This window comes from Streptomyces sp. Xyl84, assembly GCF_059731885.1.
On record NZ_AP029182.1, the window covers coordinates 2,344,778 to 2,401,004 of the forward strand.

The 56,227-nt window shown below is 71.5% G+C and carries 53 protein-coding genes and 1 pseudogene (2 of these 54 cut by a window edge); 23 read left to right on the forward strand and 31 right to left on the reverse strand.

The genetic code is table 11. From position 1 onward, the window contains the following. Positions 1-622, reverse strand: partial view of an ATP-dependent 6-phosphofructokinase gene (locus AC6I72_RS09920; protein WP_498000462.1) — the 5' portion only. It extends 404 nt beyond the left edge of the window; the window shows 622 of its 1,026 coding nt (coding positions 1-622); the start codon lies at positions 620-622; the stop codon falls past the left edge of the window. Positions 623-882: 260 nt separating this feature from the next. On the opposite strand from AC6I72_RS09920, the gene pta reads away from it, so the two are divergent. The 3 genes from pta to pyk all read left to right on the forward strand — a co-directional run bounded on the left by pta (position 883) and on the right by pyk (position 5,818). Beyond that, positions 883-2,979, forward strand: a complete 2,097-nt coding sequence (gene pta, locus AC6I72_RS09925) for a phosphate acetyltransferase (RefSeq protein ID WP_498000463.1) — start codon at positions 883-885, stop codon at positions 2,977-2,979. Between the two features lie 26 nt (positions 2,980-3,005). Beyond that, positions 3,006-4,214, forward strand: coding sequence for an acetate kinase (locus tag AC6I72_RS09930; protein ID WP_498000464.1), 1,209 nt, complete (start codon positions 3,006-3,008; stop codon positions 4,212-4,214). 173 nt (positions 4,215-4,387) lie between these two features. Continuing rightward, positions 4,388-5,818, forward strand: coding sequence for a pyruvate kinase (gene pyk, locus AC6I72_RS09935; RefSeq protein ID WP_366724797.1), 1,431 nt, complete (start codon positions 4,388-4,390; stop codon positions 5,816-5,818). Positions 5,819-5,929: 111 nt separating this feature from the next. Here pyk and AC6I72_RS09940 read toward each other — a convergent pair whose 3' ends face one another. The 4 genes from AC6I72_RS09940 to AC6I72_RS09955 form a co-directional block, all read right to left on the reverse strand. Beyond that, the gene (locus AC6I72_RS09940; RefSeq protein WP_498000465.1) at positions 5,930-7,366 is read right to left on the reverse strand and encodes a hypothetical protein; all 1,437 of its coding nucleotides are present in this window, start codon (positions 7,364-7,366) and stop codon (positions 5,930-5,932) included. Next, a complete protein-coding gene (locus AC6I72_RS09945) occupies positions 7,356-7,865 on the reverse strand; it encodes a DUF6114 domain-containing protein (protein WP_498000466.1) in 510 nt (169 codons plus the stop codon). Before AC6I72_RS09945 ends, AC6I72_RS09940 begins: the two co-directional genes overlap by 11 nt. A gap of 132 nt (positions 7,866-7,997) precedes the next feature. Then, positions 7,998-8,663 (reverse strand): DUF6230 family protein, encoded by a 666-nt coding sequence (locus tag AC6I72_RS09950; protein ID WP_498000467.1) that lies wholly within the window; start codon positions 8,661-8,663, stop codon positions 7,998-8,000. Positions 8,664-9,308: 645 nt separating this feature from the next. Continuing rightward, positions 9,309-10,283, reverse strand: a complete 975-nt coding sequence (locus AC6I72_RS09955) for a tetratricopeptide repeat protein (RefSeq protein ID WP_498000468.1) — start codon at positions 10,281-10,283, stop codon at positions 9,309-9,311. A gap of 340 nt (positions 10,284-10,623) precedes the next feature. On the opposite strand from AC6I72_RS09955, the gene AC6I72_RS09960 reads away from it, so the two are divergent. Continuing rightward, the gene (locus tag AC6I72_RS09960; protein WP_498000469.1) at positions 10,624-11,244 is read left to right on the forward strand and encodes a TetR/AcrR family transcriptional regulator; all 621 of its coding nucleotides are present in this window, start codon (positions 10,624-10,626) and stop codon (positions 11,242-11,244) included. 154 nt (positions 11,245-11,398) lie between these two features. On the opposite strand, the gene icmA is transcribed toward AC6I72_RS09960, so the two are convergent. The 4 genes from icmA to AC6I72_RS09980 form a co-directional block, all read right to left on the reverse strand. After that, a complete protein-coding gene (icmA, locus tag AC6I72_RS09965; RefSeq protein WP_498000470.1) occupies positions 11,399-13,099 on the reverse strand; it encodes a coenzyme B12-dependent isobutyryl-CoA mutase large subunit in 1,701 nt (566 codons plus the stop codon). Between the two features lie 73 nt (positions 13,100-13,172). Next, a complete protein-coding gene (locus tag AC6I72_RS09970) occupies positions 13,173-13,511 on the reverse strand; it encodes a DUF3817 domain-containing protein (RefSeq protein WP_037851732.1) in 339 nt (112 codons plus the stop codon). Positions 13,512-13,577: 66 nt separating this feature from the next. After that, complete coding sequence (locus tag AC6I72_RS09975) at positions 13,578-14,087, reverse strand: MarR family winged helix-turn-helix transcriptional regulator (RefSeq protein WP_498000471.1); 510 nt, start codon at positions 14,085-14,087, stop codon at positions 13,578-13,580. Positions 14,088-14,120: 33 nt separating this feature from the next. Beyond that, a complete protein-coding gene (locus tag AC6I72_RS09980) occupies positions 14,121-15,395 on the reverse strand; it encodes an MFS transporter (protein WP_498000472.1) in 1,275 nt (424 codons plus the stop codon). Positions 15,396-15,474: 79 nt separating this feature from the next. Between AC6I72_RS09980 and AC6I72_RS09985 the strand changes: the two genes are divergently transcribed. Further along, positions 15,475-16,467: an ArsR/SmtB family transcription factor gene (locus tag AC6I72_RS09985; RefSeq protein WP_498000473.1), complete on the forward strand. Its 993-nt coding sequence runs from the start codon at positions 15,475-15,477 to the stop codon at positions 16,465-16,467. Between the two features lie 241 nt (positions 16,468-16,708). Here the strand turns inward: AC6I72_RS09985 and AC6I72_RS09990 are convergent, their stop codons facing one another. Beyond that, positions 16,709-17,005: an MTH1187 family thiamine-binding protein gene (locus tag AC6I72_RS09990; RefSeq protein WP_037851736.1), complete on the reverse strand. Its 297-nt coding sequence runs from the start codon at positions 17,003-17,005 to the stop codon at positions 16,709-16,711. Continuing rightward, positions 17,002-17,346, reverse strand: a complete 345-nt coding sequence (locus AC6I72_RS09995) for a DUF3817 domain-containing protein (protein ID WP_360969235.1) — start codon at positions 17,344-17,346, stop codon at positions 17,002-17,004. The genes AC6I72_RS09990 and AC6I72_RS09995 overlap by 4 nt, the downstream gene beginning before the upstream one ends. Before the next feature lie 182 nt (positions 17,347-17,528). Between AC6I72_RS09995 and AC6I72_RS10000 the strand changes: the two genes are divergently transcribed. From AC6I72_RS10000 to AC6I72_RS10015, 4 genes are all read left to right on the forward strand, one after another. Next, entirely contained in the window at positions 17,529-18,161 is a 633-nt protein-coding gene (locus tag AC6I72_RS10000) for an AIM24 family protein (RefSeq protein WP_037851741.1), read from the forward strand. Position 18,162: 1 nt separating this feature from the next. Further along, complete coding sequence (locus AC6I72_RS10005) at positions 18,163-18,813, forward strand: AIM24 family protein (RefSeq protein WP_366724807.1); 651 nt, start codon at positions 18,163-18,165, stop codon at positions 18,811-18,813. Next, positions 18,810-19,610, forward strand: a complete 801-nt coding sequence (locus AC6I72_RS10010) for an AIM24 family protein (protein ID WP_498000474.1) — start codon at positions 18,810-18,812, stop codon at positions 19,608-19,610. The genes AC6I72_RS10005 and AC6I72_RS10010 overlap by 4 nt, the downstream gene beginning before the upstream one ends. 95 nt (positions 19,611-19,705) lie before the next feature. Beyond that, positions 19,706-20,182 carry a MarR family winged helix-turn-helix transcriptional regulator gene (locus AC6I72_RS10015; RefSeq protein WP_366724809.1) on the forward strand — a complete coding sequence of 159 codons (477 nt, stop codon included), beginning with the start codon at positions 19,706-19,708 and terminating at the stop codon, positions 20,180-20,182. Between the two features lie 249 nt (positions 20,183-20,431). Here AC6I72_RS10015 and meaB read toward each other — a convergent pair whose 3' ends face one another. Both meaB and AC6I72_RS10025 read right to left on the reverse strand, forming a co-directional pair. Continuing rightward, positions 20,432-21,388 carry a methylmalonyl Co-A mutase-associated GTPase MeaB gene (meaB, locus tag AC6I72_RS10020; RefSeq protein ID WP_498004639.1) on the reverse strand — a complete coding sequence of 319 codons (957 nt, stop codon included), beginning with the start codon at positions 21,386-21,388 and terminating at the stop codon, positions 20,432-20,434. Positions 21,389-21,464: 76 nt separating this feature from the next. Beyond that, a complete protein-coding gene (locus AC6I72_RS10025; RefSeq protein WP_498000475.1) occupies positions 21,465-22,673 on the reverse strand; it encodes an acetyl-CoA C-acetyltransferase in 1,209 nt (402 codons plus the stop codon). Between the two features lie 150 nt (positions 22,674-22,823). On the opposite strand from AC6I72_RS10025, the gene mce reads away from it, so the two are divergent. The 7 genes from mce to AC6I72_RS10060 all read left to right on the forward strand — a co-directional run bounded on the left by mce (position 22,824) and on the right by AC6I72_RS10060 (position 33,199). After that, positions 22,824-23,264, forward strand: coding sequence for a methylmalonyl-CoA epimerase (gene mce / locus AC6I72_RS10030; protein WP_037851751.1), 441 nt, complete (start codon positions 22,824-22,826; stop codon positions 23,262-23,264). A gap of 231 nt (positions 23,265-23,495) precedes the next feature. Next, positions 23,496-27,542: a polarized growth protein Scy gene (scy, locus tag AC6I72_RS10035; protein WP_498000476.1), complete on the forward strand. Its 4,047-nt coding sequence runs from the start codon at positions 23,496-23,498 to the stop codon at positions 27,540-27,542. 194 nt (positions 27,543-27,736) lie between these two features. Beyond that, entirely contained in the window at positions 27,737-28,672 is a 936-nt protein-coding gene (locus AC6I72_RS10040) for a cellulose-binding protein (protein WP_498000477.1), read from the forward strand. 286 nt (positions 28,673-28,958) lie between these two features. Next, positions 28,959-30,047, forward strand: coding sequence for an ABC transporter ATP-binding protein (locus AC6I72_RS10045; RefSeq protein WP_498000478.1), 1,089 nt, complete (start codon positions 28,959-28,961; stop codon positions 30,045-30,047). 3 nt (positions 30,048-30,050) lie between these two features. Beyond that, a complete protein-coding gene (locus AC6I72_RS10050; protein ID WP_498000479.1) occupies positions 30,051-30,821 on the forward strand; it encodes an ABC transporter permease in 771 nt (256 codons plus the stop codon). Positions 30,822-31,142: 321 nt separating this feature from the next. Continuing rightward, complete coding sequence (locus tag AC6I72_RS10055) at positions 31,143-32,321, forward strand: ABC transporter ATP-binding protein (protein WP_498000480.1); 1,179 nt, start codon at positions 31,143-31,145, stop codon at positions 32,319-32,321. Continuing rightward, positions 32,318-33,199 (forward strand): ABC transporter permease, encoded by an 882-nt coding sequence (locus AC6I72_RS10060; protein ID WP_498000481.1) that lies wholly within the window; start codon positions 32,318-32,320, stop codon positions 33,197-33,199. Before AC6I72_RS10055 ends, AC6I72_RS10060 begins: the two co-directional genes overlap by 4 nt. A gap of 54 nt (positions 33,200-33,253) precedes the next feature. Here the strand turns inward: AC6I72_RS10060 and AC6I72_RS10065 are convergent, their stop codons facing one another. Beyond that, the gene (locus tag AC6I72_RS10065) at positions 33,254-33,586 is read right to left on the reverse strand and encodes an Rv1322 family protein (protein WP_498000482.1); all 333 of its coding nucleotides are present in this window, start codon (positions 33,584-33,586) and stop codon (positions 33,254-33,256) included. A gap of 233 nt (positions 33,587-33,819) precedes the next feature. Between AC6I72_RS10065 and AC6I72_RS10070 the strand changes: the two genes are divergently transcribed. Next, positions 33,820-34,848 carry an LLM class flavin-dependent oxidoreductase gene (locus AC6I72_RS10070; protein WP_498000483.1) on the forward strand — a complete coding sequence of 343 codons (1,029 nt, stop codon included), beginning with the start codon at positions 33,820-33,822 and terminating at the stop codon, positions 34,846-34,848. A gap of 163 nt (positions 34,849-35,011) precedes the next feature. Here the strand turns inward: AC6I72_RS10070 and AC6I72_RS10075 are convergent, their stop codons facing one another. Beyond that, positions 35,012-35,404, reverse strand: a complete 393-nt coding sequence (locus tag AC6I72_RS10075; RefSeq protein WP_498000484.1) for an SCO5389 family protein — start codon at positions 35,402-35,404, stop codon at positions 35,012-35,014. A gap of 299 nt (positions 35,405-35,703) precedes the next feature. Between AC6I72_RS10075 and nucS the strand changes: the two genes are divergently transcribed. Further along, positions 35,704-36,375 carry an endonuclease NucS gene (gene nucS, locus AC6I72_RS10080; protein WP_498000485.1) on the forward strand — a complete coding sequence of 224 codons (672 nt, stop codon included), beginning with the start codon at positions 35,704-35,706 and terminating at the stop codon, positions 36,373-36,375. A gap of 204 nt (positions 36,376-36,579) precedes the next feature. Here nucS and AC6I72_RS10085 read toward each other — a convergent pair whose 3' ends face one another. The 4 genes from AC6I72_RS10085 to AC6I72_RS10100 form a co-directional block, all read right to left on the reverse strand. Continuing rightward, complete coding sequence (locus AC6I72_RS10085; protein ID WP_498000486.1) at positions 36,580-39,249, reverse strand: ATP-binding protein; 2,670 nt, start codon at positions 39,247-39,249, stop codon at positions 36,580-36,582. A gap of 350 nt (positions 39,250-39,599) precedes the next feature. Continuing rightward, the gene (locus AC6I72_RS10090) at positions 39,600-39,923 is read right to left on the reverse strand and encodes an STAS domain-containing protein (RefSeq protein ID WP_037851779.1); all 324 of its coding nucleotides are present in this window, start codon (positions 39,921-39,923) and stop codon (positions 39,600-39,602) included. A 148-nt stretch (positions 39,924-40,071) separates the two neighbouring features. Then, positions 40,072-40,920 carry a 3-hydroxyacyl-CoA dehydrogenase family protein gene (locus AC6I72_RS10095; RefSeq protein ID WP_498000487.1) on the reverse strand — a complete coding sequence of 283 codons (849 nt, stop codon included), beginning with the start codon at positions 40,918-40,920 and terminating at the stop codon, positions 40,072-40,074. Positions 40,921-41,153: 233 nt separating this feature from the next. Continuing rightward, positions 41,154-41,795 (reverse strand): TetR/AcrR family transcriptional regulator, encoded by a 642-nt coding sequence (locus AC6I72_RS10100; protein WP_498000488.1) that lies wholly within the window; start codon positions 41,793-41,795, stop codon positions 41,154-41,156. A 91-nt stretch (positions 41,796-41,886) separates the two neighbouring features. On the opposite strand from AC6I72_RS10100, the gene AC6I72_RS10105 reads away from it, so the two are divergent. Genes AC6I72_RS10105 through AC6I72_RS10115 form a run of 3 tightly spaced genes read left to right on the forward strand, consistent with a single transcriptional unit; the run spans position 41,887 to position 44,034 of the window. Beyond that, positions 41,887-42,678 carry an ABC transporter ATP-binding protein gene (locus AC6I72_RS10105; protein ID WP_498000489.1) on the forward strand — a complete coding sequence of 264 codons (792 nt, stop codon included), beginning with the start codon at positions 41,887-41,889 and terminating at the stop codon, positions 42,676-42,678. A 20-nt stretch (positions 42,679-42,698) separates the two neighbouring features. After that, positions 42,699-43,448: an ABC transporter permease gene (locus AC6I72_RS10110; protein ID WP_498000490.1), complete on the forward strand. Its 750-nt coding sequence runs from the start codon at positions 42,699-42,701 to the stop codon at positions 43,446-43,448. Between the two features lie 13 nt (positions 43,449-43,461). Beyond that, the gene (locus AC6I72_RS10115) at positions 43,462-44,034 is read left to right on the forward strand and encodes a cob(I)yrinic acid a,c-diamide adenosyltransferase (RefSeq protein WP_498000491.1); all 573 of its coding nucleotides are present in this window, start codon (positions 43,462-43,464) and stop codon (positions 44,032-44,034) included. 14 nt (positions 44,035-44,048) lie between these two features. Here the strand turns inward: AC6I72_RS10115 and AC6I72_RS10120 are convergent, their stop codons facing one another. Next, positions 44,049-44,390, reverse strand: coding sequence for a hypothetical protein (locus AC6I72_RS10120; protein WP_498000492.1), 342 nt, complete (start codon positions 44,388-44,390; stop codon positions 44,049-44,051). On the opposite strand from AC6I72_RS10120, the pseudogene AC6I72_RS10125 reads away from it, so the two are divergent. Together AC6I72_RS10125 and AC6I72_RS10130 are read left to right on the forward strand one after the other, a co-directional pair. Then, positions 44,387-44,971: pseudogene (locus AC6I72_RS10125) on the forward strand (helix-turn-helix transcriptional regulator); the annotation flags it as partial. The gene AC6I72_RS10120 and the pseudogene AC6I72_RS10125 sit on opposite strands and share 4 nt — an antisense overlap. A gap of 132 nt (positions 44,972-45,103) precedes the next feature. Then, the gene (locus tag AC6I72_RS10130) at positions 45,104-46,939 is read left to right on the forward strand and encodes a glycosyl hydrolase family 18 protein (RefSeq protein ID WP_498000493.1); all 1,836 of its coding nucleotides are present in this window, start codon (positions 45,104-45,106) and stop codon (positions 46,937-46,939) included. Positions 46,940-47,278: 339 nt separating this feature from the next. Here AC6I72_RS10130 and AC6I72_RS10135 read toward each other — a convergent pair whose 3' ends face one another. From AC6I72_RS10135 to AC6I72_RS10185, 11 genes are all read right to left on the reverse strand, one after another. Continuing rightward, positions 47,279-47,725, reverse strand: a complete 447-nt coding sequence (locus AC6I72_RS10135; protein ID WP_037851804.1) for a DUF2550 domain-containing protein — start codon at positions 47,723-47,725, stop codon at positions 47,279-47,281. Positions 47,726-47,856: 131 nt separating this feature from the next. Continuing rightward, positions 47,857-48,234: a F0F1 ATP synthase subunit epsilon gene (locus tag AC6I72_RS10140; RefSeq protein WP_018571462.1), complete on the reverse strand. Its 378-nt coding sequence runs from the start codon at positions 48,232-48,234 to the stop codon at positions 47,857-47,859. Between the two features lie 115 nt (positions 48,235-48,349). Then, complete coding sequence (atpD, locus tag AC6I72_RS10145; protein WP_037851809.1) at positions 48,350-49,786, reverse strand: F0F1 ATP synthase subunit beta; 1,437 nt, start codon at positions 49,784-49,786, stop codon at positions 48,350-48,352. Next, on the reverse strand, positions 49,786-50,703 hold the full coding sequence (locus AC6I72_RS10150; RefSeq protein WP_498000494.1) for a F0F1 ATP synthase subunit gamma: 918 nt from the start codon (positions 50,701-50,703) through the stop codon (positions 49,786-49,788). The genes atpD and AC6I72_RS10150 overlap by 1 nt, the downstream gene beginning before the upstream one ends. A 21-nt stretch (positions 50,704-50,724) precedes the next feature. After that, positions 50,725-52,317 carry a F0F1 ATP synthase subunit alpha gene (gene atpA / locus AC6I72_RS10155; RefSeq protein ID WP_360969317.1) on the reverse strand — a complete coding sequence of 531 codons (1,593 nt, stop codon included), beginning with the start codon at positions 52,315-52,317 and terminating at the stop codon, positions 50,725-50,727. Positions 52,318-52,459: 142 nt separating this feature from the next. Beyond that, entirely contained in the window at positions 52,460-53,281 is an 822-nt protein-coding gene (locus AC6I72_RS10160; RefSeq protein WP_498000495.1) for a F0F1 ATP synthase subunit delta, read from the reverse strand. Further along, positions 53,278-53,841 (reverse strand): F0F1 ATP synthase subunit B, encoded by a 564-nt coding sequence (locus AC6I72_RS10165; protein WP_366724829.1) that lies wholly within the window; start codon positions 53,839-53,841, stop codon positions 53,278-53,280. The genes AC6I72_RS10160 and AC6I72_RS10165 overlap by 4 nt, the downstream gene beginning before the upstream one ends. 44 nt (positions 53,842-53,885) lie before the next feature. After that, on the reverse strand, positions 53,886-54,125 hold the full coding sequence (gene atpE, locus AC6I72_RS10170) for an ATP synthase F0 subunit C (protein WP_018571456.1): 240 nt from the start codon (positions 54,123-54,125) through the stop codon (positions 53,886-53,888). Between the two features lie 80 nt (positions 54,126-54,205). Beyond that, positions 54,206-55,024 carry a F0F1 ATP synthase subunit A gene (gene atpB / locus AC6I72_RS10175; RefSeq protein ID WP_037851820.1) on the reverse strand — a complete coding sequence of 273 codons (819 nt, stop codon included), beginning with the start codon at positions 55,022-55,024 and terminating at the stop codon, positions 54,206-54,208. Positions 55,025-55,249: 225 nt separating this feature from the next. Continuing rightward, positions 55,250-55,687: a Cg1360 family ATP-synthase-associated protein gene (locus AC6I72_RS10180; protein WP_037851822.1), complete on the reverse strand. Its 438-nt coding sequence runs from the start codon at positions 55,685-55,687 to the stop codon at positions 55,250-55,252. A gap of 301 nt (positions 55,688-55,988) precedes the next feature. Further along, on the reverse strand, positions 55,989-56,227 hold the 3' end of the coding sequence (locus AC6I72_RS10185) for an MraY family glycosyltransferase (RefSeq protein ID WP_498000496.1). Its footprint extends 1,156 nt past the window's final position; the window shows 239 of its 1,395 coding nt (coding positions 1,157-1,395); the start codon falls outside the window, past its right edge; the stop codon is at positions 55,989-55,991.

A 56,227-nucleotide genomic window follows, 5' to 3' on the forward strand; every position in this document is an offset into this window, starting at 1 on the left:
GCTCCTCGACCATCTTGACCAGGTCGGCGGGGTCGAAGGGCCGCTCGGGCAGGCAGATGCCGTGGGCGCCGGCGGCCATCCCGGACTCCAGGGCGATCCAGCCCGCGTGCCGGCCCATGACCTCGACGACCATCACCCGCTGGTGGGACTCGGCGGTGGTCTTCAGGCGGTCCATCGCCTCGGTGGCCACGCCGACGGCGGTGTCGAAGCCGAAGGTGCGGTCGGTGGAGGAGATGTCGTTGTCGATCGTCTTCGGCACCCCCACCACCGGCAGCCCGGCGTCCGAGAGCATGCGCGCCGCGGTCAGCGTGCCCTCGCCGCCGATCGGGATGAGCGCGTCGATGCCGAACCGGTGGATCATGTCGGAGGCGTTCTCGCACGCCTCCCGCAGCCGGTTGCGCTCCAGCCGGGACGAGCCGAGGATGGTGCCGCCGCGGGCCAGGATGCCGCTGACCGCGTTGAGGTCCAGCTCGCGGTAGCGGCCGTCGAGCAGGCCGGCGTAACCGTCCTCGAAACCGATGACCTCGTCGCCGTACGTCGTGACCGCCCGGTGCACCACCGACCGGATCACCGCGTTCAGTCCCGGACAGTCGCCGCCTGCCGTGAGAACTCCGATACGCATCGTGCTGTGTCTCCTGCCCACTGTTGACACCGGTGATCCAGTCCGATTGTTTCACGTCCCGGGGGCGGCCACGTCTGGACGGGGGTCCGCGGCCGGCCGCCGGGAGCCCCGGTCTCCTGACGGGCGCCTTATCTAGCGGCGGGGGTATTGTCAAGAGGGTTCCGCTCACCTCGGTGGGCGATTTTTGTCCGCCGTACGCCACCCCGGTACGTCCCCTGTACCTCCAGCGCACCCCCCGCCCGACGAAACGGAGAGCCCGCGTGACCCGCAGCGTGTACGTGACCGGCATCGACCGCGGTGACGGCCGCCAGGTCGTCGAGCTGGGTGTCATGGAGCTGCTGACCCGGCAGGTCGACCGGGTGGGCGTCTTCCGCCCGCTCGTCCACGACGGCCCGGACCGCCTCTTCGAACTGCTGCGCGCCCGCTACCGGCTGACCCAGGACCCGGCCACCGTCTACGGCATGGCCTACCACGAGGCGTCCTCCCTCCAGGCCGAACAGGGCACCGACGAGCTGGTCTCCACCCTCGTCGACCGCTTCCACCGGGTGGCCGGGGACTACGACGTCGTCCTGGTCCTCGGCACCGACTTCGCCGACACCCAGCTCCCCGACGAGCTGTCCCTCAACGCCCGGCTCGCCAACGAGTTCGGCGCCTCCGTGATCCCCGTCGTCGGCGGCCGCAAGCAGAGCGCCGAGTCGGTGCTCGCCGAGACCCGCAACGCCTACCGCGCCTACGACGGCCTGGGCTGCGACGTCCTGGCCATGGTCACCAACCGGGTGGCCCGCGAGGACCGCGACGAGATCGCCGGGCGGCTGACCGGGCGGCTGCCCGTGCCCTGCTTCGTGGTGCCCGACGAGCCGGCCCTGTCCGCGCCGACCGTGGCGCAGATCACCCACGCCCTGGACGGCAGGATCCTGCTGGGCGACGACTCGGGACTGGCCCGCGACGCGCTCGACTTCGTCTTCGGCGGCGCCATGCTGCCCAACCTGCTCAAGGCGCTGACACCGGGCTGCCTGGTCGTCACCCCCGGCGACCGCGCCGACCTGGTGGTCGGCTCGCTCGCCGCGCACAGCGCCGGCACCCCGCCGATCGCCGGCGTCCTGCTCACCCTGGACGAGGAGCCCGGCGAGGAGATCCTCACCCTCGCCGCCCGGCTCGCCCCCGGCACCCCCGTCGTCTCGGTGTCCGGCAACAGCTTCCCCACCGCCGAACGCCTGTTCTCCCTGGAGGGCAAGCTGAACGCGGCCACCCCGCGCAAGGCGGAGACCGCCCTCGGCCTGTTCGAGCGGTACGTCGACACCACCGACCTCAGCAAGCGGGTCTCCGCGCCGAGCAGCGACCGGCTCACCCCCATGATGTTCGAACACAAGCTGCTCGAACAGGCCCGCTCCGACATCCGCCGGGTCGTCCTGCCCGAGGGCACCGAGGAACGCGTGCTGCACGCGGCGGAGGTGCTGCTGCGCCGCGGCGTGTGCGACCTGACGCTGCTCGGGCCGGTCGACACCGTCCGCAAGAAGGCCGCCGATCTCGGCATCGACCTCGGGGACACCCAGCTCATCGACCCGGCCGTCTCCGAGCTGCGCGACGCCTTCGCCGAGCAGTACGCCCGGCTGCGCGCCCACAAGGGCGTCACCGTCGAGCTGGCGTACGACGTCGTCTCCGACGTGAACTACTTCGGCACGCTGATGGTGCAGCAGGGCCTGGCCGACGGCATGGTCTCCGGTTCCGTGCACTCCACGGCCGCCACCATCCGCCCCGCCTTCGAGATCATCAAGACCAAGCCCGAGGCGTCGATCGTCTCCTCCGTCTTCTTCATGTGCCTGGCCGACAAGGTCCTCGTCTACGGCGACTGCGCGGTCAACCCCGACCCCGACGCCGAGCAGCTCGCCGACATCGCCGTCCAGTCGGCGGCCACCGCCGCCCAGTTCGGGGTCGAACCGCGGATCGCGATGCTGTCGTACTCCACCGGCACCTCCGGCACGGGCGCCGACGTGGACAAGGTGCGCGAGGCGACCGACCTGGTCCGGCTGCGCCGCCCGGACCTGATGATCGAGGGCCCGATCCAGTACGACGCGGCCGTGGAGCCGTCGGTCGCCGCGACCAAGCTGCCGGGCTCGGAGGTCGCCGGGCAGGCCAGCGTACTGGTCTTCCCGGACCTGAACACCGGCAACAACACGTACAAGGCCGTGCAGCGCTCGGCCGGCGCGATCGCGGTCGGCCCGGTCCTGCAGGGCCTGCGCAAGCCGGTCAACGACCTGTCCCGCGGCGCCCTGGTCCAGGACATCGTCAACACCGTCGCCATCACCGCGATCCAGGCCCAGGACCAGGCCCGCACCCCGGCCGCCCCCGCCCACTGACGTCGTAGAGAGAATCCTTGAACACCGTGAACGCGACCCGTGTCCTCGTCCTCAACTCCGGCTCCTCGTCGCTGAAGTACCAGCTCCTGGACATGCGCGACGCGAGCCGGCTCGCCGTCGGCCTGGTGGAGCGCATCGGCGAGCAGACCTCCCGGCTCAAGCACACCTGCGTGGCCACCGGTGACACGCGCGAGCAGAACGGCCCGATCGCCGACCACGACGGCGCGCTCAAGGCCGTCGCCGAGGAGCTGGCCAGGGACGGGCTCGGCCTGGACTCCCCCGAGCTGGCCGCGATCGGCCACCGGGTGGTGCACGGCGGCATGTTCTTCACCGAGCCGACCGTCATCGACGACGCCGTGCTCACCGAGATCGAGCGGCTGATTCCGGTGGCGCCGCTGCACAACCCGGCCAACCTCACCGGCATCCGCACCGCCACCGCGCTCCGCCCCGACCTGCCGCAGGTCGCCGTCTTCGACACCGCCTTCCACACCACCATGCCGGAGCCGGCCGCGCGCTACGCCATCGAGCCCAAGCTCGCCGACCGGTTCCGGGTGCGGCGCTACGGCTTCCACGGCACCTCGCACGCCTACGTCTCCCGCAGGACGGCCGAGCTGCTGGGCAAGGCGCCCGAGGACGTCAACGTGATCGTGCTGCACCTGGGCAACGGGGCGTCCGCCTCGGCGGTGCGCGGCGGGCGGTGCGTGGACACCTCCATGGGGCTCACCCCGCTGGAGGGGCTGGTCATGGGCACGCGTTCAGGAGACCTGGACCCGGCGGTCATCTTCCATTTGCAGCGTGTCGGCGGAATGTCCATGGACGAGATCGACACTCTTCTCAACAAGAGGAGCGGTCTGTTCGGCCTCTGCGGCGACAACGACATGCGGGAGATACGGCGCCGGATGGACGAGGGCGACGAGCAGGCGCGGCTCGCCTTCGAGATCTACATCCACCGGCTGAAGAAGTACGTCGGTGCCTATTACGCGGTACTCGGCACCGTGGACGCGGTCGCCTTCACCGCCGGGGTCGGGGAGAACGCGGACTTCGTGCGCGCGGCGGCCCTCGCGGACCTGGAGGGGCTGGGCCTCGCGGTGGACGGCGCGCGGAACGCCGTACGTGCCGACGAGGCGCGGCTGATCTCGCCCGACGGGGCGCGGGTCGCCGTGGCCGTCGTCCCCACGGACGAGGAAATGGAGATCGCCACGCAGACCTACGCCCTTGTCGGAAAGGACGAGTAAGGAGGAGCGGGAGAGGAGCGGGCGAAGACAATCAAGGACAAGCGAGGACAACCGAATTCGACCGGCATCCCCACCGGCACTTCCCGCGGCACTCGACTGAGCGCAGACCCGCCCATTTGTATATTCCACCAGACGGAATATTCCGCAGCGAAACAAACCGATAGGATCGCCCCATGCGCCGTTCGAAAATCGTCTGTACTCTCGGCCCCGCGGTCGACTCCCACGAGCAGCTCGTCGCGCTGATCGAAGCCGGCATGAACGTGGCCCGCTTCAACTTCAGCCACGGCACGCACGCCGAGCACCAGGGCCGGTACGACCGCGTCCGTGCCGCGTCCAAGGAGACCGGCCGGGCCATCGCCGTCCTCGCCGACCTGCAGGGCCCGAAGATCCGGCTGGAGACCTTCGCCGAGGGCCCGGTCGAGCTGGAGCGGGGTGACGAGTTCACGATCACCACCGAGGACGTCCCGGGCGACAAGCAGATCTGCGGCACGACGTACAAGGGGCTGCCGGGTGACGTCTCGCGCGGCGACCAGATCCTGATCAACGACGGCAACGTCGAGCTGAAGGTCCTGGACGTCGAGGGCCCGCGGGTGAAGACGATCGTCATCGAGGGCGGTGTCATCTCCGACCACAAGGGCATCAACCTGCCCGGCGCGGCGGTGAACGTGCCCGCGCTGTCCGACAAGGACGTCGAGGACCTGCGTTTCGCGCTCCGCATGGGCTGCGACATGGTGGCGCTGTCCTTCGTCCGCGACGCCAAGGACGTCGCCGACGTCCACCGCGTCATGGACGAGGAGGGCCGCCGCGTCCCCGTCATCGCCAAGGTGGAGAAGCCGCAGGCGGTCGAGAACATGCAGGACGTCGTGATGGCGTTCGACGGCGTGATGGTGGCCCGCGGTGACCTGGCCGTCGAGTACCCGCTCGAAAAGGTCCCGATGGTGCAGAAGCGCCTGATCGAGCTGTGCCGGCGCAACGCCAAGCCGGTGATCGTGGCGACCCAGATGATGGAGTCGATGATCACCAACTCCCGTCCGACCCGCGCCGAGGCCTCCGACGTCGCCAACGCCATCCTGGACGGCGCCGACGCGGTGATGCTGTCCGCCGAGTCGAGCGTGGGCGCGTACCCGATCGAGACCGTCAAGACGATGTCGAAGATCGTCGTCGCGGCCGAGGAGGAGCTGCTCTCCAAGGGCCTGCAGCCGCTGGTCCCGGGCAAGAAGCCGCGCACGCAGGGCGGCTCGGTGGCCCGTGCCGCCGCCGAGATCGCCGACTTCCTGGGCGGCAAGGGCCTGGTGGCCTTCACCCAGTCCGGCGACACGGCCCGCCGGCTGTCCCGCTACCGCGCGACCCAGCCGATCCTCGCCTTCACCACCGACGAGTCCACCCGCAACCAGCTGGCGCTCAGCTGGGGCGTGGAGTCGCACGTGGTCCCCTTCGTCAACAGCACCGACGAGATGGTCGACCTGGTCGACCAGGAGCTGATCAAGCTCAAGCGGTTCAACGAGGGCGACGTCGTGATCATCACCGCCGGCTCCCCGCCCGGGGTCCCCGGCACCACGAACATGGTCCGCGTCCACCACCTGGGCGGCGGCCAGCGCGACTGACGTCCGCGTCACGCGGGACGTACGGGCTCCGTACACGTTCGAGGGCGCCCTCGCCGGGATCGGCGGGGGCGCCCTCGGTGTGCGGCTCCCGGAACGGGCTCGGTGCGGCGTTCAGACGCCGTCGGTGGTGTAGACGTGCATTCCGGGGATGTTCAGGTTGCCGCCGAACTGGGCCGCCTGGACCACGTGGACCTTGGTGAAGTAGATCAGCGGGATGTCCAGCGGGGGCGGGCTGTCCGGGCTGAACGTGATGGGCAGCAGTCCGAGCAGGTTGCCGGAGATGCTCTCGGTGTACATCACCGTGTCGCCGCCGGTGATCTTGGACATCGATCCCTTGGCCGCCTGCACGTGATACGTCTTGCCGGCCTGCTTGTCCTTCACCGTCTGGTGCAGGTCCCCGATGTCGGTGCCCGCGGATATGACGTACTTCAGGACCTTCTTGACGCTGCCGTTGGCGGTCCTGACCTGGACGACCCCCTTGTAGCTGGCGCTCTTGAGCGTCAGCGAACTGGCGTCCAGGTACCACGGGTCGTCCGCCAGGGGCATCGTGTTGTCGACGCCGCCCTGCGCGTCGGTGGCCGCCGGGCAGTCAGCCGGGTCCGTGCTCGCGCTCGCGGACGGGCTGGGCGAGGAGGTGACCCCGTCGACGGCGTCCCCGGCCTTCTTCGTGGCGTCGTCCACCGTGCCCTTCACGGTGTCCTTGACCGCGCCGGTGGTGTCCTCGGCCGCCTTGGACGCCGCGTCGGTCGCGCCCTTCACGGTGCCGTCGACCGTGTCGGTGACCTTCTTCGTGGTGTCCTTGACGGTGTCGGACGCGGCCTGGCCCAGGTCCTTCTTCGTCCCGTCCGCCGAGGGGGTGGCGGACGGGGACGGGGTGGTGGCCTGGTTGCTGGGCTGCGTGTCCTGCTTGCCGCCGGTCAGGAGGTCGCCGAGGGCGTCACCGAGGCCGCCGAGCAGGCCGCCGTTCTTGGTCGCCGTGGCCGAGGGGGACGGGGACGCGGTGGCGGACGCCGTGGGCTGCGCCTTGTCGTCGGAACCTGAATCCGACGAAGAGGCCGTACCCGAGACGGCGTCGTCCTTCGTGTCCGGCTTGCCGGTGGAGGCGGTGGCCGAGGGAGAGGGCGTGGCGCCCTTGCCGTCCTCCGCCTTGTTCCCCTCCGTGCCCTTGTCCGTCTCCTCGCCCGTCGCCTTGTCCTTGTCCTTCGCGGAGTCGGTGGCGCTCGCGGAGGCGGAAGGGGACGGCGAGGCAGAGGAGTCGTCCTTGGACTTCTCCAGCGCCTCGACACACTTTTTGTAGTCCTCCGGCGACATCGTCTCGGACGACGACGCCGAGGTGTTCGGCGTGTGGTTGGTGTCGGCCAGCGCCAGCGAGGACGTGAAGCCCATCCCCATGAGGACCGCCGTGGGCATCGCCACGGTCGCTATCGCCTTGCCCGCCGGCATGTGGAACCTGGTGAACAGCGGCCTCTTGGGTGCCGCGTGGCGCGGCCCGGTTCTCGCACGGGACTCTTCCACATCAGCCCCGTGGGTCACCTCGTCAGCCGGCACTGTGCCTCCCGTTCGCCCCGTTCGCCGGGCTCGTTCCTGACAGGTCGTTCGACTCCCCCATCGCGCCCGGGCCGTCCGTGTCCTCGGCGTCCTTGGGCGCGGGCGGTACGCCCGGCGCCCAGGAGACGGCCATCGCGCCGCCGACGAGGGCGAACAGGAAGCCCATGATGAAACCGCCGAAATTGGAGACGGGGAGAGACACCAGCCCCAGCAGGATCGACGCGACACCCGCGAAGACCCGGATGTGCTTCTGGAACCAGAGGCTGATGCCGAGGACCACGAGCAGCACGCCGATGATCAGGGACCCCGCGCCCGCGGTGGTGGCCATCGCCATCGTCAGGTGGCCGACCTGGAGATGCGCGTACGGGAAGTACATGATCGGGAAGCCGGCGAGCAAGACGAACAGGCCGGCCCAGAACGGCCGACTGCCCCGCCAGGCACGGAACTGCAGCCTGCGGCGGGTGAACTGGCCGGGCACGGCGGAAGTCTCGGCGCTCATGGAAAACAGCTCCCTGGTGCAGCGTTGCTGTGGGTGGTGGTGCGTTGGAGATGTGGGGGGTGTGTGAGGCCTCCGGCGACCAGTGGCCGAGCGGGGGGCGCCTTCGGCCTCCCCCCGCCCGTCACCGTGTGGCTAGAAGCACTCGGCCTTCGTGCCCTGCGACAGGGACATGTGCAGACCGGACAGGGTGAAGGTCCCGGCCGTGGTCGCCCAAGCCGTCGAGTGCACGCCGAAAAGGTCCGCCTTCGTCGCCTGCTGGGCGAAGCCGAACGGGTTGGCCCGCTCCTTGCCGCCCTTCATACCGATGCCCTTGCCGCCCTTGTCCCGGTCGCCCGTGTCGCCGGCGGCCACACCGATGTCGATGTTGTGGAACTCGGCGTCGGCCTTGAGGTCCGAGACATCCATGTACAGGTTGTCGGCCTTGACCTGGTGGTTCTCGTCCTTGCTGTCACCCGCGTCCAGCCGCAGGGTGATGGACCCGATCACCGGGATGTTCGGCGTGACGACCGACTGGCAGAGCTTCACGATCCTCGCGTCGTCGAACGACGACACCGCCACCGGGCGGTCGACCTTCTGACCCGAGAGCGTGTAACCGGAGTCGATTGCTCCGTACTGCGTGAAGCCGTTGCCGTGCAGCTCGGCGGTCGAGACCTTGAACTCCTGCCCCGACACACTGAACGAAGCGGCCAGCGCGCCCTGGGCCAGGGCCACGCCTATCGCCGCCGTGGCGGCAACGCTGGGCACCATGACCACAGCGAACCGCTTCCATCTGGTCCCGCCACGCACCTGGGACTCCATATTTCCTCCTTCTCGGACGTACATCTCCTGGCCTCGGCCCGCCCCCGACGGGGGCTCGGCCGGGCAGGGATGGGAGAAGTGCTACGTCCTCGGGAAGGAGAGCGCCCGCGCTCGGTGGCGCTCAACGCGCCCGAATCACCGGCGATCACCCCCGAGCGACAACCACTGGTCGCGCCTGACACGCATCACGCACAACCCTGCTGGACAGGCTTCGCCGGACGGCGAAGACCCCCCTGTCCTAGGTCCGGCGCCACTGTCGCCGGCCCTGCTCGGTGGGGACCCACACGTCCCGCGTCCCGGCCGGCTGCCGGGGTACGGGAATGGACCGAGCGTCGCCGATCGTGGTGCATTCTCGCCGCCCGCACAAGGGGGTTCGTTACTCGCTAGTAACGGCCGGATAACCGTCGTTCGACGCACTGATCGCGAACGGCGACAGTGGGTCGCAACAATGGGCAGAACAAAGAGGTTGATCCCCGGACGGAACCGGGCAGACCGAAAGCCTGCATTTACTCGCAGTAACAGCGGCCGCGATTGCCAAGTTTTGGCAAAGCGCGGCCGCTGTGGTGACTCGTCGGCAGATCTTTCACCCGGGCATCACAGGCCCTGGCGTTTAGCGACTGGTCGGCGCCGCGGCCCCCACGGGGGTCAGAACAGGGCCCGTGCCAGCGCCCGGCGCGCCTCGCTCACCCGGGGGTCCTCCGCGCCGACGACCTCGAACAACTCCAGCAGCCTCAGCCGCGCCGCGTCCCGGTCCTCGCCCGCGGTGCGCCGTACGGTGTCGATGAGCCGGCCGAAGGCGTCCTCCACATGACCGCCCACCAGGTCCAGGTCGGCGGCGGAGATCTGCGCCTGCACGTCCGAGGGCTTCTCGGCCGCCTCCTGACGGACCTTCTGCGGGTCGAGGTTCTGCACCCGCTGGAGCAACTCGGCCTGCGCGAGGCCCAGTTTGGCCTCGGGGTGGGCGGGGTCCTCGGCCAGCACGTTCTTGTACGCCTGGACCGCGCCGCCGAGGTCACCGGCGTCCAGCGCCTGCGCCGCCGCGTTGAGCAGCGACTCGTACGGACCGGCGGCCGGGGCCTGTACGGGCGCCTGGCCGCCCGGTACGGCGTCCGGGTCGACGGTGAGGCCGGTCAGGCCGAAGCGCTCCTCGCCGACCTGCACCAACTGGTCCAGGGTCTGGCGGATCTGCGCCTCGCCCGCCGCGCCCTGGAAGAGGGGCAGGGCCTGCCCGGCGACCACCGCGAAGACCGCGGGGATCCCCTGGATCCCGAACTGCTGCATCAGCATCTGGTTGGCGTCGACGTCGATCTTGGCGAGGAGGATGCGCCCGTTGTACTCGACGGCCAGCCGCTCCAGGACCGGGCTCAGCTGCTTGCAGGGCTCGCACCAATCGGCCCAGAAGTCGATGACGACCGGTACCTCGGCGGAGCGCTGCAGGACATCGCGTTCGAAGCCGGCCTCGTCGACGTCGATGACGAGGTCGGCGGGCGACACGGCCCCCGCCCCGCCTTCACGGGCCGCTTGGGCGCGCGCCTGCTCCGCCTTCGCCTTGGCCTCCTGGGCCGCCTTCACCGCGGCGAGGTCGACGACTCCGCTCATGGACATGTTCCGTGGCTGCATGCGTCTATCCTCCCCCGTTCCGCGTGTCTGAGTGAAAACGGCCGGATGAACCGGACCGTGCCGGGTGCCTGGTCCCCACCGGGCGCCGGTTTCTGATGGTCCGTGCTGGGTGCCGGTCATAGGGGATGACCGGGTGTGCCGCGTGCGTGGTGCTCTGGTGGTCGGTGCTCTCGTGGTCGTCGCTCGCACGGGCCACACCCGTGCTTTCGCTACGACCCGTAGCGTAATGGCACCGGGTGCCTCCGCGAAACCGTCTCCCGGTGATCTCCCTCACCACTCCACAGGTCCCACCGGTTTCCCGGCCGGTCAGGGCCGCGAGACGGCCGGTTAGGGTCAGGGGATGCAGAGCCGCACCCCGCCCTCCCGCGCCGGCCGCCCGCGCAGCGCCGCCGCGGACGCGGCCATCCTGGCCGCCACGCGTGCGGCCCTGGTGGAGCTGGGCTGGTCGAAGCTCACCCTGGGAGACGTCGCCACCCGGGCCCGGGTTGCGAAGACGACGCTGTACCGCCGCTGGGCGGGCAAGAACGAGCTGGTCGTCGACGCCGTGGCCGAACTCTTCGACGAGCTGCGGCTGCCCGACCTCGGCAGCCTGGCGGCCGACATCGAGGGCGTGGTCCTGCAGTTCGCGGCGATCCTGGCCCGGCCGGAGGCCAAGAACGGGCTGATGGCCGTCGTCGCCGAGTCGACCCGCGACGACGCGCTGCGCGAGCGGATCCGCGGCTCGATCGTGGAGCGTCAGAAGCGGCTGGTCCTCGAGGGCCGGGCACGGGCGCAGGCCCGCGGCGAACTCCCCCCGGAGACGGACCCGCGGGAAGCCGTCCGCACCGCCGACCTCATCTTCGACGTCGTCGCGGGCGCGGTCGTCCACCGCACCCTGGTCAGCGCGGAACCCGCCGACGAGGAGTGGGTCCGCAGTTTCACCCGCGTGCTGCTGCTGGGGCTGGGCGCCGCGTCCTCGTGAGGGGGCGCCCGCGCGGGCGGGTGAGCGAGCGGCCGACGCCGTGGATGCCCCGGGGCGGGCGCGGGGCGGCACCGGTGGCGGCGGTCTCACCGCGGCGGCGGCGTCCCGTCGCCGCACGCCCTCCTGACCGCCGCCCCGCGCCCGCCGAGCCGCTTCAGAACCCGGCCGGCTCCGTGTACACCCCCCACTCGTCGCGCAGCACCCCGCAGATCTCGCCCAGCGTCGCCTCGGCGCGCACGGCCCGGAGCATCGGCTCGATCATGTTGGCCCCCGACCGCGCCGCGGCCAGCATGGCGTCCAGCGACGCCCGTACCGCCGCGTCGTCGCGCGCGCCGCGGCGCGCGCCGAGCGCCCGCACCTGCTCGCGCTCCACCTCGTGGCTGACCCGAAGGATCTCCAGGTCCCCGGTGACGGAGCCGGTCGCCGTGTTGACGCCGACGACCCGCTTGTCGCCCTTCTCCAGCGCCTGCTGGTAGCGGAACGCCGACTCGGCGATCTCGCCCGTGAACCAGCCGTCCTCGATGCCCCGCAGGATGCCGGAGGTGACCGGCCCGATCGGGTGCCTGCCGTCGGGGTGGGCGCGCAGACCGCGCTCCTTGATCTGGTCGAAGATCTTCTCGGCGTCCGCCTCGATCCGGTCCGTCAGCTGCTCGACGTACCAGGAACCGCCCAGCGGGTCGGCGACGTTGGCGACGCCGGTCTCCTCCATCAGCACCTGCTGGGTGCGCAGCGCGATCTCGGCGGCCTGCTCGCTGGGCAGCGCGAGGGTCTCGTCCAGGGCGTTGGTGTGCAGGGAGTTGGTGCCGCCGAGCACGGCCGCGAGCGCCTCGACGGCGGTGCGCACGACGTTGTTGTACGGCTGCTGGGCGGTGAGCGAGACACCGGCGGTCTGGGTGTGGAAGCGCAGCCACTGCGCCTTGTCGGTCCGCGCGCCGTACACGTCGCGCATCCAGCGGGCCCAGATGCGGCGGGCCGCGCGGAACTTGGCGATCTCCTCGAAGAAGTCGACGTGCGCGTCGAAGAAGAAGGACAGGCCGGGCGCGAAGACGTCCACGTCGAGGCCGCGGCTGAGGCCCAGCTCGACGTAGCCGAAGCCGTCCGCGAGGGTGTACGCCAGCTCCTGCGCGGCCGTCGCCCCGGCCTCGCGGATGTGGTAGCCGGAGACGGACAGCGGCTTGTAGGCGGGGATGTTCGAGGCGCAGTGCTCCATCAGGTCACCGATGAGGCGCAGGTGCGGCTCGGGCTGGAAGAGCCACTCCTTCTGGGCGATGTACTCCTTGAAGATGTCCGTCTGGAGGGTTCCGTTGAGGACGGCGGGGTCCACGCCCTGGCGCTCGGCGGCGACCAGGTACATGCAGAAGACGGGCACCGCGGGCCCGCTGATCGTCATCGAGGTGGTGACGTCGCCGAGCGGGATGTCCTTGAACAGGACCTCCATGTCGGCGGCGGAGTCGATGGCCACCCCGCAGTGGCCGACCTCGCCGAGCGAGCGCGGGTCGTCGGAGTCGCGGCCCATGAGCGTGGGCATGTCGAAGGCGACCGAGAGACCGCCGCCGCCCGCGGCGAGGATCATCTTGTAGCGCTCGTTGGTCTGCTCGGCGTTGCCGAACCCGGCGAACTGGCGGATGGTCCAGGTCCGCCCGCGGTAGCCGGTCGGGTACAGCCCGCGGGTGAAGGGGTACTCGCCGGGCCAGCCGATCCGCTCGAAGCCCTCGTACTCGTCCCCCGGCCGGGGCCCGTACACCGGCTCCACGGGGTCGCCGGAGAGCGTGGTGAAGTCAGCATCGCGCTTGCGCGCGGCGTCGTACCGGGCCTGCCAGCGTCGGCGGCCCTCTGCGATGGCGTCAGCGTCCATGCTCCAAATTTACTAGGACGTCCTAGTAAAAGTCGACGGCTGACCGCCGTACGCGTGCGGTACGGCGGTGCGGTTACGCCTCGGCGACCGCCGGAGCGCGGTCGGTGACCTTCGCCTCCAGCTCGCGGCTGATCCTGCGCTCGACGAAGAAGGCGGCGGTGGGCACGGTCCCGGCGAGCAGCACCCACAGCTGCTTGGCCACCGGCCACTTCGCCTTGGAGCCCAGGTCGAAGGCGACGACCAGGTAGATCACGTACAGCCAGCCGTGCGCGATACCGATGACGGTGGTGAACTTCGCCGCGCCGTCGATCTGGAGGCCGTACTTGGCGATGACGCCGAGGGTCAGCAGGACCAGCAGCACGCCGGTGACGTAGGCCATGACGCGGTAGCGGGTCAGCACGCTCTTCTTCATGGAGTCGAGCGTAACCGTCCGTTCCGGGAGATCTTGCCCGGGGTCGCACCGCCCGCGGCCGGGGCGTCAGCCCTCGTCGAAGTCGCGCGCGGCCACGCGCAGGGGCCGCAGCATGGCGAAGATCTCCGCGCACTCCTCGGCGTCGTAGGCGCCCAGGCCGAAGTCCATCGCCATCAGGTCGCGGGTGGCCGACTCGACCACCTCGCGGCCCTTGTCGGTGATGACGGCGAGGGTGCCGCGGCCGTCGTTGGGGTTGGGGCGCTTGGCGACCAGGCCGGACCTGACCAGGCGGTCCACGGTGTTCGTGACGGACGTGGGGTGCACCATGAGCCGCTCACCGATCTTGGACATCGGCAGTTCGCCGGCCTTGGAGAAGGTGAGCAGCACCAGCGCCTCGTAGCGCGCGAACGTCAGCCCGTACGGCTTGACCACCGCGTCGACCTCGGCCAGCAGGATCTGGTGCGCGCGCATGATGGAGGTGATCGCCGCCATGGACGGCACGTTTCCCCACCGCTGCTTCCAGAGGTCGTCGGCGCGTGCGATGGGGTCGAAGGGGAGACTGAGGGGCTTCGGCACGGCACCAGACCCTACCCGCCGGTCATATCGTGGTCAGCCCCGTCTCGCCTTTCGGTCCGGGCGGTCCGCGCGGGACCCCGCGGGGCGGTCCGTACGGGCCTTCGGGGCGGCCTGCGCGGGAGCCGTGGTGCGCCGGGCGGCGCCGGCCAGCAGCAGGCAGGCCACCGTGCCCAGGGCCCCCGCCCCCGCGACCGTCGCACGCACCCCGGCGAACTCGGCCGCGACCCCCGCCAGGGCCATGCCCACGCCCTGGACGGTCATGAGCCCGGCGGTGAGCAGGGTCATCGCGCGCCCGCGCAGCTCCTCGGGGACGGCGGCGACGAACCACTGGTCCAGGCCCAGCGTGTACGCCGACCCGGCGCCGGAGACCAGGAGCAGGAGCAGGGAGAGCGCGAGGCCGGGGTGGAGGGCGTAGCCGAGGTAGGGCAGCAGCGCGAGGCCGACCAGCGGGAGCGCGATGCGTTCGCGGGCCGCGGGCACCAGCCGCGAGCCCGCGTACAGCTCGCCGGCCACGGTGCCGACGGGCAGCGCGCACATCAGCAGGCCGAGCCCGGTGGATCCGGTGCCGAGCGCCGCGGCGTACGGGGCCGCCAGGGCCTCGGGCACCACCGAGAACGCGGGCGGCACCCAGAAGAGCAGGAGCAGGACGCGAATCCTGCGGTCGGCGAGCACCCGCCGGGCCCCGCGCAGCGAGTCGCCCACCAGGGCACCGGGCTGCCCGGTGCGCGCGGTGCGGTGCCGGGTGCCGAGGCGGAGCAGTGCGGCGGAGGCCAGGAAGGTGCCCACGGTGACCAGCAGCGCGTGCCGGGGGCTGACCACGGTGAGCAGCAGGCCGCCGAGGCCGTAGCCGACGAGCAGCGCGCTCTGCGAGACGATCCGCAGCAGGGAGCGGCCCAGGACGAACAGGTCGCCGTCGCCGAGGATGTCGGCGAGGGTCGCCATGCGCGTGCCCTGGAACACCGGTGAGACGACGGCGAGGGCGCATCGCAGTGCGAGCAGGACGCCGATGTGCGCCCCGGGCGCGACCATGGGCGCCACGCACGCCGCGCACACCAGGTCGCACGTCACGAGGACCCGGCGGGCCGGGAAGCGGTCGGCGAGCCCGGCCAGGAGCGTGCCGCCGACGACGTACGGCAGGAAGCCGAGCGCGAAGGTGAGGGCGCTGAGCAGGGGCGAGCCGGTGAGGTCGTAGACGAGGACGGACAGGGCGATCTCGCTGACGATGACGCCGAGCAGGGAGAGGGCGTGCGCGGCGAAGACGGCGCGGAACTCGGGGACGGCGAAGACCTGGGTGTAGCGCTGGGACATGCACGGCAGCGTGCGGCCGCACCGCCGTGGACCCTAGTCTTTCGGCTCAGACCGAATCTTCCTCTCCTGGGGTGTGCGCATGCCGTTCCGTCTGCGTTTCGGCGACGACGACCTGCTGCGGTGCCGGTTCGCGCTGTCACCGCTGTGGGAGACGCAGGAGGCGGTGCGGACGCTGGGGCGGCCGGACCGGCACGGCTACCACCCGCAGTGGCTGCGGCGCATCCGGGAGGCGGCCCGCGGGCTGGACCTGGCGCCGCTGTGGCTGCTCATGCCGCGGCGCGGGCACAGCCCGGACTTCCTGGGGCCGCCGCCGCTGGGTCCCGCGGCGACGTTCGAGGAGGAGATCGCCGCGGTGCGGGCGGCCGATCCGGTGGCGGCCCGGGAGGACCTGGAGCGGGCCCTGGCGGACACGCCAGGCGCGCTGGCGTCGGCGGCCGGCCGGGCGCTGCTGGCCGATCCGGAGCGGGCGGTGCGGGAGCTGGCGGACCTGCTGGAAGCCGCGTGGCGGGTGCTGGTGGAGCCGGAGTGGCCGCGGCTGCGGGCGCTGCTGGAGGCCGACATCGCCTTCCACTCGCGGCGGCTGGCCGAGGTCGGGCTGGAGGTGCTGCTGCCCGAGCTGGACCGCCGGCTGTCCTGGGACGGGCGGACGCTGACCGTGGACTGGCACGGCGAGCACGGCCGCGATCTGGCCGGGCAGGGGCTGGTGCTGCTGCCGAGCGTGTTCTCCTGGCCGGAGGTGATCAGCGGCTTCGAACCTCCGTGGCAGCCGACGCTGGCGTATCCGGCGCGGGGCCTGGCGGGGCTGTGGACCGAGCCGGGCACGGCGGGGACACAGGCGCTGGTACGGCTGCTGGGGCGGGGGCGGGCGGCGGTGCTGGGCGCGCTGACCGACCCGGCGACGACGTCGGACCTGGCGCACCGGCTCGGGCTGGCCCCGTCGTCGGTGTCCGCGCATCTGACGGTGCTGCGGGACGCGGGGCTGCTCACGGCACGGCGGTACGGGCACCGGGTGCTGTACGAGCGGACACCGCTGGGGATGGCACTGGCGGCGTCCGGGGGTGAGGCGCGGTGAGCGGGCCGGGGACGCGGGGGCGGCGCGCCGGGCCCGCGGCGACGGGCTGAGGCCCGGGCGCGGCGCGGTCCCAGCGGAGGGCTGGGCTGGGCTGGGCCACGGTGGCGGGCGTCGCACGGGCGCAGCGGCGGGCGGACGGCGGGGACGGGCACGGCGGCGGTCAGGGACGCCGGCGTGGCCCGGGGCGGTCTCACGGGTGGTGCGTGACCGCCCCGGACTCGGTGCGGGGTGCCGGCGGGGGCTACTCCCCGGCCAGGTGCCGTTCGACCGTCTCCACCTTTGAGGTGAGGCCGTCCGTCACGCCGGGGCGGATGTCCGCCTTGAGGACGAGGGAGACGCGGGGAGCGCGGGCCTCCACCGCGGCGACGGCGCGCCGGACCACGTCCATCACCTCGTCCCACTCCCCCTCGATCGAGGTGAACATGGCGTCGGTGCGGTGCGGCAGGCCGGACGCGCGGACGACGCGGACGGCGTCGGCGACGTACTCGCCCACGTCCTCGCCGACGCCCAGCGGGGTCACGGAGAAGGCGACGATCACGCGTTCACCACTCCCTCGCGGCGGGCGCGGGAGGCGATGACCGCGTCCTCGGCCTCGCGCTTGAGCTTGCGCTCGGCGAAGAAGCCGCCGGTGGGCAGGACCGACAGGACGAAGTAGAGGGCGGCGGTCTTCAGCGGCCACTTGGTGCGGTTCCAGGCGTCGGCCCAGAAGATCACGTAGAGGACGAAGAGGACGCCGTGGATCGAGCCCATCGCGGGGACCGCGTTGAAGTCGGTCGTCCGCTTCAGGACCGAGCAGACCAGCAGGAGGATGAAGCTCACCGCCTCGGGGGCGGAGACCAGGCGGAGGCGGCGGAGGGCGGTGGCGGTCTTGATGTCCACAGGTCACCTTCGGTGGGAGAGACACGGGAGCTGCGGCCGGGTTTGTGAACGCAGGCACAAAGTTTCGTCCATTGTGGCAAACCTCCGGGGGCGGACAGCCCCTAGGGGGCCGCTCAGGGGCCGTCTCCACCCGTGGGACCTGTCTTCTCCTCCCCCTTCGCCGCTACCTTCTGTGCGTGGCGATGTTCCGACTGCAAGGCAGCAAGGTGCTCGCCGTCGACATGACCGGGGACGCCGTGAAGGCGAAGAACGGCTCGATGGTCGCGTACGACGGGCAGATGGCCTTCAAGAAGCTGACAGGTGGCGGTGAGGGCCTGCGCGGGATGGTGACGCGGCGGCTCACCGGTGAGCAGATGACCGTGATGGAGGTGCGGGGGCAGGGGACCTGCTGGTTCGCGGACCGGGCGTCCGAGATCAATCTCGTCCGGCTCCAGGGGGAGAAGCTGTACGTGGAGTCGAGCAACCTGCTCGCGACCGACGCCGCCCTGAGAACGGGGACGACGTTCACCGGGCTGCGCGGCGCCTCGCAGGGCAACGGGCTGTTCACGACCACCGTCGAGGGCCACGGCCAGGCGGCGATCATGTCGGACGGGCCGGCCGTGGTGCTGCGGGTGAGCGCCCAGTACCCGCTGACCGTCGACCCCGGCGCGTACATCGCGCACCAGGGGAACCTGCGGCAGACGTTCCAGTCCGGCGTGACCTTCCGCACCTTCCTCGGCGAGGGCGGCGGGGAGGCCTTCCAGATCCGCTTCGAGGGGGACGGCCTGGTGTACGTGCAGCCGAGCGAGCGGAACACGATCGCGGGGGACGTGTGAGATGACCTTCCGTGAGATCAACTCGAAGATGGTCGAGGCCACCGTGGTGCCGGGGCAGCGGCTGTTCAGTCAGCGGGGCGCGATGCTGGCGTACCGGGGCGACGTCTCGTTCACCCCGAACATCCAGGGCGGTCAGGGCGGCCTGATGTCCATGATCGGGCGCAGGGTGGCGGGCGAGGCGACGCCCCTGATGACCGTGGAGGGCAGCGGCACGGTCTTCTTCGGGCACGGCGGGCACCACGTCCAGGTGATCGGCCTGTCCGGCGACACGCTGTACGTGGAGGCGGACCGCCTGCTCGCCTTCGAGGGCACCCTCCAGCAGGGCACGATGTTCATGGGCTCGCAGGGCGGGGTCATGGGCATGGTGCGCGGTCAGGTGACGGGCCAGGGACTGTTCACGACCACGCTGAAGGGGCACGGCGCGGTGGCGGTCATGGCGCACGGCGGGGTCCTGGAGATCCCGATCACCCCGCAGCGCCCGGTCCACGTGGACCCGCAGGCCTACGTCGCCCACCACGGCGAGGTCCGCAACAAGCTGTCGGCCGCGCTGGGCTGGCGGGACATGGTGGGGCGGGGGTCCGGGGAGGCGTTCCAGCTGGAGCTGAGCGGCAGCGGCATGGTCTACGTCCAGGCGTCGGAGGAGAAGCTGTGAGCGCGTACGGAACGCCCGGCGCCGGGCCCGTGGTGTACGACCCGATGACCCTGCCGGCCGACGACAACGTCAACCACTACACCTTCTGCGTGGAGCTGAAGGGAAGTCAGTGGTTCCTCCAGAAGGGGAAGATGATCGCCTATTACGGGGCGATCGAGTTCAATGGCTTCGGGCACGGGCGGCTGGACCGCCTGGTGCGGACGTCGTTCCATTCGCCTCTGCACGCCGCGGACTGGGTGGTGGCGGAGGGCTCGGGCAAGATGCTCCTCGCCGACCGGGCCTTCGACGTCAACTCCTTCGACCTGGACGACGGCAACCTGACCATTCGCTCGGGCAACCTGCTTGCTTTTCAGCCAAGTCTCGCGCTGAAGCAGTCGATCGTGCCGGGCTTCCTGACGCTGATCGGGACCGGAAAGTTCGTGGCCGCGTCGAACGGGCCGGTGGTCTTCATGGAACCCCCGATCCGGGTGGACCCGCAGGCACTCGTCGGCTGGGCCGACTGCCCCTCGCCGTGCCACCACTACGACCACGGGTACATGACCGGCGTCCTGGGCGGTCTACGTGCGATGACGGGGCTCGGCGGCGCCTCCGGGGAGGAGCACCAGTTCGAGTTCGTCGGGGCCGGGACGGTGCTGCTCCAGTCGTCGGAGGCCCTGATGGCGGAGCAGGCCGTGGGAGCCCCGCCGAACGAGCCCGGGGTGCCCGGCGGGGCGGGCCCGGCAGGGCCGGGACAGCAGGCCGGCGCACCGCGCCTTCCCGGACAGCTCGGAGACCTCCAGCGTCGCTTCGGGCTGTGAGCGGTAGTCTGCGGAGTGTGACGGCTCGAACGCGTGCGCGCCGTCACACCACCCCTCACTAGTTCGCCTTTCAACTTCTTAGGTAGACTTCATTCATGGAGACCGAGACGGCCACGCGCTGGCTGACCGATGCGGAGCAGTGCGCCTGGCGCACCCACCTGGAGGTCAACAGGCTGTTGACGTACCAGCTCGAGAAGGACCTGCAGCCGTTCGGCCTGACGATGAACGACTACGAGATCCTGGTGAACCTCTCCGAGTCCGAGGACGTACGGATGCGGATGAGCGACCTCGCGTCCGCCACCCTCCAGTCCAAGAGCCGCCTCTCGCACCAGATCACCCGCATGGAGAACGCGGACCTGGTGCGCCGCGAGAACTGCGAGTCCGACCGCCGCGGGCTGTACGCCGTCCTCACGGAGCACGGCATGGAGACGATGCGGAAGGTCGCGCCGCACCACGTGGCGTCGGTGCGGCGGCACTTCATCGACCTGCTGGACCCGGAGGCGCTGACGGAACTGGACAAGGCGCTGAAGCCCATCGCGGAGCACCTGCGGGGGCAGCGGGGACGCCCGTAAGCCCCTGGTCCTGTCCGGGGCCCGCGGCAGACGCCACCGGACGGCCCCGGACCCACCACGGCGGCAGCCCCGGGCACTGCGCCGGGGCAACTCCTCCGGTGGGGACCCGGCCGCCGTCGGACAGCCCCTCCGTCGGACCCGGTGCTCGCGCCGGGGGGGCGGAGGGCGTGGCGGGCCCCCGCGCCGGCGGGGGGCCGGTGCAGGCTGCCGTGGCACTCCCCCGTTCCCGCGCGCCCCGCCGCGGGCGGTTCAGCCCTGGGTCAGGCCCGCCACCAGTTCGTCGGCCGCGCGGTACGGGTCCAGTTCGCCCGCGACGATCCGCTCGGACAGCGCGCTCAGACGCCGGTCGCCGTGCAGGTCGCCGATGCGTTCGCGCAGGGCGGTGACCGCGATGGTCTCCACCTCGCGGGCCGCGCGGGCACGGCGGCGCTCGGTCAGGACGCCCCGCTCCTCCATCCAGGCCCGGTGCTTCTCCAGGGCCTCGACGACCTCGTCGACACCCTCCGCCCGGGCCGCCACGGTCTTGACGATGGGCGGACGCCAGTCGCCGGGACCGCGGGCCTCGCCGAGGCCCAGCATGTGGTTCAGCTCGCGGGCGGTGGCGTCCGCGCCGTCCCGGTCGGCCTTGTTGACGACGTAGACGTCGCCGATCTCCAGGATCCCGGCCTTGGCCGCCTGGATGCCGTCCCCCATGCCGGGGGCCAGGAGGACGACGCTGGTGTCGGCCTGGGAGGCGATCTCCACCTCCGACTGGCCGACGCCGACCGTCTCGACCAGGATCACGTCGCAGCCCGCCGCGTCCAGCACCCGGATGGCCTGCGGCGCGGCCCAGGCGAGGCCGCCGAGGTGGCCGCGGGTCGCCATGGAGCGGATGTAGACCCCCGGGTCGGAGGCGTGCTCCGACATACGCACCCGGTCACCGAGCAGCGCGCCGCCGGAGAACGGCGAGGACGGGTCGACGGCGAGGACGCCGACCCGCTTGCCCTGCTTGCGGTACGCCGTCACCAGCGCCGAGGTGGAGGTCGACTTGCCGACCCCCGGGGAGCCGGTGAGACCGACGACGTAGGCGTTGCCGGTCAGCGGCGCGAGGGCCGCCATGACCTCCCGCAGCTGCGGGGACGCCCCCTCCACCAGCGAGATCAGCCGGGCCACGGCCCGCGGCCGGCCGTCCCTGGCCTGGGCCACCAGCGAGGAGACGTCCTGCATCACAGCTCCGTTCACGTGTTCCACGTACGACGATTCGAACGTACGGCGAGAGGTCGGTCGGGGGACAGCCCGGCCGTCAGGCCTTGGGCACCCGGACGATCAGCGCGTCGCCCTGGCCGCCGCCGCCGCACAGCGCCGCCGCGCCGACCCCGCCGCCCCGGCGCTTCAGCTCCAGCGCCAGGTGGAGCACCAGACGGGCGCCGGACATCCCGATCGGGTGACCGAGGGCGATCGCGCCGCCGTTCACGTTCACCTTTTCGGTGGACACCCCGAGATCCTTCATTGACTGCACGGCCACCGCGGCGAACGCCTCGTTGATCTCGATCAGGTCGAGGTCGGAGACGTCCAGGCCCTCCTTCTTCAGGGCGTGCAGGATCGCGTTGGACGGCTGGGACTGCAGGGAGTTGTCCGGGCCCGCCACGTTGCCGTGGGCGCCGATCTCGGCGATCCAGTCCAGGCCCAGCTCCTCGGCCTTGGCCCTGCTCATCACGACCACGGCCGCGGCGCCGTCGGAGATCTGCGAGGAGGACCCGGCGGTGATCGTGCCGTCCTTGGTGAAGGCCGGGCGCAGCTTGCCCAGGCCCTCGGCGGTGGTGTCGCCGCGGATGCCCTCGTCCTTGCTGAACAGCACCGGGTCGCCCTTGCGCTGCGGGATCTCCACAGGGGTGATCTCGGCCTCGAAGACGCCGTTCTTCTGGGCGGCGGCGGCGCGCTGGTGGGACAGGGCGGCGATCTCGTCCTGCTCGGCGCGCCCGATGCCCAGGCGGGCGTTGTGCTTCTCCGTCGACTCGCCCATGGCGATGTTCTCGAAGGCGTCGGTCAGGCCGTCGTACGCCATCGCGTCGAGCATCTCCACCGCGCCGTACTTGTAGCCGTCGCGGGACTTCGGCAGCAGGTGGGGGGCGTTGGTCATGGACTCCTGACCGCCGGCCACGACGATGTCGAACTCGCCCGCGCGGATGAGCTGGTCGGCCAGCGCGATCGCGTCGAGGCCGGAGAGACACACCTTGTTGACCGTGAGCGCCGGGACGTTCATCGGGATGCCGGCCTTCACGGCGGCCTGGCGGGCCGGGATCTGCCCGGCGCCCGCCTGGAGCACCTGGCCCATGATCACGTACTGCACCTGGTCGCCGCCGATGCCCGCGCGGTCCAGGGCCGCCTTGATCGCGAAACCGCCCAGGTCGGCACCGGAGAACGACTTCAGGGAGCCGAGCAGCCGGCCCATGGGCGTGCGTGCGCCGGCGACGATCACGGAGCCGGTCGTACCGGAGTTTCCAGAAGACATGAGCTGCGATTCCCCTTACCGGCCTGCACAGCCGAGGAGTGAACGAGGGTTTACTTCGAATGTACTGAGCGGCGGTCGGCCCCGTCATCGGGCCGTCGGTGTGATCGCGCGCACGTTGCGTAACCACCCCGCCCGCGCTCCACTGAAACCATGCTGACGCGAATCGACCACATCGGGATCGCCTGCCACGACCTCGACGCGACCGTCGAGTTCTACCGGACCACGTACGGCTTCGAGGTGTTCCACACCGAGGTCAACGAGGAGCAGGGCGTGCGCGAGGCCATGCTCAGGATCAACGGGACGTCGGACGGCGGCGCCTCCTACCTCCAGCTCCTGGAGCCGACCCGCGAGGATTCCGCCGTGGGCAAGTGGCTCGCGAAGAACGGCGAGGGCGTCCACCACATCGCCTTCGGCACCGCGGACGTCGACGCGGACGCCGCGGACATCCGGGACAAGGGCGTCCGCGTGCTGTACGAGGAGCCGCGACGCGGCTCCATGGGGTCACGGATCACCTTCCTGCACCCCAAGGACTGCCACGGTGTCCTCACAGAACTGGTCACTTCGGCGCCCGTCGAGTCGGCCGAGCACTGACCGACGTACATAAGGGCCGGTAGGGTTGGGGGCGATCGTCACCGGCAACGGGACGATCCGGTCCTGCCGTCAAGGCGGGAGCGCCGGGGTCCGGGTTTCGGGGGACGAGCGACGGGGCAGCAGCCCATGCTCCGCCGTCGATCTGACACCATTCCCCCGGGGGCCCCGTTCGGCGGATGGACGGAGCTCGTTTGGACAGGCTTGCGACCAGGGGACGGATGGGACCGCGCAGTGCGGGGCTACGAACGCCAGGAGCGAGAGCCGGCGGCTGACGTCGACCACCTCTCTCGGTTCGAGGCCGAGATGGAGCGGCTGAAGACCGAGCGGGAAAAGGCGATCCAGCACGCCGAGGACCTCGGCTACCAGGTCGAGGTGCTGCGCGCCAAGCTGCACGAGGCGCGTCGCACCATCATGACCCGGCCCGCCTACGACAGCGCCGACATCGGTTACCAGGCCGAGCAGTTGCTGCGCCAGGCGCAGGTGCAGGCCGACCAGATCCGCGCCGACGCCGAGCGCGAGCTGAGCCAGGCCCGGGCGCAGACCCAGCGCATCCTCCAGGAGCACGCCGAGCAGGCCGCCCAGCTCCAGGCCGAGCTGCACCAGGAGGCGGTGACCCGGCGCCAGCAGCTCGACCAGGAGCTGGCCGAGCGCCGGCAGACCGTCGAGTCCCACGTCAACGAGAACGTGGCCTGGGCCGAACAGCTGCGCGCCCGCACCGAGCAGCAGGCCCGCCGCCTCCTCGACGAGTCCCGCGCCGAGGCCGAGCAGGCCATGGCCGCGGCCCGCGCCGAGGCCGAGCGGCTGACCGCCGAGGCCCGGCAGCGGCTGCGCGGCGAGGCCGAGTCGGCGCGCGCGGAGGCCGAGCAGATCCTGCGCCGGGCCCGCACCGACGCCGAGCGCCTGCTCAACGCGGCCTCCACCCAGGCGCAGGAGGCCACCGACCACGCCGAGCAGCTGCGCAGCACCACGGCCAGCGAGTCGGACGCCGCCCGCCGGCAGAGCGCCGAGCTGAGCCGGGCCGCCGAGCAGCGGATGGCACAGGCCGAGGAGGCGCTGCGCAAGGCGCAGGCCGAGGCCGAGAAGCTGGTCACCGAGGCCAGGGAGAGCGCCGCCAAGGCACTGGCGAGCGCGGAGTCGGCCAACGAGCAGCGCACCCGCACCGCCAAGGAACAGGTCGCCCGGCTGGTCGAGGAGGCCACCAAGGAGGCCGAGAGCACGAAGTCCGAGGCCGAGCAGCTGGTCGCGGACGCCCGTGCCGAGGCGGAGAAGATCGTCGCCGAGGCCTCGGAGAAGGCCCGCAGCGTCACCGCGGAGGAGACGGCCACCCAGCTGTCCAAGGCGGCCAAGACCGCCGAGGACGTGCTGAACAAGGCGTCCGAGGACGCCAAGAAGACCACGAAGGCGGCGGCCGAGGAGGCCGAGCGGATCCGCTCGGAGGCCGAGGCCGAGGCGGACCGGCTGCGCGCCGAGGCGCACGACATCGCCGAGCAGCTCAAGGGCGCGGCGAAGGACGACACCAAGGAGTACCGCGCCAAGACGGTCGAGCTGCAGGAGGAGGCGCGCAGGCTGCGCGGCGAGGCCGAGCAGCTGCGCTCCGACGCGGTCGCCGAGGGCGAGAAGATCCGCGCGGAGGCCCGGCGCGAGGCCGTGGCGCAGATCGAGGAGGCGGCGAAGTCCGCCGAGGAGCTGCTGGCCAAGGCGAAGGCGGACGCCGACGAGCTGCGCGGCAGCGCGACCGCGGACAGCGAGAAGGTCCGCACCGAGGCCATCGAGCGGGCCACCGCGCTGCGCCGGCAGGCCGAGGAGACCCTGGAGCGCGCCCGCGCGGAGGCCGAACGGCACCGGACGGAGGCGGACGAGCACGCCGAGTCGGTCCGGGCGGAGGCCGAGCGCGCCGCGACCGGGCTGCGCGAGGAGACCGAGCGCGCGCTGGCGGCCCGGCAGGCCGAGGCCACCGAGGAGCTGACCCGGCTGCACACCGAGGCCGAGGAGCGCCTGGCCGCCGCCGAGCAGTCGCTCACCGACGCCCGGGAGGAGGCCGAGCGGATCCGCCGCGAGGCCGCCGAGGAGGCCGAGCGGCTGCGCGCCGAGGCCGCCGAGCGGATCCGGACGCTCCAGCAGCAGGCGGAGGCCGAGGCCGTGCGGCTGCGGGACGAGGCCGCCGCGGACGCGTCGGCCTCCCGCGCCGAGGGCGAGGCCGTCGCCGTGCGGCTGCGGTCGGAGGCCGCGGCCGAGGCGGAACGCCTGAAGACGGAGGCCCAGGAGACCGCCGACCGGGTCCGTGCCGAGGCGCAGGCCGCCGCGGAGCGGCTGGGCGCGGAGGCGTCCGAGACGCTGGAGGCCGCGCGGGAGGAGGCGGCCCGGCGCCGCCGCGAGGCCGAGGAACTGCTCGGTTCCGCCCGCCAGGAGGCCGGCCAGGAGCGGGAGCGGGCGCGCGAGCAGAGCGAGGAGCTGCTGGCGTCGGCGCGCAGGCGGGTGGAGGAGGCGCAGGCCGAGGCCACCCGGCTGGTGGAGGAGGCCGACCGGCGCGCCACCGAGATGGTGTCGGCCGCCGAGCAGCACGCGCAGCAGGTGCGGGACTCCGTGGCCGGGCTGCACGAGCAGGCGCAGGAGGAGATCGCCGGGCTGCGTTCGGCCGCCGAGCACGCGGCGGACCGTACGAAGCGGGAGGCCGAGCAGGAGGCGGACCGGGTCCGCTCCGACGCCTACGCCGAGCGGGAGCGGGCGAGCGAGGACGCGGCCCGGCTGCGGCGCGAGGCGGGCGAGGAGACCGAGGCCGCCAAGGCGCTGGCCGAGCGCACGGTGTCCGAGGCCATCGCGGAGGCCGAGCGGATCCGTACGGACGTCGCCGAGCACGCGCAGCGGGTGCGGACCGAGGCGTCCGACACGATCGCGCAGGCCGAGCAGGACGCCACGCGGACGCGTGCGGACGCCCGGGACGACGCCAACCGGATCCGTTCGGACGCGGCGACCCAGGCGGACGCGCTGATCTCCGAGGCGCGTTCGGAGGCCGAGCGGCTGCAGACGGAGACGGCGGCGGAGGCCGAGCGGCTGCGCGCGGACACCATCGCGGAGACCGATCAGCTGCGCGCGGACACCGTCGCGGAGACCGATCAACTGCGCGCGGACACCGTCGCGGAGACTGATCAGCTGCGGGCCGACACCGTCGCCGAGACGGACCGGCTGCGCACGGAGACGGCCGCGGAGGCCGAGCGGGTACGGACCGAGGCGCTCGCCGAGGCCGAGCGGGTGCGGGCCCGTTCCGTCGCCCGGGCGGAGAAGCTGATCTCGGACGCCACGGGGGACGCGGAGCGGCTGCGCGCCGAGGCCGCGGAGACGGTCGGCTCCGCCCAGGCCCGCGCCGAGCGGATCCGCATCGAGTCGGAGCGGGTCGAGGCCGCGGCGGCGGCGGAGGCCGAGCGGCTGACGACGGCCGCCCGCGAGGAGGCCGAGCGGACCCTGGACGAGGCCCGCCAGGAAGCGAACAAGCGGCGTTCGGAGGCGGCCGAGCAGGTCGACAAGCTGATCACCGAGACCACCGCCGAGGCCGACAAGCTGCTCACCGAGGCGCAGGCGAACGCGGTCAAGACCAAGGCGGACGCGGAGTCGCAGGCCGACACGATGGTGGGCGCGGCCCGCCAGGAGGCCGAGCGGATCCTGGCCGAGGCGACCGTCCAGGGCAACACGGCGGTGGAGAAGGCCCGTACGGACGCGGACGAACTGCTGGTCGGTGCCCGCCGGGACGCCACGCAGATCCGCGAGCGCGCCGAGGAGCTGCGCCAGCGCCTCACCACCGAGATCGAGGAGCTGCACGAGCGGGCCCGCCGCGAGGCCGCCGAGACGATGAAGTCGACCGGCGACCGCTGCGACGCGCTGATCAAGGCCGCCGAGGAGCAGTTGGCGAAGGCGCAGGCCAAGGCCAAGGAGATCGTCTCGGACGCCAACACCGAGGCGGGCAAGGTGCGCATCGCCGCGGTGAAGAAGGCCGAGGGGCTGCTCAAGGAGGCCGAGCAGAAGAAGGCGAAGCTCGTCAAGGAAGCCGAGGAGCTGAAGGCGGAGGCGGTCCAGGAGGCGCGGCGCACGGTCGAGGAGGGCAAGCGCGAGCTGGAGATCCTGGTGCGCCGGCGCGAGGACATCAACGCCGAGATCTCCCGGGTCCAGGATGTGCTGGAGGCGCTGGAGTCCTTCGAGGCGCCGGGGTCCGGGAAGGACACCGGGGTCCGGGCGGGCGCGACGGTGGGCGCACCCCGGTCGGGTGGCAAGTCGTCAGAAGGTTAGCCTTTAGGGTGAATTCGGGGCCTCACGGGGGAGCTTCCGAAGGCTTCGCCGGGGTACTTGGCAAGTGCTCCGGCGGTCAGCCACCCAAAAGAGGTGTCATTCTCCAGATCAAACACGTATCCGCTCGATGACACACCGCTTCGGCCCCTAGGATTCGACCTATCACCTCACCGGTCTCATTCGACAGGAACCCCATGAGCGACACTTCCCCCTACGGCTTCGAGCATGTGCGGCGTGGGTACGACCGCGCTCAGGTGGACGACTACATCGCCAGGCTCGACTCCGACCTCGCCGACGCCCGCGCGCAGACCAAGATGCTGGAGAAGCGCATCGAGGAGCTCCACCTCGAGACGCAGACGGCGCAGGCCCAGATCTCCGACGCCGAACCGTCGTACGCGGGTCTCGGCGCCCGGGTCGAGAAGATCCTCCGCCTCGCCGAGGAGGAGGCCAAGGATCTGCGTGAGGAGGCCGCGCGCGCTGCCGAGCAGCACCGTGAGCTGGCCGAGGCGTCGGCGCAGCAGGTCCGCAACGACGCCGAGTCCTTCGCCGCGGAGCGCAAGGCCAGGGCCGAGGACGAGGGCGTCCGGATCGTCGAGAAGGCCAAGAGCGAGGCCTCCCAGCTGCGCACCGAGGCGCAGAAGGACGCGCAGTCCAAGCGGGAGGAGGCGGACGCCCTCTTCGAGGAGACCCGCGCCAAGGCCGCGCAGGCCGCCGCCGACTTCGAGACGAACCTGGCCAAGCGCCGCGAGCAGTCCGAACGTGACCTGACGCTCCGCCAGCAGAAGGCGGAGAAGCGGCTCGCGGAGATCGAGCACCGCGCCGAGCAGCTGCGTCTGGAGGCGGAGAAGCTGCGCACCGACGCGGAGCGCCGCGCCCGCCAGACCGTGGAGACGGCGCAGCGCCAGGCCGAGGACATCGTGGCCGACGCCAACGCCAAGGCGGACCGCATCCGTTCGGAGTCCGAGCGTGAGCTGGCGGCGCTGACCAACCGCCGCGACTCGATCAACGCCCAGCTGACGAACGTCCGCGAGATGCTGGCGACGCTGACCGGTGCCGCGGTGGCCGCCGCGGGCAGCCCGGCCGAGGACGAGCCGGTCTCCCGCGGAGTCCCGGCGCAGCAGACGCGGTAACCCGGGGGGGCAGCGGTCCCGGTGAGCGGGCCCCGCGCCGGCCACCGGGACACTGTCGGCGAATCCGGGCACGAGCGTGACGCCGGCCCTCACGACCCCTCGCGGTCGTGGGGGCCGGCGTTGTGGTGTGTCCGGACGGGTGCGGACGCCGCGCCGGCCGCGGCCTTCACCGCCGGGGAAGGGGCTTCCGGACGCGGTGGCCGGCCGTGTCCCGCCGGGGTGACGCTGGGCCGGACGGCTCAGGGGCCCGGTGGCGCGGGGCCCGGCGCGCCCTTAGCGTGGCCGCATGATCGAGCTGGCGGGGCTGACCAAGCGCTACGGCGAGAAAGTGGCGGTAGACGACCTCACCTTCACGGTGCGACCGGGCACCGTCACCGGATTCCTGGGGCCCAACGGCGCCGGGAAGTCCACGACCATGCGGATGATCCTGGGCCTGGACCACCCCACCGGCGGGTACGTGCGCATCGACGGCCGGCACTACCACGAGCTGCAGGACCCGCTGACGTACATCGGTGCCCTGCTGGACGCCAAGGCCGTGCACGGCGGGCGCACCGCGTACCACCACCTGCTGTGCCTGGCGCAGAGCAACGGCATTCCCACCGCCCGGGTGCACGAGGTGCTGGAGACGGTGGGTCTGACGGCGGTCGCCCGGAAGAAGGCGAAGGGGTTCTCGCTCGGCATGAGCCAGCGCCTGGGCATCGCGGGCGCGCTGCTGGGCGATCCGCGGATCCTGATGTTCGACGAGCCGGTCAACGGGCTCGACCCCGAGGGCATCCACTGGATCCGCAGCCTGATGCAGTCGCTGGCCGCGCAGGGCCGTACGGTCTTCGTCTCCTCGCACCTGATGAGCGAGATGGCGCTGACCGCCGGCCATCTCGTGGTCATCGGGCAGGGGCGGCTGCTCGCGGACACCTCCATGGCCGACTTCATCGAGCGCAACGCGCGCTCCCGCGTCCGCGTCCGCACGCCCGACCGCGAGCGGCTGCTGGACGCGCTGCACGGCGCCGGGATCCAGGCCGTGGAGAGCGGGGACGGGGCGCTGGAGGTGGACGGCGGCAGGTCCGAGGAGATCGGCGAGCTGGCCGCGCGCCACCAGGTGGTGCTGCACGAGCTGAGCACCCGGCAGTCCTCGCTGGAGGAGGCGTTCATGCGGCTGACCGCGTCCTCGGTGGAGTACCACGCGCACGCGGAGCCGGCCGAGCGGCGGTGGGGCGCGGACTGGGGCGCCCGGTCGGCGGTGGATCCGGCGGGATCGGGGTCCGGGCCGGGGGCGGGACCGCATGCCGGACCAGGAACACGACCGGATGCGGGTCCGGGAGCAGGGCCGTACGCGGGGCCGGAAGAGAGCGCGGCGCGGACGACGGTGGAGGGCTGAGGCATGGCGGCGACCCAGATCATCCGCTCGGAGTGGACCAAGATCCGGTCGGTGGCGTCGACGGTGTGGACGCTGTCCCTGGCGGCGGTGGTCACCATCGCCCTCGGCATGCTGATCTCGGCTCTGACCAGGAACGAGTTCGGGAACATGCCCGCCCGCGAGCGGCTCTCCTTCGACCCCACCTTCATCAGCTTCGCGGGCATGACCCTCGGTCAGCTGGCGATGATCGTCTTCGGGGTCCTGGTGGTGTCCAACGAGTACAGCACCGGCATGATCCGCACCTCACTGGCCGCGGTCCCCCGGCGCGGGATCTTCCTGGCGAGCAAGGTGGCCGTCGCGGCCGCCCTGGCCCTGCTCGTCGGCATGGCCACCAGTTTCGCCGCCTTCTTCCTCGGGCAGGCGATGCTCGGCTCACTGCGGACCTCGCTGGACGCGCCGGGTGTGCTGCGCGCGGTCATCGGCGGCGGCCTCTACATGACCCTGATCGCCGTGTTCTCGATGGCCGTGGCCGTGATGCTGCGCTCGCCGATGCTGTCGCTGGGCATCCTGATGCCGTTCTTCTTCCTGATCTCCAACATCCTCGGCAACGTCTCGGTGACGAAGAAGATCGGCCAGTACCTGCCCGACCAGGCGGGCAGCCGCATCCTGCGGGTGATCCCCCGGGTCGGCGACGACACTCCCTACGGCCCGTGGGGCGGCCTCGGCATCATGACGCTGTGGGTGATCGCGGCGCTCGCGGCCGGCTACGCCCTTCTGCGCAAGCGGGACGCCTGAGTACATACCGCCGCAGATCATGGCGTACCGCACCCGAACGTCTTTACTTTCTTTTGGCCGGAACCGTCAGCGCCCGGATATCCTCCTAAGAGTTGCGAACAAAAGGGGAGTCCGATCAGCTCGCGGCGTCCGGTGCGTGCGATCGCAAGGCGCCGGAGGGTCCTTGTAGCGGAGCTACCAGGGCCTTTCGGCAACGCCGCGAGCGTGCGTGCCGGACGCCGCGAGCCGGGCGCCCCTTTTGTTCGCAGCTCTAAGCCTTACGGGGGCGTGCGCCCCGCTGTCCTGAACCTCGGGACGGCTACCTTCCGATGGGACCGGAGCATGATCGAGGCAGTCGGCCTGACCAAGCGCTACGGCGCCAAGACCGCCGTGAACAACCTCTCCTTCCGGGTGCGGCCCGGCGCCGTGACCGGCTTCCTCGGGCCGAACGGCTCGGGCAAGTCGACGACCATGCGGATGATCCTGGGCCTGGACAACCCCACCGCGGGCACGGTGACGATCGGCGGCTACCCCTACCGCCGGCTGCCCAACGCGCCGCGCCAGGTCGGCGCCCTGCTGGACGCCAAGGCGGTGCACGGCGGCCGCAGCGCCCGCAACCACCTGCTGTCCCTGGCCCAGTTGTCGGGCATCCCGCCCCGCCGCGTCGACGAGGTGCTGGGGGTCGTCGGTCTGCAGGAAGTGGCCCGCCGGCGCTCGAAGGGCTTCTCGCTCGGCATGGGGCAGCGGCTCGGTATCGCGGCGGCGCTGCTGGGCGACCCGCAGGTGCTGCTGTTCGACGAGCCGGTCAACGGCCTCGACCCCGAGGGCATCCTCTGGGTGCGGAACCTGATGAAGTCGCTGGCCGCCGAGGGCCGTACGGTCTTCGTCTCCTCGCACCTGATGAGCGAGATGGCGCTGACCGCCGACCATCTGATCGTGATCGGGCGCGGGCAACTGCTCGCGGACATGAGCGTGACGGACTTCATCTCCGCCAACTCCGCGGACTTCGCCCGGGTCCGCACCCCCGACACCGAGCCGCGGCAGCGCGAGAAGCTGACCTCCGCGCTGACCGAGGCCGGCGGGCAGGTGCTGCCCGAGCAGAACGGCGCGCTGCGGGTGACGGGACTGACGCTGCCGCGCATCAGCGACCTCGCGCACGAGGCGGGCGTACGGCTGTGGGAGCTGTCGCCGCACCAGGCCTCGCTGGAGGAGGCGTACATGCGGATGACGCAGTCGGTGGTGGACTACCGCTCGACGACCGACGAGAAGGCCGGTCTGATGCAGCCGCTGCCGCCCGGTGTCCAGCCGCCCCTGCCGGTGCCCGGCCAGGGCCAGCCCGGCTGGTACGCCCCACCGCCGCCCCAGGCGCAGCCCGCCGCGGGCGCCCCGGGGCCCTACGGCGCGCAGCCCCGGCCGTTCGGCGCCCCCGGCGCGGGCGCGCCGAACCCGTACGCGCAGGCCGCGCCCGCCGCGCCGGCCGCCCCCGCAGTAGACGTCACCAAGTCCGAGGACGCCCGATGAGCACGCCGCAGACGCCCATGCCGCAGGCCGCGCAGCCCTCCTGGGAGGCCGGGTCCGCCGCTTCGCCCGCCCCCGGTTACACCTCCCCGATCCCCGTCGTCCGCACGCACCTGGGACACGCCCTCGCCTCGGAGTGGACCAAGATCAGGTCGGTGCGCTCCACGATGTGGACGCTGGGCGTCTTCGTCCTGATCGTGGTCGGGGTCGGGCTGCTGGTCGGCGTGGTGACCGTGTCCTCCTCGGCGGACGTCGCCAACGAGCCGCACCCACTGGTGCTGGGCTTCATCGGCGTGCTGCTGGGCAGCATCTGCGTGATCACGCTCGGGGTGCTGACCACCTCGTCCGAGTACGGCACCGGCATGATCCGGACCACCATGACGGCCTGCCCGACCCGTGGCCGGGTGCTGGCGGCCAAGGCGCTGGTGTTCTTCCTGCTCACCTTCACGACCACGCTGGTGTGCACCGCGCTCGTCGCCTTCGCGCAGATGGCGATGCTCGCGGGCGACGGTCCGATCCGCCAGCCGAGCGGCGCCGAATGGTTCAAGGCGACGGTCGGCGTCAGCCTCTACCTGGCCCTGCTGGGCCTGCTCTCGCTGCTGATCGGCTCGATCCTGCGCCACTCGGCGGGCGGCATCACCATCATGATCGGCCTCGTGCTCGCCCCGCTGGTCATCGCGCTGTTCATGTTCACGCGGTCGCTGGAGAAGGTGCGCACCGCCCTGTTCGAGTACTCGATCCCGAACCAGCTCAGCGTGTTCTACTCCACCTCGCTCGGCGAGTCCGGCCCGTCCGGCTGGGACCCGCTGTGGATCCTGCTGGGTGTCACCGCCGTGGTCGGCGCGGGCGCCTGGGCGCTGCTGCGGGAGCGGGACGTGTAGGACCTGCGGGGCACCCCGGCGCCGCGGGTCCGCGGCCCGCGGGGTGCCGGGTCCTCAGAACCGCGGCGCGTTCCTGGACCGCTGCACCCGTGTGGTGCGGCGGTCCTTCGCGTTCCAGCAGGCCTTGTGCCAGTGCCGGCGGTCGTCCACCCCGGCGTACTCCGGCCAGGCCACCACGTGCGGGACGCCCGAGCCGATCAGCTGGTCGCACCCCGGGCAGCGGTACGTCTTGCCCTGCGCGCCGGCACCGGCGACATGGCGCACGCTCCACTCCTCGCCCTGCCAGTTCTCGCTGGACTGCCAGCCTCCGTAGCGGCCCGCCGCGTCGTCCTCCGCGCTCCGGCCGGACGAGCCAGGACCCTTGGGACGGTTGCGACGCGGGGACACGGGACACCTCACCGGTTCTGCGGAAGGACGGGGTCCCTCCAGCGTACGCGGCGGCGCCGGGCGGACGCGCAAGGAACCGGATTCCCCGCCGAACCGCCCAAGTCGCTCCCCGGAACGGTCAATTCCGCAGACAATCCGGAAATCCCTCCGCCAGGCCGTGTCCTCGGCACGTGTCGGCCGGTTATGCCCCGTGGGGGAGCGCCGCGTCGGAGCCGAGGAAGCAGGAAGAAGCGATGCGCGTAGGAAGTTTCGTGTTGGCGGCGCAGTTCCCCGGCCAGGGCCAGGGAGAGGCGCTGCACCGCGCGGTCCGTACGGCCGAGGTCAGCGAGGAGGCCGGCCTGGACGCGGTCTGGCTGGCCGAGCACCACTTCGTACCGTACGGGACGTGCCCGTCGGCCATCACCCTCGCCGCGCTGCTGCTCGGCCGCACCCGCCGCCTGCGGGTGGGGACGGCGGTGAGCGTGCTGCCCACCGCCCACCCGGTCGCGCTCGGCGAGCAGGCCGCCCTGCTGCACGTGACGAGCGGCGGCCGGTTCTCGCTGGGCGTGGGCCGGGGCGGCCCCTGGGTGGACCTGGAGGTCTTCGGGACGGGCCTGGCCGCGTACGAGACGGGGTTCCCGGAATCACTCGATCTGCTGGTGCGCTGGCTGCGCGAGCCGTCGGTGTCGGCCCGCGGCGACCGGTTCGGCTTCCGGGAGGTCGCCGTCGTGCCCCGCCCCGCCGAGGCGCTGACCGACGTGCCCGGACCCGAGGTCGTCGTCGCCTGCACCTCCCCCGCGAGCGTCCGGCTGGCCGCCGAGCGCGGGCTGCCGATGCTGCTCGGGATGCACGTGGGGGACGAGGAGAAGGCCGAGATGATCGCGCTGTGGCAGCGCGGCGCGCGCTCCGCCGGGCACCCGGACGACACCGTCCGGGACGCGGCCCATGTGTCGGCCGGGGTCTGCCAGATCGCGGACCGGCGCGCGGACGCGGAGGAGACCCTGCTGAAGGCGATGCCGGGCTGGCTGAAACAAGGACTGGACGCCCATGTCACGGTGGACGGCCGCAGCCGCCGCATGCGCGACCCGCTGGCCTACACCGAGCTGCTGTGCGGCCTGCACCCGGTGGGCACGCCGCAGCTGTGCGCCGACCGGCTCGCGGCCACCGCCGAGCGCACCGGCATCACCCGCTTCGCGCTGCTCGTCGAGGGCTCCGGCGACCTGGCCGCGACAGAGGAGAACGTACGACGCCTCGGCACCGAGGTGCTCCCCCGGCTGAGCTGACCGTGCCGGCGTCGGAAGACCTGCCGCCCCGGGCCCGAATGCACCTCCCGCGGGCGGGGCGGCAAGCCGATGACCAGGGCCTCCCCTCCGGGTCACACCGGCCTCGGGGGGCCTGGCACCGCACCCCGATCCGGCCTGATCCGGACGGAAGACCCTGCCCCCCTCAGCAGTCCCTGAGTTCCGGCGACTGGTTGAGCAGCTGACTGCGCACCGACGTGAAACGGGCCAGCCGCTCGTCGGACGTGGCGTCCAGCGGGAACACCGCGACCCGGTGGCAGTTCTGGAAAGCCAGCCGCACACCGAAGTGCCGCTGCAGCGCGCCGCGTATGGCATCACTCGCGAGCGCACGCAGCAGCTGACCGCGTGCCTGCTCGTCCGGCGGGGGCGTCTGGTTGTCGGCGAATTCTCCGCCGTCCACCTTCAGCTGGGCCACCAGGGAGCTGATCATCTCCCACGCGTAGGGCAGGGAGGTCCGGACGCAGTCGACGAAGGCAGCTTCGTCGACCTCGCCTCGCTCGGCCTGTTCGAGTAGGGCCGGTGAGACGTCGAGCGACATGGGTTCTCCTCTCGCACCCCCGACCAGCAGGGGTTGCCGGACAGATGAGGGAGTTCGCGATACCGAACACGGTGAGTACACACTTCGCGACCTCCCGTTCCTACGGTAGGCAACGAAACGAGGCGTTACCAGGCGAACGCGCGTACCGGCTGGTCGAGTTGGGCACACTATCGGCCACGAGTGAACACGGGTGATCCAGGGAAAAATGGGGCGCTCCCCCGCGAGGCGCCGATCGGGCGCGAGCGGAGCGGGACGGGCGAATCGCGTCCGGCACGGTGCGTCGAGTAGCGTTGCCGACCATGCGTCTCGTCATCGCCCGGTGCTCCGTCGACTACGCGGGCCGGCTCACCGCCCACCTCCCGTCGGCACCCCGTCTCATCCTGGTCAAGGCCGACGGCAGCGTCTCGATCCATGCGGACGACCGCGCCTACAAGCCCCTGAACTGGATGTCGCCGCCGTGCACGCTGAAGGTGGGCACGGGCGAGGAGGAAGGCGTCTGGACCGTCGTCAACAAGGCGGGCGAGAAGCTCATCATCACGATGGAGGAGATCCTCCACGACTCCTCGCACGAACTCGGCGTGGACCCCGGGCTGATCAAGGACGGCGTGGAAGCGCACCTCCAGGAACTGCTCGCCGACCGCATCGAGACCCTCGGCGAGGGCTACACGCTCATCCGGCGCGAGTACATGACGGCCATCGGTCCGGTGGACATCCTGTGCCGGGACGGCTCCGGGCAGACCGTCGCGGTCGAGATCAAGCGGCGCGGCGAGATCGACGGGGTGGAGCAACTCACCCGGTACCTGGAGCTGTTGAACCGCGATCCGCACCTCGCCCCGGTGCGTGGTGTCTTCGCCGCGCAGGAGATCAAGCCGCAGGCCCGGGTCCTCGCGACCGACCGCGGCATCGGCTGCCAGGTGCTGGACTACGACGCCCTGCGCGGCATCGAGGACGACAAGCTGCGGCTGTTCTGAGAGCCGCGGACAGCTCTGAGGCCACCGCTGGGCTGAGCGGTGGCTTCGCCGAGGCTGGGGCGGCGGGCGTTCCGAGGCGGGGGCCGGGCTGAAGCAACCGCTGTGGCGGGGCGGCCGGCGCCGTGCGGCGCCGCGGGAAGGGGGCCCGGTCCGGTTCTGTACCGGACCGGGCCCCCTTCGCACGTGCCCTGCGCGGGCCGCTCCTCAGATCACCGTGCCCCGCGGGGTGTCCGCGGCGCCGCTCTCGGGGGCAGCGGCCGGACTGCCGGCGGAGCCGGGGACGCCGGAGGGGGCGGGACCGCTGGCCGAATCCGAACTGGACGGGCTCAGGGTCGAGGACTCGGTCGGGTCCGGCGGGGGCGGCGTGGACGGGTCGGTCGGAGTGGAGGGCGTCGACGGCGCACCGGTCGGAGCGGTGGGATCCCCCGTGGGCCTGCCGGTCGGCCTCGTGTGCGACGGGTCGGGCGAACCCGGCGTGCTCGCCGGTCCGGACGGTGCCGGCGCGCTGCTTCCGCCCTTGCCGCCGCCCGTTCCCGCCGGGGAACTGGCGCCCGGCGAGGGCTCGTCCGAACCCGCGGGCGGCGTCGGGTCGTCCGACGTGCCGTAGGTGCCGTCGGGGCCCGGGTCCGTGGGACGGCTGGTCGCCCCACCGGTGTCGGCGACGGTCCCGGCGCCGGTGCCGGGGCCGCCCCCGCTGCCGCCGCCGTCCTGCGGGGTGCCGGTGTCCGCGCCGCCGTCGTCGGTGCCCTGGCTCGCGGACGGGTTGCCGCCGACCTGGCCGGAGGGGTCGTCGGCGTCGTTGTGGGAGGTGGCGCCGAGCGTCACCACCGTGCCGAGGACGGCCGCGAGCAGCGCACCCGCGCCCACCGCCACGAGGTTGCGCCGGGCGAAGTGCTTCAGGCGGGCCCGGTGCCTGGCCGGGGCCGCCGGGGACGAGGACGCGGAGGTCCCCGGGGACGTGACCGGCGCACCCGCGGTGGAGGGCTGGTAGGTGACCAGCGTGCCCGGGGGCTCCTCGGCCGCTGCCCGGAGCGCCGGGAAGGGCACGGGGGCGGGCGGGGGCACGGGCTCCTCGCCGCGGCCGCCCGGCCACTCCTCCCCCGCCGCCTCGAGCGCCGCCGGGGCAGCGGGCGCGGCGCCGACGCCGGGCGCGGTGCCGGAGCGGTCCGCGACCAGGGCGAGCGCGCGGCGTCCCGCGACGGTGCCGCGCCGGTCGGAGAGGGCTCCGCGCAGGCCGATGGAGGCCTCCAGCTCGGCGCGGGCCCGGTCCAGCCGGCCGCCGCAGAGCGCGAGGATGCCGAGTTCGTGGTGGAAGTAGGCCTGTTCGGCGACCTCGCCGGCCAGGCGGGAGGCCTCGGTGCCGAAGCGCAGCGCGCGTTCCCAGGCGCTCCAGGCCAGCCCGGCGGCGAACGCGGGCGCGGCGGCCCGGGCGAGCCGGACGGCGGTGCTCCCCTCGTCCTCGTCCTCGCCGGGCGGCGTGGTGAGCGGCACGAGCACGGCCAGCGCGGCGAGGACGGCGTCCGCCTCGGCGGTGACCCGCTCGGGCGTCACCGAGGGGTGGCCGGCCCACCATGCGTAGTGCCGGGCGGCGGCGCGGGCCTGCTCCTCGGCGTCCTCGGCGTATCCGGCGGCCTCCAGCTGGGTGAGGACTCCGGCGGCCAGCCGGTAGCGGCCGCCGACCGGGGAGACCAGGCCGCAGCTCGCCAGTTCCCCGAGTGCGGCGTCGGCGTGGGTGTCGCCGACCAGCGCGGGCAGGTGGGCCTGGTGGGGCACTTCGCCGCCGAGCGCGACGGCGAAGCGCAGGGTGGCGCGGGCGGAGGCGCTGAGCCGGGAGGCGAGCAGCGGGGCGGGGGCGGCGGCCTCGCCGAGCGAGGGCAGGGGGACGTCGTCGCCGTCGCCGCCGTCGAGGACGGTGCCGGCGGGCGGGGCGTCGGCGAAGACGCCGAACTCCTCCACGGCGCTGGTGCCGGCCCGCAGCCGGTCGCGCTGGCGCAGCAGGGCGCCGGCCTGGACGAAGCGCAGCGGCAGGCCCTCGGACTCGAACCAGAGGTCACCGGCCCAGTTGGCCTCCTCCTCGGTGAGGACCCGGCCGACGCCGCGCTCAATGAGTTCGGCCCCGGCGGCGCGGTCGAGGCCGCCGAGGAAGACCTCTTCGAGGGCGGAGTCGGTCGAGGGCGCGGGCACGTCGGGGGTGGCGGCGAGGAGGAAGGCGCACTCGGGGGTGGCGTCGAGCAGTTCGTCCAGCGCGGCGCCGCCGAACTCGAGGTCGTCGAGGACGACGACGGCGCCGATCTCCCGGACGTGGTCGAGGAGTTCGTCACGGCCGGGGCGGTGCCCAGGGGAGCTGTACACGGCGTGGAAGAGGTCGTGCAGCAGGTCGCCGGCGGTGCGGCGGTGGCCGTTGAGACGGACGACGCCGTCGGGGGCGAGGTCCGCGCAGTCCTGGGCGACGAGGTCGAGGAGGCTGGTGCGGCCGGAGCCGCCGGGCCCGGTCAGGCGGACGGAGCGGCCGCGGGCGAGCAGCCGTACCAGCCGCTCGCGTTCGTCGTGGCGCTCCAGCAGGGGCTCGGGGGACGGGGCCGGGCCGGGCGGGACGGGTGGTGTGGCGGCGCGTGCGGCGTCGGCGCGTGCGGCCGGTGTGTGCCTGGGCGGCGGGCCGGGGAGCCGTCCGGGCGGGCAGACCTCGATCTCGCTGCCGTCGACGGGGTTGACGGTGATCAGGAAGTCGCCGGTGACGAGTTGCGCCGTGCGGGCCGGTGCGGCGGCGTGCGGCGGGAAGTCGGCGGCGAGGGGTTGACTGGGCGGGCGCCGGTCCGGCGCGTGGCCGTCGCCGTCATGGCCCATGTCCTCGGGCTCCCGGACGTTCGGGTCCATGGGTTCCATAGGTTCCAAGCCCCCCAGAGGCGTCGTGTGCTGCTGTTCCAGCCCTCCCGGCCGTGTGCCGCACTCCGCGCTGTCGCTTCTGGTCCGGGCCCGCTCGAGGGTTGCGAGGCAGCGGGCGACCGAACCCTAAACCTTCGCACAGTATCCACGACAGCCCGGGGTGCCGCCCGGCCCGAGACATCACGGTCTCGTGAGGATTGCGTGCGACGTACGGTTCCGTGCCGTCCGCCCGGGTCTTCACGTCCGGCCTCCCGCAGCGGGGCGGGAGGCCACCGCCGGACGGGAGGCCGTTACCAGGCGGCAGGCGTCACCGGGCGGGAGGCCGGCGCGGGGCGCGGAGGTCACACGCGGGGCAGGGACTCCACGCCGATGCCGCCCTCGATGGCGAGGATGCGGTGCAGCCGGGTGGCCACGAGCAGGCGCTGCATCTGGGCCGGCACGCCGCGCAGCACCAGCCGCCGGCCGCAGCGGCCGGCGCGCCGGTGGGCGCCCATGATCACGCCGAGGCCGGTGGCGTCCCAGGAGTCGAGCCCGGACAGGTCGAGGACGAGGTCCCCGGCGCCGTCGTCCACGGCCGAGTGCAGGACCGTACGGGCGTCCGCCGCGGTGCGGACGTCGAGGCGGCCCCCGACGACCACCTCGGCGTGGTCGCCCCTGATGTACATATGCGCTCCCCGTGAATGCGGTGGCGTGCTCCGTGTGACGGTTGACTGTGCAACGTCTGACTGCTTGTGCGGCGGTGCGGTTGCTGTCTGTGTGCGAACCGATACCGAATTCACCCCGAAGGGTGATGCCGGCGCCCCCGCGGCGGTCTCAGTGCTTGTAGAAGCCCTGCCCGCTCTTGCGCCCGATGTCACCGGCGTCAACCATCCGGCGCATCAGCTCCGGCGGGGCGAACTTCTCGTCCTGGGTCTCGGTGTAGATGTTGCCGGCGGCGTGCAGCAGGATGTCGACGCCGGTGAGGTCGGCGGTGGCGAGCGGGCCCATGGCGTGGCCGAAGCCGAGCTTGCAGGCCAGGTCGATGTCCTCGGCGGTGGCGACGCCCGACTCGTACAGCTTGGTCGCCTCGACGACGAGGGCGGTGATGAGCCGGGTGGTGACGAAGCCGGCCACGTCGCGGTTGACGACGATGCAGGTCTTGCCGACGGACTCGGCGAACTCCCGTGCGGTGGCGAGGGCTTCGTCGCTGGTCTTGTGGCCGCGGACGAGTTCGACGAGCTGCATCATCGGCACGGGCGAGAAGAAGTGCACACCGACGACGCGCTCGGGCCGCTCCGTCACTGCCGCGATCTTGGTGATCGGGATGGCGGAGGTGTTGGAGGCGAGCACCGTGTCCTCGCGCACCAGCTTGTCGAGCGTGCGGAAGATCTCGTGCTTGACGTCGAGCTTCTCGAAGACGGCTTCGACGACGACGTCCGCGTCGGCGGCGGCGTCCAGGTCGGTGGTGGTGGTGATGCGGGCGAGCGCCGCCTCGGCGTCCTCGGCGTCCAGCTTGCCCTTGCTCACGAACTTGTCGTAGGAGGCCTTGATGCCGTCGGTGCCACGCCTGAGTGCCTCGTCGGTGACGTCCCGCAGGACGACGTCCCAGCCCGCCTGCGCGGAGACCTGGGCGATACCCGATCCCATGAGACCGGCTCCGATGACGGCGAGCTTCCGTGCCACTGAGACTCCCCTATGTGAACGACCACTGGTGAACGACTGCTGGTGAACGACTGCCGAGGGCCCACCGCCGGTGAACGGCCGCACAGGCGCCTGCGCGCGGCGCGCGCGGCTGTTGGACGGCTTTCACGCTCTTTGCGTATGCCTCTCGGCGGACACTAGCGCCCGCGCGGCGCTGTGTGACCGGTAAGTAACGCGCGTCACGTCTCAATTGACGGACATCACACCGGGAGGGGTCACTGCGCGCCCCGGACGGCGTAGTTGAGGACCTTCTCGCTCAACAGGTCCTCCATGTCGTCGAGGAGGCCGAGCACCTCCCGGGACACCTCCTGCGGCGAGCGCTCCTTGAGCATCTCGCGGCCGACGGAGGCCATGACGGTGCCGTGCAGCCAGGCGATCTGACCGGCCATCAGGCCCGGCAGCGGATCCTCGTCCGCCGCGCCGGTCTCCTCCCGCAGCGCCTGCTCCAGGGTGGCCTGCACCTCCTGCCCGAGGGCCCAGAGCCGGGAGCGCAGCGCGGGGGCGGCCTCGATCACCCGCATGAAGGGGGCGTAGCCGGAGAACAGCCCGATGCGCGGCGAGACGGCCTCGGCCTCGGCACGCAGTTCGCGCAGCACGGCCCGGGCGGCGGACTCCCCCGTGTCCCGGCCGCGCACCCAGCGGGCGAGCCGGTCGACCACCCCGCTGGAACGGTCGAGGAAGAGGTCCTCCTTGGCGGGGAAGTAGTTGTAGACGGTGTTGACGGAGACGTTCGCCGCGTCGGCGATCTCCGCGACCGTCACGGCGTCGAACCCGCGCTCGACGAACAGGCCCGTGGCGACGTCCGAGATGTACTGCCTGGTCTGCCGCTTCTTCCGCTCCCTGAGCCCCTCTGCCATGGGGGAATCCTAGCCTTCCCGCCGACCTACTTAGGGTCTATGAAATTTTGGAGACGTTGCAAAATTCAAAAGTCTCTGTTTTTCTGGCGGCATGAGCGCAGAAGTCATCAGCGCGGCCGGACTGGCCCGCACCTTCCAGACCAGGCGCGGCCCGGTGCAGGCCGTGCGCGGCATCGACCTCACCGTCCGCGAGGGCGAGATCCTGGGCTTCCTCGGCCCCAACGGGGCGGGCAAGACGACCACCCTGCGGATGCTCACCACCCTGCTGGCCCCCACCGGCGGCACCGCCACCGTCGCGGGCTGCGACCTGGCCGGCGATCCGGCCGGCGTGCGCCTCGCCTGCGGCTACGTCGCCCAGTCCGGCGGGGTGGACGGCCAGATCACCGTGCGCGAGGAACTGGTCACCCAGGGCCGGATGTACCGGCTGCCGAAGTCCCGGGCCGTCGAGCGCGCCGCGGAACTGGCGCGCGACCTGGCGCTCACCGACTTGCTCGACCGCAAGACGTCCGCGCTCTCCGGGGGCCAGCGCCGCCGGCTGGACATCGCGATGGCCCTCACCCACCGCCCGCGCGTGCTCTTCCTGGACGAGCCGACCACGGGTCTGGACCCCGGCAGCCGCGCCGACCTGTGGAACCTGGTGCGCCGGCTGCGCGACGAACAGGGCACGACCGTCTTCCTGACCACCCACTACCTCGACGAGGCGGACGCCCTCTCCGACCGGCTGGTCATCGTCGACGGGGGCGTGGTCGCGGCGGAGGGCACCCCGGGCGCGCTCAAGCTGGAGTACGGCGGCTCGCTCGACGCCTCGCTGCAGGACACCTTCCTCGCCGTCACCGGCCGCGGCCCCTCCCCCGCGGCCGACACCGCCCCCGTCGCCGTCTAGGCCTTCCCCGAGGACCCCCGATGCTTCTCCACGACACAGCCCTCATCTACGGCCGCTACCTGCGGCAGTCCCTGCGCTCGCGCTTCGCGCTGCTCTTCGGGGTGCTGACGCCCCTGCTCTACCTCCTCTTCTTCGGGCCACTGCTCACCGGTCTCCCGCTGGGCGGCGGCGGCAGTTCCTGGCAGGTGCTCGTCCCCGGACTGCTGCTCCAACTGGGGCTGTTCGGCGCCCTGTTCTCGGGCTTCATGATCATCATCGAGAAGGGCCAGGGTGTGGTGGAGCGGATGCGGGTGACCCCCGTCAGCCGCCTCGCGCTGCTCCTGGGCCGGGTGCTGCGCGACACCACCGTCTTCGTCTTCCAGGCGGTGCTGCTGGTGCTGGCCGCCCTCGTGATGGGGCTGCGCGCGCCGCTGGCCGGCATCCTCATCGGCTTCGTGTTCGTCGCCCTGCTCACCCTCGCGCTCGCCTCGCTGTCCTACGCGATCGCGATGAAGGTCTCCACCCCGCAGCAGTTCGGCCCGATGATCAACGCCGTGTCGATGCCGTCGATGCTGCTGTCCGGCCTGATGCTCCCGATGACCCTGGCACCGGCCTGGCTCGACGTGCTCTCGCACTTCGTCCCGTTCCGCTATCTGGTGGACGCGGTGCGCGACGCCTACGTAGGCGTGTACACCAGCGCGCACATGCTGTACGGCGCCCTGGTCGCCGTCGCCTTCGCCGCGCTGGCCGTGACCGCGGGCACACGGGTCTTCCGCACGGCCGGGGCGTAACTACGCTGGTGCCATGGTCAATCTGACACGCATCTACACCAGGACCGGGGACAAGGGCACCACCGCCCTCGGCGACATGAGCCGGGTCGCCAAGACCGACCCGCGGATCTCGGCGTACGCCGACGCCAACGAGGCGAACGCCGTGATCGGCACCGCCATCGCGCTGGGCGGCCTCGGCGCGGAGACGGTCAAGGTCCTGACCCGCGTGCAGAACGACCTGTTCGACGTGGGCGCGGACCTGTCCACGCCGGTGGCGGAGAACCCCGAGTTCCCCCCGCTGCGGGTCGAGCAGTTCTACGTCGACCGGCTGGAGGCGGACTGCGACCGCTTCAACGCCGAGCTGGAGAAGCTGCGCTCGTTCATCCTGCCCGGCGGCACCCCGGGCGCGGCCCTGCTGCACCAGGCCTGCACGGTCGTACGCCGGGCCGAGCGGTCCACCTGGGCCGCGCTGGAGGTGCACGGCGAGACGATGAACCCGCTCACCGCGACCTACCTCAACCGGCTCTCGGACCTCCTGTTCATCCTCGCCCGGACGGCGAACAAGGAGAACGGCGACGTGCTGTGGGTGCCGGGCGGGGAGCGCTGACCGGCACTCCGTCCTCACCCGGCGAGTCCGTCCCCGGGCTTCGGGACCTGCGGGGCTTCGGGCTCCCTCGGGGCGTTCGGGGCCTTCGGGGCCTTCTTCGGGAACACCAGGCAGGTCAGTGCGATCAGCCCGTGGAGCGCGACGATCCGCAGCGCGGTCACCTGCCAGGACCTGAGCGGACCGGCGCCCGCGCCCTCACCGGCGTACCGGACCGCCGCCTGGAGCAGGGCCGGGGCGCCGGCCGGGGCGAGCAGGGTGCGCAGCCACAGCCGGCCCTCGCGGCGGGCGCGCGCCATGCCGTGGCGGGGCGGCCTCGGCGGGCGGGGCGCACCGCCGAGGCGGCGGGCGGGGCGCACCGCCGAGACGGTGGGCGGGGCGCACCGCCGAGACGGTGGGCGGCGAGACCGTCCAGCTGCGGACGGACGGTCGCGCGGCCGTAGGCGACGGTGAGGCCATGGATGTGCAGATGCCCCGCCTGGAAGGGGTGTCGGCGGCCCGGCTGGTGGCCGGGGAGGGCCTGGCGGACGTGCTGGTGCCGACCACCTTCGGCCTCGGCGCGTACGCGTTCGGCGCGCTGGGGGCGGGGGCCGCCGGGTTCCTGCTCAAGGACACGGACACCCACGGCCTGCCTGCCGCCGCGGTGCGCACGGTGGCCCGCGGGCAGGGGCGGATCGCACCGGCCGTGACGCGGCATCTGATCGCCGAGTCCGCGGCGCGGCCGGTCCGGGAGCCGAAGCCCGCTCCGGCCGCGCTGGAGACCCTGACCCGCGGGGAGCACGAGGTGCTCGCGTGTCCGCGCGGGGACCTGTCCGACGCGGAGATCGCACTCCGCCCGGAGACGGCGGAGGCCACCATGAAGACCCACGTCAGCCGCCTGCTGGGCAAGCCGGAGCCGCACAGACGCGTACAAGCAGCGGCGTTGGCGCAGGAGTTGGGGAGCCAGGTGAAGCGGCGGTGCATTGGTCCAGACCTATTGACCTATGGTCCAGACCTTTCTACTCTCGCAGCACCGCGGGGCGTGAAGGCTCAGTCATGCCCCTGACATTCTTCCCCCGACAAGGAGGCGCGCATGCGCTTCAGACACAGAGCCGCGGCGGGGCTGGCGACCCTCGTGCTCCCCCTCGCCGGAATCGTCGGAATCTCGGGCCACGCCCAGGCCGCCGCCGACGCGGCGTCCGGCGCCACCGCCACCTTCACCAAGACCGGTGACTGGGGCGGCGGCTTCGGCGGATCGTGGACCGTCAAGAACACCGGCACCTCGGCGATCAGCTCCTGGACCGTGGAGTGGGACTACCCCTCCGACACCAAGGTCACCTCGGCCTGGGACGCCACGGTCACCAACTCCGGCAACCACTGGACCGCCAAGAACGTCGGCTGGAACGGCACCATCGCCCCCGGCGCCTCGGTCACCTTCGGCTACAACGGCACCGGCTCCGGCTCGCCCTCCGGCTGCACGCTCAACGGCGGCAGCTGCGACGGCGGCCCGAGCGTCCCCGGCGACAACCCGCCCTCCGCGCCGGGCACCCCCACCGCCTCCGGCGTCACCGACACCTCGGTCAAGCTCTCCTGGGGCGCCGCCACCGACGACAAGGGCGTCAAGAACTACGACGTCCTGCGCGACGGCAAGAAGGTCGCCACCGTCACGACCACGTCCTACACGGACAACGGTCTGACCGCGGGCACCGACTACTCCTACACCGTCCAGGCCCGCGACACCGCCGACCAGACCGGTCCGGTCAGCGGCTCGGTCGCCGTGCACACCACCGGCGGCGGCACCACCACCCCGCCCACCGGCGACAAGGTCAAGCTCGGCTACTTCACCGAGTGGGGCATCTACGGACGCAACTACAACGTCAAGAACCTGGTGACGTCCGGCTCCGCGTCCAAGATCACGCACATCAATTACGCCTTCGGCAACGTCACCGGCGGCAAGTGCGCGATCGGCGACTCCTACGCCGACTACGACAAGGCGTTCACCGCCGACCAGTCCGTCAGCGGCGTCGCAGACACCTGGGACCAGCCGCTGCGCGGCAACTTCAACCAGCTGCGCGAGCTGAAGGCGAAGTACCCGAACATCAAGGTGATCTGGTCCTTCGGCGGCTGGACCTGGTCCGGCGGCTTCGGTGACGCGGCCAAGAACCCGGCGGCCTTCGCCCAGTCCTGCTACGACCTGGTGCACGACCCGCGCTGGGCCGACGTCTTCGACGGCATCGACATCGACTGGGAGTACCCGAACGCCTGCGGTCTGACCTGCGACACCAGCGGACCGGCGGCCTTCAAGGGCCTGATGTCCGCGCTGCGCGCGAAGTTCGGCAAGGAGCTGGTCACCGCCGCCGTCACCGCGGACGGCTCGGCCGGCGGCAAGATCGACCTCACCGACTACGCGGGTGCCTCGCAGTACGTCGACTGGTACAACGTGATGACGTACGACTTCTTCGGTGCCTGGGACGCGAAGGGACCGACGGCCCCGCACTCCCCGCTCACCTCGTACTCCGGCATCCCGAAGGACGGCTTCGACACGGCCGACGCCATGGCCAAGTTCAAGGCCCAGGGCGTGCCCGCGAAGAAGCTGCTGCTCGGCATCGGCTTCTACGGCCGCGGCTGGACCGGCGTCACCCAGGACGCCCCGGGCGGCACGGCGACCGGAGCGGCGCCCGGCACCTACGAGGCGGGCATCGAGGACTACAAGGTCCTCAAGAACAGCTGCCCCGTCACCGGCACCGTCGCCGGCACCGCGTACGCGCACTGCGGCAGCAACTGGTGGTCCTACGACACCCCGTCGACCATCAAGTCGAAGATGGCCTGGGCCAACAGCCAGGGCCTCGGCGGCGCCTTCTTCTGGGAGTTCAGCGGTGACACCAGCAACGGTGAACTGGTGAGCGCCCTCAGCAGCGGCCTGTCGTAAGGACCGGCCGCGCCCCTGAAACACCGAAGCTCCCCCGGACGGCGGACCGGGGGAGCTTCTTCATGTCCTGGAGCCACGGCGGAGCCGGGCCCTCCCGGCCGGACGTGCCGGGCGCGCGGGCCCGGCACCGAACCCTGTCGGCCGGGGCCCGGACGAAAGACCCTAGGTCCTGTGGTCAAGTTCCCGTCGTCCGCCCGGAGGGCGGGCCTCGCGGCGTCAGGTGCGTGCTCTCGGCGTGCCGGGCCCTGACCCTCGTACTGGACGTACTCGGGTCTGGGCCCGGTGCGGCGAGAGTGCGTGCATGGCGTCGCGATGCAGGCGGGAATGTGACGACAGGGCCTAGGCGACGTTCACCCTCTGGCCGGGCGGTGCCGCCTCCAGCCAGGCCAGGAAGCCGGTCAGCGCGTCCTCGCTCATGGCCAGCTCCACCCGTGTGCCCCGGTGCAGGCAGGTGAGGATCACCGCGTCCGACAGCAGGGCGAGTTCCTCCTCGCCCTCGGGACGCCGGCGGCCGGCCACCTCGATCGAGGACCGCTCCAGCGTGCGGCGCGGACGGGGGGCGTAGGAGAAGACCCGGAACCACTCGACGCGGTCACCGTTGTAGCGGGCCACCCCGTAGCTCCAGCCCTTGCCGCTGGTGTCCGGCTCCAGGGCCACGTCCCAGCGCAGGCTGCAGTCGAAGGTGCCGCCGGAGCGCTGGATCAGCCTGCGGCGCAGACCGAAGACGAACAGTCCCACCACCACGAGCGCGACCACGATCGAGCACACAGTCAGAGCGAGGACCATCGGCACCGACCTCCTCGTCTCCTAGGTAATGGAACGGAAAAAACACCCACATCCGCCTCAGCCGCGGCCGGTACCGGATCGCTCCGGTGCCAGCCGCGGCTGAGGGGTGTCGTCTACATGGTGTCGCTGGTTCAGCGCACCGCCGTCGCCGCTCGCAGGCGGACGTCCGCGCGGCGCTCGGCGGTGGCATCACCCTCCGCCTTCGCGCGCTCGAGTTCCCGCTCCACGCGCTGGACGTCGATCTCGTCGGAGAGCTCCGCGATCTCGGCCAGCAGCGACAGCTTGTTGTCGGCGAACGAGACGAAACCGCCGTGCACCGCGGCCACGACCGTCGCGCCTTCACTCGTACGGATGGTCACCGGGCCCGACTCCAGCACACCGAGCAGCGGCTGGTGACCGGGCATGACGCCGATGTCGCCGGACGTGGTGCGCGCGACGACCAGGGTGGCCTCGCCGGACCAGACCTGGCGGTCGGCGGCGACCAGCTCGACGTGCAGCTCAGCAGCCAAGAGTGGCTCCTCGGGTCACCACCCGGCAGGGACGCCGGGTGTTGGGGTCAATTCTAAGGGGCGTGAGTGAGGGGGCGGGACGCGCCCGCCCCCTCACACGAACTCAGACGCGAGTTCAGGAGACGCCCAGCTCCTTGGCGTTCTTCTTCAGGTCCTCGAGACCACCGCACATGAAGAAGGCCTGCTCCGGGAAGTGGTCGTACTCGCCGTCGCAGATCGCGTTGAAGGCCGCGATCGACTCGTCCAGCGGGACGTCCGACCCGTCGACGCCGGTGAACTGCTTGGCGACGTGGGTGTTCTGGGACAGGAAGCGCTCCACGCGACGGGCACGGTGGACGACGAGCTTGTCCTCCTCGCCCAGCTCGTCGATACCGAGGATCGCGATGATGTCCTGCAGGTCCTTGTACTTCTGCAGGATGTTCTTCACGCGCATGGCCGCGTTGTAGTGGTCCTGCGCGATGTAGCGCGGGTCCAGGATCCGGGACGTGGAGTCCAGCGGGTCCACGGCCGGGTAGATGCCCTTCTCCGAGATCGGACGGGACAGAACCGTCGTCGCGTCGAGGTGGGCGAAGGTGGTCGCCGGGGCCGGGTCGGTCAGGTCGTCGGCGGGGACGTAGATCGCCTGCATCGAGGTGATCGAGTGACCGCGGGTCGAGGTGATGCGCTCCTGGAGGAGGCCCATCTCGTCGGCCAGGTTCGGCTGGTAACCCACCGCGGACGGCATGCGGCCGAGCAGCGTGGAGACCTCGGAACCGGCCTGCGTGAAGCGGAAGATGTTGTCGATGAAGAACAGCACGTCCTGCTTCTGGACGTCGCGGAAGTACTCGGCCATGGTCAGGCCGGCCAGCGCGACGCGCAGACGGGTGCCCGGGGGCTCGTCCATCTGACCGAAGACCAGCGCGGTCTTGTCGATGACGCCCGAGTCGGACATCTCCTCGATGAGGTCGTTGCCCTCACGGGTGCGCTCACCGACACCGGCGAACACGGAGACACCGTCGTGGTTGTTGGCGACGCGGTAGATCATCTCCTGGATGAGCACCGTCTTGCCGACGCCGGCACCGCCGAACAGACCGATCTTGCCGCCCTTGACGTACGGGGTCAGCAGGTCGATGACCTTGACGCCGGTCTCGAACATCTCGGTCTTCGACTCGAGCTCGTCGAAGCGCGGGGCCTTGCGGTGGATGGACCAGCGCTCGCCCGAGTACTGCTCGTCGACGTTCAGCACCTCACCGAGGGTGTTGAACACCTTGCCCTTGGTGAAGTCGCCGACCGGGACGGTGATGCCGTCGCCGGTGTCGGTCACCGTGGCCTGGCGGACCAGGCCGTCGGTGGGCTGCATGGAGATGGTGCGGACCAGGCCGTCACCCAGGTGCTGGGCGACCTCCAGGGTCAGCGTCTTCTTCGCGCCCTCGTTCGCCGGGTCGGAGACCTCGACGTGCAGAGCGTTGTAGATGTCCGGCATCGCGTCGACGGGGAACTCCACGTCGACGACCGGGCCGATGACCCGCGCGACGCGGCCCGTCGCCGTGGCCGTCTCAACAGTGGTGGTCATTAGTTGTCACTCCCCGCGGTCGCGTCGGCCAGGGCACTCGCGCCACCGACGATCTCGCTGATTTCCTGGGTGATTTCGGCCTGGCGGGCCGCGTTGGCAAGACGGGAGAGCGTGTTGATCAGCTCACCCGCGTTGTCGGTGGCAGACTTCATCGCGCGCCGCGTGGCGGCGTGCTTCGAAGCGGCCGACTGGAGCAGCGCGTTGTAGATGCGGCTCTCCACATAGCGCGGCAGCAGGGCGTCGAGGACGTCCTCCGCCGAGGGTTCGAAGTCGTACAGCGGCAGGATCTCGCCCTTGGGCGCCGCCTCCGCCGCGACCTCTTCGAGGCGCAGCGGGAGCAGCCGGGGGTCGACCGCCGTCTGCGTCATCATCGACACGAACTCGGTGTAGACGATGTGGAGTTCGTCCACACCACCCTCGGCCGTGTCCTTCTCGATCGCCTCGATCAGGGGCGCCGCGACCGTCTTGGCGTCCGCGTACGTCGGCTCGTCGGTGAAGCCCGTGAACGACCCCGCGACCGTGCGTTCGCGGAAGTTGTAGTGGGCCACACCGCGCCGGCCGACGATGTACGTGTCGACCTGCTTGCCCTCGCGCTCCAGGCGCTCGGTCAGCTGCTCCGCCGCCTTGATGGCGTTGGAGTTGAAGGCGCCGGCCAGACCGCGGTCGCTCGTCAGGAGCAGGACCGCGGCACGGGTCGGGTTCTCCGCCTCCGTGGTCAGCGGGTGCTTGGTGTTCGAACCGGTGCCGACCGCCGTGACCGCGCGGGTCAGTTCCTGCGCGTACGGCGTGGAGGCCGCCACCTTGCGCTGCGCCTTGACGACGCGCGAGGCGGCGATCATCTCCATCGCCTTGGTGATCTTCTTGGTCGCGGTGACGGATCGGATGCGACGCTTGTAGACCCGGAGCTGGGCTCCCATGAGTCAGGTCCCTTCCTTACGTCACTTGGCGGCAGCGGCCGGAGTGTCCTCGCCGAGCAGCTTGCCGTCCGAGGTCTCGAACTGCTTCTTGAACTCGGCGACGGCGTCGTCGATCGCCTGGATCGTGTCGTTCGACATCTTGGCGCCCTCCTTGATGGAGGTCATGAGGCCCTGCTCCTTGCGGTGCAGGTACTCCAGCAGCTCCTTCTCGAAGCGGCGGATGTCGGCGACGGGCACCTCGTCCATCTTGCCGTTGGTGCCGGCCCAGACGGAGACGACCTGATCCTCGGTGGCCATCGGCTGGTACTGGTTCTGCTTCAGCAGCTCGACCATGCGCTGGCCGCGCTCCAGCTGGGACTTGGAGGCCGCGTCCAGGTCGGAACCGAAGGCGGCGAACGCCTCCAGCTCACGGAACTGGGCGAGGTCCACGCGCAGTCGGCCGGAGACCTGGCGCATCGCCTTGTGCTGGGCGGAGCCGCCGACTCGGGAGACCGAGATGCCGACGTTCAGCGCGGGGCGCTGACCGGCGTTGAACAGGTCCGACTCCAGGAAGCACTGGCCGTCGGTGATGGAGATGACGTTGGTCGGGATGAACGCCGAGACGTCGTTGGCCTTGGTCTCGACGATCGGCAGACCGGTCATCGAACCGGCGCCCATGTCGTCGGAGAGCTTGGCGCAGCGCTCCAGCAGACGCGAGTGCAGGTAGAAGACGTCACCCGGGTAGGCCTCGCGGCCCGGCGGGCGGCGCAGCAGCAGGGAGACGGCACGGTAGGCGTCGGCCTGCTTCGACAGGTCGTCGAAGATGATCAGGACGTGCTTGCCCTGGTACATCCAGTGCTGGCCGATGGCGGAACCGGTGTAGGGCGCCAGGTACTTGAAGCCGGCCGGGTCGGACGCCGGGGCGGCGACGATGGTCGTGTACTCCAGCGCGCCGTTCTCCTCCAGCGCGCGGCGGACCGACGCGATGGTGGAGCCCTTCTGGCCGATGGCGACGTAGATGCAGCGGACCTGCTTGTTCGGGTCGCCGGTGCGCCAGTTGTCGCGCTGGTTGATGATCGTGTCGACGGCCAGGGCGGTCTTGCCGGTCTGGCGGTCACCGATGATCAGCTGGCGCTGGCCGCGGCCGATCGGGGTCATGGCGTCGACGGCCTTGTAGCCGGTCTCCATCGGCTCGTGCACCGACTTGCGCTGCATGACCGTGGGGGCCTGCAGTTCGAGGGCGCGGCGGCCGTCGGTCTCGATCTCGCCGAGGCCGTCGATCGGGTTGCCGAGGGGGTCGACGACGCGGCCGAGGTAGCCCTCGCCCACGGCGACCGACAGGACCTCGCCGGTGCGGGTGACCGGCTGGCCCTCCTCGATGCCGCTGAACTCACCGAGGACGATGGCACCGATCTCGCGCTCCTCGAGGTTGAGGGCGAGGCCGAGGGTGCCGTCCTCGAACTTCAGCAGCTCGTTGGCCATGGCCGAGGGCAGGCCCTCGACCTTCGCGATGCCGTCGCCGGCAAGGGTGACCGTACCGACCTCCTCGCGCGAGGCCGCGTCCGGCTTGTACGACTGGACGAAGTTCTCCAGCGCGTCCCGGATCTCCTCCGGCCGGATCGTGAGCTCCGCCATCTGGGTTCCCTGCTCTCCTTGTTGGGCCCGAAGTTTCACTTGGGGGGGTGTTCCACGAGTTCGGGACTCCCCCCAATAAGAGGTGAATCCTCTGCACGGCCCAACCAGGGCCGTCGTGTACGTCTTGCGTGTTGAGTTGCTGCTAGCTCGCCATGCGGCGGGCGGCGTCGTCGAGCCGGTCCGCGAGCGAGCCGTTGATGATCTCGTCGCCGACCTGCACCCGGATTCCGCCGACCAGCTCGGGGTCCACGTCGAGGTTGAGGTGCATCTGGCGGCCGTAGAGCCGGCCGAGGGCGGCGCCGAGGCGCTGCTTCTGGCCGTCGCTCAGCGGGACCGCCGAGGTGACGACGGCGACCATGCGGTTGCGGCGGTCGGCGGCGAGCTTGGAGAGGGACTCCAGTCCCGCTTCCAGGCTACGTCCCCGCGGCGCGCTCACAAGGCGCGTCACCAGTCGCTCGGTGACCGGCTTGGCCCGGCCGCCGAGCAGCCGGTGCAGCAGCTCGACCTTGGCCGAGGTGCTCGCGGCACGGTCGGTGAGCGCGGCACGCAGTTCGGTGCTGGAGGAGACGATCCGGCTGAACCGGAACAGCTCGTCCTCGACGTCGTCCAGCGTGCCGGACCGCTCCGCCGCGGTGAGGTCGGCGATGTCCGCCAGTTCCTCCAGCGCGTCGACCAGGTCCCGCGACTGCGACCAGCGCGAGCGCACCATGCCGGACACCAGGTCCGCGGCGGGGCCGCCGATCTGGCTGCCGAGCAGGCGCTGGACCAGCGTGGCCTTGGCGTCCGCCGACTGCGCCGGGTCGGTGAGGACCCGGCGCAGGCCGACCTCGCGGTGGAGCAGCGCGGTGACGGCCGCCAGCTCGTCGGCGAGCCGGGTGGCGTCGGCGGACGTGGAGTCCGTCAGCGCGTCGAGACGCTCACGTGCGGCGCCCAGAGCCTCACGGCTCGCTCCGTGCGCTGTCATCGAGCCGCCTCAGCCGTCGAAGCGGCCTCGTCGAGCCCGTCGAGGAAGCGGTCGATCACACGGCTCTGCCGGGCGTGGTCCTCCAGGGACTCGCCGACGAGCTTGCCGGCCAGCTCGGTGGCGAGCTTGCCGACGTCCTGGCGGAGCACGGACGCGGCGGCCTTGCGGTCGGCCTCGAGCTGGGTGTGGCCGGCGGCGACGATCTCCTCGCGCTGGCGCTGGCCCTCGGCCCGCATCTCGGCGATGAGCGCGGCACCCTGCTCCTGCGCCTCCTGGCGCAGGCGCGCGGCCTCGTGCCGGGCCTCGGCGAGCTGGGCCTTGTACTGCTCGAGGACGCTCTGGGCCTCGACCTTCATGGCCTCGGCCTCTTCGATACCGCCTTCGATCGCCGCGCGGCGCTCCTCCAGAACCTTGTTGATGTTCGGCAGGAGCTTCTTCCCGAGGAAGAAGAAGACGATGGCGAAGGTGACGAGGCCGATGACCAGCTCGGGGCCGGGCGGGATGAGAGGGTTCTGCTGCTCCTCCGCCGCCAGCTGCACCAGCTGCTGTGTCAGCTGCATGTCATCAGTGCCTTTCCCTAATGGGGTGGGTCGTCCGCCGCGGTTTACTTGTAGGTGTAAACGAACGGCATGACGATGCCGATGAGGGCGAGCGCCTCACAGAAGGCGAAGCCCAGGATCTGGTTGGCGCGGATCAGACCGGCGGCCTCGGGCTGGCGGGCGAGCGCCTGGGTGCCGTTGCCGAAGATGATGCCGATGCCGATGCCGGGACCGATGGCGGCGAGGCCGTAGCCGACGGAGGCGATGGAGCCGGTGACGGCGGCAAGGGTCTCAGTGGCAGCCATGCTGATTCTTCCTTCTCTTTCAAGGACCGGTGGGGGTTGGCCACCGGACGTCTGTGACGGGGGCGGTGCGGGACGGTGGCTCAGTGGTGCTCGGCGAGAGCGCCCTGAACGTAGGAGCAGGCCAGGAGGACGAACACGTACGCCTGGACGGCCTGGACGAAGAGCTCGAACAGGATCATGACCATGGCCATGACGAACGAGACGGCGCCGGCCGCGACCAGCCAGCTGTTCATCAGGTACCAGCTCGCGACGGTGAACATCACGAGGAGCAGGTGACCGGCGAACATGTTGGCGAACAGTCGCACCGCGTGGGTGAACGGGCGGACCAGGACGTTCGAGAAGAACTCGATGACCACGACGAGCGGCAGCACCGGGCCGAGCGACTTGTCGTAACCGGTCAGGTTCTTGAAGCCGCCGGCGAAGCCGTGCTTCTTGAACGTCAGGACCATCCAGGTCACGTAGACGCACAGGGCCAGGGCGGCCGGGTAGGCGATGATCGACGTCACCGGGAACTGGGCGACCGGGATGATCGACCAGAGGTTCATGATCCAGATGAAGAAGAACAGCGAGACCATGAACGGGACGTACTTCTCGCCCTCGCGCTTGCCGAGCGTCTCGTAGACGATGCCGCGGCGCACGAAGTCGTAGCCCGCCTCACCGACCATCTGCAGCTTGCCGGGCACCACCTTGGCCTTGCTGAAAGCGGCCCAGAAGAAGCCGACCACCACGAGCGAGGTGATGATGGCGAGCAGCATCGGCTTGTCGAAGTCGTAGCCGCCGACCGAGAACATCGGCTTGAAGAGGAAGGAGTGGAGACCCGGCGACGGAAAGCCGCAGCCGTTGTCGGCAAAAACGCGGCAACTCCAGTCGAAGGCGAGCGTGGTCTGTTCAGCACTCACCGCGGGCTCCTTCAGCGTGGCGCATGGGTACGGCAACCTCGTTGTGTCGGCGCGGCGAGCAGCCGCGGGTCGGCACCGGACTGGTGTGACGGATGTGGGGGCGGCCGGCGGGCATCGAGCCTCGCGATCGAGCAGGCGTCAGCTCAGATGCCCGCGCCCGCGATGCCACAGTTGGCACCGGACGATAGCAGGAGATCTCACACGCCTTTATCCCGGGCCTACCCCTCACGACGAAGACCCTGTCTTCTCGGACTTCTCGTTCTTCTCGGAGTCCGGTTCGACGTAGAAGATCTTGGACTTCATGTGTGCGCGTGCCTGCGCGGCCATCCAGACGACGGTCGCGACGACGAGCGAGAACGCGAACGCCTTCGCGTTGAACAGCGTGGTGCCCTTGAACAGGGCCAAGAAGATCAAGAGCAGCAGCAGTTGGGCCACGTAGAGCATGAGGCCCATGGCCTGGAAGAGCTGCGGAAGCGTTTTCGCGGTCCACTGCAGTACGTAGAGACCGATCCCCATGTAGAGGATGGCGAGCACCACCCCGACGACGGCCCCGATCGCGCCCTTGCCTCCGGCGACCGCACCGCTGACCGCCACGGCGACCACACCGACGGCGGCGGTGGGCACGGCGGTGTGCAGTAGGTTCCGGACGTCATTGGACGGCATGGCGGCAACTCCGCTTTCACAGGGGGGCAGGGTGTCGTCATGGACGAGCGTAGTCCCCGGTCCGAGAGAGGAACCTCATCACCAAGGGACCCTTGCATCGGGGTCCTTCGGCTCTGTCCGGGGTTCTCGTGAACGGTATCACAAACTATTTGATGCGGTCTTTACCAAGTGGGTGTGCTGGCTGTCACACATGAGAGTGACAGTGCCCGTCTGTGCAAAAACGGGGGCAACTTGTCTGGTATTAGCCCGCTTTGCTCCCCCATGAACAGGCAACGCTTTAGTCAGATTCTTACCTTGGGCGTCAGCGTGACGTTCCGGCTTTGCGCCCGTCGAGGACCCGCGAACGGGGTCCCACGGCGGTCGCGCCGTTGACTCCCGCCACCGTGGCCGCCACCGGCTCGGGGGTCTCCTGCGCACCGGAGGCCCCCAGCGGCTCCTCCGTCCCCTCCGCCTCGGCGGCCCCGGCGCCGGCCCGTACGGACGTCCCCGCACGGGCGCCCGCGGCCGGTGCCGCGGCCCCCCGGCGGCGACGGCGCCGGT

Bases quoted from the DNA above. Each gene is read 5' to 3' on its own strand.
- AC6I72_RS10150 (WP_498000494.1), bottom strand. From the start codon at position 50,703: ATGGGAGCCCAGCTCCGGGTCTACAAGCGTCGCATCCGATCCGTCACC.
- AC6I72_RS10075 (WP_498000484.1), bottom strand. From the start codon at position 35,404: ATGTCGCTCGACGTCTCACCGGCCCTACTCGAACAGGCCGAGCGAGGC.
- AC6I72_RS10015 (WP_366724809.1), top strand. From the start codon at position 19,706: ATGGAGACCGAGACGGCCACGCGCTGGCTGACCGATGCGGAGCAGTGC.
- AC6I72_RS09985 (WP_498000473.1), top strand. From the start codon at position 15,475: ATGCCGTTCCGTCTGCGTTTCGGCGACGACGACCTGCTGCGGTGCCGG.
- AC6I72_RS10070 (WP_498000483.1), top strand. From the start codon at position 33,820: ATGCGCGTAGGAAGTTTCGTGTTGGCGGCGCAGTTCCCCGGCCAGGGC.
- AC6I72_RS10160 (WP_498000495.1), bottom strand. From the start codon at position 53,281: ATGACAGCGCACGGAGCGAGCCGTGAGGCTCTGGGCGCCGCACGTGAG.
- atpE (WP_018571456.1), bottom strand. From the start codon at position 54,125: ATGGCTGCCACTGAGACCCTTGCCGCCGTCACCGGCTCCATCGCCTCC.
- AC6I72_RS10165 (WP_366724829.1), bottom strand. From the start codon at position 53,841: ATGCAGCTGACACAGCAGCTGGTGCAGCTGGCGGCGGAGGAGCAGCAG.
- AC6I72_RS10005 (WP_366724807.1), top strand. From the start codon at position 18,163: ATGACCTTCCGTGAGATCAACTCGAAGATGGTCGAGGCCACCGTGGTG.
- AC6I72_RS10135 (WP_037851804.1), bottom strand. From the start codon at position 47,725: ATGGTCCTCGCTCTGACTGTGTGCTCGATCGTGGTCGCGCTCGTGGTG.
- AC6I72_RS10100 (WP_498000488.1), bottom strand. From the start codon at position 41,795: ATGGCAGAGGGGCTCAGGGAGCGGAAGAAGCGGCAGACCAGGCAGTAC.
- nucS (WP_498000485.1), top strand. From the start codon at position 35,704: ATGCGTCTCGTCATCGCCCGGTGCTCCGTCGACTACGCGGGCCGGCTC.
- AC6I72_RS10060 (WP_498000481.1), top strand. From the start codon at position 32,318: ATGAGCACGCCGCAGACGCCCATGCCGCAGGCCGCGCAGCCCTCCTGG.
- icmA (WP_498000470.1), bottom strand. From the start codon at position 13,099: ATGGACGCTGACGCCATCGCAGAGGGCCGCCGACGCTGGCAGGCCCGG.
- mce (WP_037851751.1), top strand. From the start codon at position 22,824: ATGCTGACGCGAATCGACCACATCGGGATCGCCTGCCACGACCTCGAC.
- AC6I72_RS09950 (WP_498000467.1), bottom strand. From the start codon at position 8,663: ATGGAGTCCCAGGTGCGTGGCGGGACCAGATGGAAGCGGTTCGCTGTG.
- AC6I72_RS10000 (WP_037851741.1), top strand. From the start codon at position 17,529: ATGTTCCGACTGCAAGGCAGCAAGGTGCTCGCCGTCGACATGACCGGG.
- AC6I72_RS10040 (WP_498000477.1), top strand. From the start codon at position 27,737: ATGAGCGACACTTCCCCCTACGGCTTCGAGCATGTGCGGCGTGGGTAC.
- AC6I72_RS10085 (WP_498000486.1), bottom strand. From the start codon at position 39,249: ATGGACCCGAACGTCCGGGAGCCCGAGGACATGGGCCATGACGGCGAC.
- AC6I72_RS10050 (WP_498000479.1), top strand. From the start codon at position 30,051: ATGGCGGCGACCCAGATCATCCGCTCGGAGTGGACCAAGATCCGGTCG.
- AC6I72_RS09945 (WP_498000466.1), bottom strand. From the start codon at position 7,865: ATGAGCGCCGAGACTTCCGCCGTGCCCGGCCAGTTCACCCGCCGCAGG.
- AC6I72_RS10115 (WP_498000491.1), top strand. From the start codon at position 43,462: ATGGTCAATCTGACACGCATCTACACCAGGACCGGGGACAAGGGCACC.
- meaB (WP_498004639.1), bottom strand. From the start codon at position 21,388: ATGCAGGACGTCTCCTCGCTGGTGGCCCAGGCCAGGGACGGCCGGCCG.
- AC6I72_RS10045 (WP_498000478.1), top strand. From the start codon at position 28,959: ATGATCGAGCTGGCGGGGCTGACCAAGCGCTACGGCGAGAAAGTGGCG.
- AC6I72_RS09955 (WP_498000468.1), bottom strand. From the start codon at position 10,283: ATGCAGCCACGGAACATGTCCATGAGCGGAGTCGTCGACCTCGCCGCG.
- AC6I72_RS10105 (WP_498000489.1), top strand. From the start codon at position 41,887: ATGAGCGCAGAAGTCATCAGCGCGGCCGGACTGGCCCGCACCTTCCAG.
- AC6I72_RS10180 (WP_037851822.1), bottom strand. From the start codon at position 55,687: ATGCCGTCCAATGACGTCCGGAACCTACTGCACACCGCCGTGCCCACC.
- AC6I72_RS10090 (WP_037851779.1), bottom strand. From the start codon at position 39,923: ATGTACATCAGGGGCGACCACGCCGAGGTGGTCGTCGGGGGCCGCCTC.
- AC6I72_RS10110 (WP_498000490.1), top strand. From the start codon at position 42,699: ATGCTTCTCCACGACACAGCCCTCATCTACGGCCGCTACCTGCGGCAG.
- AC6I72_RS10055 (WP_498000480.1), top strand. From the start codon at position 31,143: ATGATCGAGGCAGTCGGCCTGACCAAGCGCTACGGCGCCAAGACCGCC.
- AC6I72_RS10025 (WP_498000475.1), bottom strand. From the start codon at position 22,673: ATGTCTTCTGGAAACTCCGGTACGACCGGCTCCGTGATCGTCGCCGGC.
- AC6I72_RS09970 (WP_037851732.1), bottom strand. From the start codon at position 13,511: ATGAAGAAGAGCGTGCTGACCCGCTACCGCGTCATGGCCTACGTCACC.
- AC6I72_RS10130 (WP_498000493.1), top strand. From the start codon at position 45,104: ATGCGCTTCAGACACAGAGCCGCGGCGGGGCTGGCGACCCTCGTGCTC.
- atpA (WP_360969317.1), bottom strand. From the start codon at position 52,317: ATGGCGGAGCTCACGATCCGGCCGGAGGAGATCCGGGACGCGCTGGAG.
- atpD (WP_037851809.1), bottom strand. From the start codon at position 49,786: ATGACCACCACTGTTGAGACGGCCACGGCGACGGGCCGCGTCGCGCGG.
- AC6I72_RS09980 (WP_498000472.1), bottom strand. From the start codon at position 15,395: ATGTCCCAGCGCTACACCCAGGTCTTCGCCGTCCCCGAGTTCCGCGCC.
- pyk (WP_366724797.1), top strand. From the start codon at position 4,388: ATGCGCCGTTCGAAAATCGTCTGTACTCTCGGCCCCGCGGTCGACTCC.
- AC6I72_RS09960 (WP_498000469.1), top strand. From the start codon at position 10,624: ATGCAGAGCCGCACCCCGCCCTCCCGCGCCGGCCGCCCGCGCAGCGCC.